The sequence below is a fragment of the Nostoc sp. CALU 546 genome, assembly GCF_048836525.1.
The window spans coordinates 1-40,486 of the sequence record NZ_JAWJTF010000090.1 but is presented as its reverse complement, the minus strand read 5'-3'; the positions used below and the strand labels follow the sequence as shown (position 1 = coordinate 40,486).

Annotated in this window: 23 protein-coding genes; 16 read left to right on the top strand and 7 right to left on the bottom strand. The window is 39.0% G+C overall.

Going from position 1 to position 40,486, the window contains the following annotated elements:
• Positions 1-174: 174 nt before the first annotated feature.
• From RRG12_RS31805 to RRG12_RS31790, 4 genes are all read right to left on the bottom strand, one after another.
• Positions 175-867, bottom strand: a complete 693-nt coding sequence (locus RRG12_RS31805; protein WP_420761962.1) for a DevA family ABC transporter ATP-binding protein — start codon at positions 865-867, stop codon at positions 175-177.
• A 23-nt stretch (positions 868-890) separates the two neighbouring features.
• Positions 891-2,063, bottom strand: a complete 1,173-nt coding sequence (gene devC, locus RRG12_RS31800; RefSeq protein ID WP_069074445.1) for an ABC transporter permease DevC — start codon at positions 2,061-2,063, stop codon at positions 891-893.
• Between the two features lie 145 nt (positions 2,064-2,208).
• Positions 2,209-3,414 (bottom strand): ABC exporter membrane fusion protein, encoded by a 1,206-nt coding sequence (locus RRG12_RS31795; protein WP_420761961.1) that lies wholly within the window; start codon positions 3,412-3,414, stop codon positions 2,209-2,211.
• 313 nt (positions 3,415-3,727) lie between these two features.
• On the bottom strand, positions 3,728-4,051 hold the full coding sequence (locus RRG12_RS31790) for a hypothetical protein (protein WP_069074443.1): 324 nt from the start codon (positions 4,049-4,051) through the stop codon (positions 3,728-3,730).
• Positions 4,052-5,160: 1,109 nt separating this feature from the next.
• Between RRG12_RS31790 and RRG12_RS31785 the strand changes: the two genes are divergently transcribed.
• The 15 genes from RRG12_RS31785 (at position 5,161) to RRG12_RS31715 (ending at position 34,269) form a co-directional block, all read left to right on the top strand.
• A complete protein-coding gene (locus RRG12_RS31785) occupies positions 5,161-5,502 on the top strand; it encodes a hypothetical protein (RefSeq protein WP_420761960.1) in 342 nt (113 codons plus the stop codon).
• A 729-nt stretch (positions 5,503-6,231) separates the two neighbouring features.
• Positions 6,232-13,566 (top strand): SDR family NAD(P)-dependent oxidoreductase, encoded by a 7,335-nt coding sequence (locus RRG12_RS31780; protein ID WP_420761959.1) that lies wholly within the window; start codon positions 6,232-6,234, stop codon positions 13,564-13,566.
• Positions 13,567-13,978: 412 nt separating this feature from the next.
• Entirely contained in the window at positions 13,979-17,302 is a 3,324-nt protein-coding gene (locus RRG12_RS31775; RefSeq protein ID WP_420761958.1) for a PfaB family protein, read from the top strand.
• Positions 17,303-17,358: 56 nt separating this feature from the next.
• A complete protein-coding gene (locus RRG12_RS31770) occupies positions 17,359-19,020 on the top strand; it encodes a PfaD family polyunsaturated fatty acid/polyketide biosynthesis protein (protein ID WP_420761957.1) in 1,662 nt (553 codons plus the stop codon).
• A gap of 14 nt (positions 19,021-19,034) precedes the next feature.
• On the top strand, positions 19,035-20,333 hold the full coding sequence (locus RRG12_RS31765) for a hypothetical protein (protein ID WP_420761956.1): 1,299 nt from the start codon (positions 19,035-19,037) through the stop codon (positions 20,331-20,333).
• A gap of 49 nt (positions 20,334-20,382) precedes the next feature.
• Positions 20,383-20,670, top strand: a complete 288-nt coding sequence (locus RRG12_RS31760; RefSeq protein ID WP_069074438.1) for a 2Fe-2S iron-sulfur cluster-binding protein — start codon at positions 20,383-20,385, stop codon at positions 20,668-20,670.
• A 533-nt stretch (positions 20,671-21,203) separates the two neighbouring features.
• Positions 21,204-21,509: a phosphopantetheine-binding protein gene (locus RRG12_RS31755; protein ID WP_069074437.1), complete on the top strand. Its 306-nt coding sequence runs from the start codon at positions 21,204-21,206 to the stop codon at positions 21,507-21,509.
• 167 nt (positions 21,510-21,676) lie between these two features.
• Positions 21,677-23,011, top strand: coding sequence for a phthiocerol/phthiodiolone dimycocerosyl transferase family protein (locus tag RRG12_RS31750; protein WP_420761955.1), 1,335 nt, complete (start codon positions 21,677-21,679; stop codon positions 23,009-23,011).
• A gap of 302 nt (positions 23,012-23,313) precedes the next feature.
• On the top strand, positions 23,314-25,191 hold the full coding sequence (locus RRG12_RS31745) for a hypothetical protein (protein WP_420761963.1): 1,878 nt from the start codon (positions 23,314-23,316) through the stop codon (positions 25,189-25,191).
• A 434-nt stretch (positions 25,192-25,625) separates the two neighbouring features.
• On the top strand, positions 25,626-26,621 hold the full coding sequence (locus tag RRG12_RS31740) for an NAD-dependent epimerase/dehydratase family protein (protein ID WP_420761954.1): 996 nt from the start codon (positions 25,626-25,628) through the stop codon (positions 26,619-26,621).
• A gap of 407 nt (positions 26,622-27,028) precedes the next feature.
• The gene (locus RRG12_RS31735) at positions 27,029-28,666 is read left to right on the top strand and encodes a cyclic peptide export ABC transporter (RefSeq protein WP_420761953.1); all 1,638 of its coding nucleotides are present in this window, start codon (positions 27,029-27,031) and stop codon (positions 28,664-28,666) included.
• A 4-nt stretch (positions 28,667-28,670) separates the two neighbouring features.
• Positions 28,671-30,041: a hypothetical protein gene (locus RRG12_RS31730; RefSeq protein ID WP_420761952.1), complete on the top strand. Its 1,371-nt coding sequence runs from the start codon at positions 28,671-28,673 to the stop codon at positions 30,039-30,041.
• Positions 30,042-30,225: 184 nt separating this feature from the next.
• The gene (locus tag RRG12_RS31725; RefSeq protein WP_420761951.1) at positions 30,226-31,128 is read left to right on the top strand and encodes an SDR family NAD(P)-dependent oxidoreductase; all 903 of its coding nucleotides are present in this window, start codon (positions 30,226-30,228) and stop codon (positions 31,126-31,128) included.
• A 448-nt stretch (positions 31,129-31,576) separates the two neighbouring features.
• Positions 31,577-32,488: a class I SAM-dependent methyltransferase gene (locus tag RRG12_RS31720; RefSeq protein ID WP_420761950.1), complete on the top strand. Its 912-nt coding sequence runs from the start codon at positions 31,577-31,579 to the stop codon at positions 32,486-32,488.
• 410 nt (positions 32,489-32,898) lie between these two features.
• The gene (locus tag RRG12_RS31715) at positions 32,899-34,269 is read left to right on the top strand and encodes a hypothetical protein (RefSeq protein ID WP_420761949.1); all 1,371 of its coding nucleotides are present in this window, start codon (positions 32,899-32,901) and stop codon (positions 34,267-34,269) included.
• A gap of 414 nt (positions 34,270-34,683) precedes the next feature.
• Here RRG12_RS31715 and RRG12_RS31710 read toward each other — a convergent pair whose 3' ends face one another.
• The 3 genes from RRG12_RS31710 to RRG12_RS31700 all read right to left on the bottom strand — a co-directional run bounded on the left by RRG12_RS31710 (position 34,684) and on the right by RRG12_RS31700 (position 38,529).
• The gene (locus RRG12_RS31710) at positions 34,684-35,928 is read right to left on the bottom strand and encodes a M20 family metallopeptidase (protein WP_420761948.1); all 1,245 of its coding nucleotides are present in this window, start codon (positions 35,926-35,928) and stop codon (positions 34,684-34,686) included.
• Between the two features lie 241 nt (positions 35,929-36,169).
• Positions 36,170-36,850 carry a dethiobiotin synthase gene (gene bioD, locus RRG12_RS31705; RefSeq protein ID WP_069074428.1) on the bottom strand — a complete coding sequence of 227 codons (681 nt, stop codon included), beginning with the start codon at positions 36,848-36,850 and terminating at the stop codon, positions 36,170-36,172.
• Positions 36,850-38,529, bottom strand: coding sequence for a protein kinase domain-containing protein (locus tag RRG12_RS31700; protein WP_420761947.1), 1,680 nt, complete (start codon positions 38,527-38,529; stop codon positions 36,850-36,852). Before RRG12_RS31700 ends, bioD begins: the two co-directional genes overlap by 1 nt.
• 742 nt (positions 38,530-39,271) lie before the next feature.
• Here RRG12_RS31700 and RRG12_RS31695 point away from each other — a divergent pair.
• Positions 39,272-40,288 (top strand): ribose-phosphate pyrophosphokinase, encoded by a 1,017-nt coding sequence (locus tag RRG12_RS31695; RefSeq protein WP_420761946.1) that lies wholly within the window; start codon positions 39,272-39,274, stop codon positions 40,286-40,288.
• Positions 40,289-40,486 lie beyond the last annotated feature (198 nt).

Here is a 40,486-nt window from a genome sequence, read left to right as displayed (position 1 = left end):
TATCTAGTCATCTTTCAGATGACTTTAGCTATGAGACAGGGATTTACAATCCCTGGCGGACGTGCGGTTTCGCGTTCAGTTGACACCAATGAGCAGTGCTTTACCCCTACGAAAAATCTATATGTATCAAGATTTTCATGAAATTGTATGAGACTTTCGTTTCCTTAAGGATAATCACGAAACTTCTTTGACCAGATAACCATCTTCCATATGAATTATGCGATCTGCAATATCTAAAATTCTATTGTCGTGAGTGACCATTAAGATAGCACAATTTTGTTCTTTAGCTAGTTGCTGCATCAAGGTGACAACATCTCGGCCTGTCTTACTGTCTAAAGCTGCTGTCGGTTCATCAGCTAAAACTAATTTGGGATGACTTACTAAAGCACGAGCAATAGCTACCCGTTGTTTTTGTCCTCCAGAAAGATCAGATGGATAATAATTTACTCTATTCTCCAATTTAACAGCACTGAGTATAGCTTCTGATTTTTTGCGAGCTTCCAATTCAGGAATGTTTTTGTGTAATTCAAGTGACATTTGAACATTCTGTCTCGCTGTTAAGAAATCTAGCAAGTTGTGAGCTTGAAAAATATAGCCAATATGCCGACGTACTTGAACTAATTGCTGATTAGTAGCTCCAGAAAGCTCCTGACCGATAAATTTCAAACTTCCTTCTTGGACAGAACGTAAGCCACCAATTAAAGTCAGTAAAGTTGTTTTTCCTGAACCTGATGGCCCAGTCATAATCACAATTTCTCCATATTTGATATTAAAATTAATATCAGATAATACCTGACTTCGTATTTTTTTATCGCCGAAGTAGTGATTAAGATTTTCTATGGTGACGATGAATTTTTGTTTAAGCATTTTATTTATACACTAGATTTAATCTAGAAAATATCTGCTGGATCTACATTTCGGAGTTTATTTGTAGATAAAAACCCCGAAGTTAAACACATTAATGTTGCTGAGATTAATACTAATATGGCTTTATCTGTAGTCATGATAACTGGTAATTTAGTAGCATTTTTTGATACATCATATAGGGCTATAGATATAGCTAAACCCGGAACATAACCTAGAGATGCTAAAATTAAAGCTTGTTGAAAAACTACACTTAATAAGTATTTATTTTTGAATCCCATTGCTTTTAAAGTTGCATATTCGGTTAAATGACTAGAAATATTACTATAAAGTATTTGATAAACAACGATTACACCAACAACAAACCCCATTAAAACCATCAAGTTAAACACGAACCCAATAGGTGTTCTAAGAGACCAATAGGCTTTTTCCAAAGCAATAAAGTCTTTGCGGGTAATAACTCTGACATCTTTGGGTAATTTGGCTGATAAATCTGCTAAAACTTTTTGGGGGTTAGCACCAGGTTTGAGTTTAATTAATCCTATATCTATTTTTTGTACCGGACGATCTTGAAATATTCGCAGAAAAGTTGAAGAACTAACGATTAAATTTCCATCAACGCCAAAAGAAGGCCCTAGTTTAAATAAACCACCAATTTTAACTCTGTAACCAACTAATCCGGTATAGCTAAATATTTCAACTTTTATATCTTTTCCTTGCTCAAAATCTTTAGCGATCGCACCAAATTCTGGACGAGAATCGCGGTCAAATAAAACAATGTTAGGAATCCTGATTATACTGAGCTTTTCTTCGATATTTGGAAACTTAAAAATTGATTTAACTGGATCGAACCCAAGCACATATAGTGGAAATTTTAGACCATTGTTGGGGTTCTTAAATTTAGCGAATTGTACATATAAAGGGCTAACTGATTCTACACTATCAAAACCTAATACCTGATATAAATTTGAACGAAAAAAGCTTTGATTTGATGTTAGCGATTTATATTGGGCACTGATTAAAAATAAGTCTCCTTCTAGATTTTTATGCAACTGGGTAGCACTATCATAGAGGGCGGCTTGGAAACCAATTTGCATAAACATTAGAACTGCTACAAAAGCAATTCCAGCCAAAGCTACAATAAAGCGAATTTTTTGTCGAGCTAATTGTAGCCAAGCTAAGGGTATATTGAGAATCATTTGGTAAACCTCAAGGATAGAAATTAGACTAAGCTGAGGAAAAGTGCTTTGTTTAAATCAAGATTTTTTAGCCTGTCCTAATTACGAATTAATCTTAGACAGTTTAGGAATATTTTGTGAGTTTAAAAAGCTCTATTGAGAAGTGCTAAATATCAATCATTACCTCCACCTGTAAATCAGTAAAGCCAGCGATTTGCTGGTTGTCTTCCGTATTGTCAATCCGAATTTTTACATCAACTATTTTGTTGTCGGTATCTGCTTGAAGATTGCTATTAAAGATATTTTGTTTGCCAATTTGCAAACCAATATCTGCGACTTTTCCTCGTAATTTCCCTGGCAATGCATCGCTAGTAATAATGGCCGACTGACCTAGACGCACTTTTTTAATATCAGTTTCATAGACTTCTGCTACCACATACATCTGTTGTGTACGACCTAAATCAGCTATTCCTGTATTGCCGATAACTTCTCCAGGCCAAGCATTAATTTTCATGATTTGCCCGGTTATAGGCGATCGCACAATACTTAAATCCCACTCTGCCTTAGCCTGGTTAACTGAGGCTACTGCACTTTCGACATCAGCTTGAGCTGCTGCTATATCGGTAGGACGAATCTCAGCAATACTTTTGAGTCTGGCTTTGGCCTCCGTTAACTGCTTTTGCAGAGTTTCTACAGTGCGGTTGAGAGAAGCCCTAGCTTCATTGAGTTGCTGTTGAACTGTATCTACTCGCAAACGTTTAGTATCTGCGTCGGAAGCTGAAATCGCCCCGTCTTTGTATAACTGTTGATATCGCTGATTTTCGCTTTCAGCATTGCGCCACTCAGCCTCTAAGCGAGCGATCGTTGCTTGTTGTGCAGAAGTTTCTCCGCGCAACTCAGCTTCTAAACGAGCAATGGTTGCTTTTTGTGCAGATATATCTCCAGCTTTTGCACCAGCTTTTACCTGGTTGAGACTAGCTTGGGCAACTATGACTTGTTGCTGGGCTTTTTCTAGGGCTGCAAGACGAGGAAAGTAACTGTCTAGAATTGCAACTACTTGCCCTTGTCGCACCCTATCTCCTTTGTTTACCATGAGTTTTGTGACCCTTACACCCCCTTGGGATTCTGGGGCCGACAGACGAATAACTTCTCCTTGAGGTTCTAAACGTCCTAAAGCAGCAATAGCAGTCATTTTAGGAGAACTATTTGGGGTAGCTAAAGGCTCAACTTTTGAGGACAACTGAAATCGTGAAAAGGTATAGAAAGTAACAGCACCAGTAGCTACAGCCATAGTAGTTGCTAACATGACCGGCCACCAACCTACAGGTTTGATGAATGGTTTGATGAATGACTGTTTTTGTTTTTGTACCATAATTTTAATGAGGGAATTAAGCCCCCCTCTTTTAAAGGGGGGTTGGGGGATCTTCCGAAGCCAGATATCACTAACATTAAGGGTATTGATTCATCAATCTATTAGTAGAATCAAACCACTGTGCAGAGTCACTAATCATTAGTTATTAGTCCAATAGAAATCACACCCACTCTTTAAGATGGTTTGAATTAGTCCGATGAAAGACAAAGTTTTTCCACCCACAAGGAACGGGGTATGCACCAATGACCAATGACTACTTAATCAACTTTCGGTAGAGCCATTTAGTACTTTATGCATCTAATCAGAGATAGCTCTATTTGTTTAGCACTACCTCTTTTTTAGTTTTAACGATCGCCAAGTATTCGCTGCGAGTTCCATCTATGCGATAGTGGTCGCAAATTTGGCAGAGCTTCAAAATATCCAAACGACTAAATACTTTTTGATGCTCAATGCCGTTATCATTTCTCCATCGCCAGAAAGTTGTCCGATCAATGCGGCGATTACTTTCTGGCCATCTTCGTCTGGATAAAAAATCTACTAGTTCCTCTTCAAAAAACGAGTAGCCTTTTGGTAACTTCAGGAGTTCTTCTCTTAACTTAATTAGCGGTATGAGTGGATCTAGCTCAGATAGTCTCATGCCAGCAAGCCCTTATATTTTCGTGACAGTAAAATTATGCAGAACGCTTCATACAACACGGGTCATCGCATTAAATTGCATTGTCATACTGTGCGTTTATGAATATATAGAGGAACCAGCAAATCAGGTGAATTTATATTTATCTTCTCCCTATTGATCTATCTCTAGACATTCTTAAACAAACAGTATTGAATTACATCATTTAATCACTTACGATAAACGGAATGATACTCAATTGCAACCCACATGCAACATCGTTGATGATAATTAGCTAGTAATGTTTTCGGCGTAAATCATAAATAATGTTTGCAATTCTTTATCGGTTTTCAACATTGTTATATCTTTGGTATTATTCAGCATATCGAAATAAGTCTTTGGTTCGTGATTTATTTTTTGTTAACTAGAGTTTTTCATTCCTTAGATATAGCTACTAGTGGCTATTGTGACATTGGGCAAATAGATTTTTTTTACAGTAATAGCTTTTGAAAAAATTAGCTTATTGATTAATGCATAATTTATTAAACAAATAAATCAACTTGTGGATAGATGTAAAAGCTATAGCAGCAATTCACAGATACCCAATCTTTGTAAAAAGATGGTTGTCTGTGTCTTTTAATACGCAAATAAACTACATACAGTTTAACTTGGTTGATAAATTAATGCTTTTTATTAGCACTTAACCTTCTTCTATCACTCTAGGCATAGTAAATATTTCAAGATAAAATACACATACCTAATACGTAAAAAAATAGCTGCTCACTTTAACTAGACTCCTCAAACTATAAGAGAAGTCTTACATGAATGGCGCAAAATTCAATTGGAGTGGCAACATATTAAAAAAGATGAACTATCAGGACAAATATTTGACGGCGAGTTAGACCTTGCTTATGCCGTAATCAATGGAATTAAAGCGAGGGGAGAAAGAGGAAAACACAGTGTAGAACGTATTAATTTTAACTCTTCCTATCAGTTTTAACTTTTCGTTACATAGTTATAAATTTCCATGCCAACTTACTTACTTAATTCAATGAGAATTATTGAAGCGAAGATATATGCAATTTCTATGCAATTTCTAAAATGTATTTTTACGATGTGACATACTAATTGAAATGAGTTTTAATAATTATGTGAGTGAAAGCGATCGCCCTCCAAAGACCCTAGATAAAATGAAACTACAGCGATTCATGCTCTCATTGCCAAGCTTTGATAACCAGCGACTAATTTTTCATTCAGCTCGCCAGACTCTTCGCAAAGCTGAAATGGCCCGCGTCGCGGTGCGTGAATGGCTCAATCAACATGATTGTGAGCTAGAAGAGTGGAAAAGTAAAAAAGCTTCTGAGTTGGGAATTAGTATTAGTAGACTTGAACAAAAGCTATTAGCTGCTGCTCAACATCAAACCATAACAAATAAAGGAGATAACAATTCTAATCCAGAAGAAGATTCTGTATAGTTTAATACGTAGATTCTGAATAACTTACCTGATGTTAGCTAGCAAATGTGTAACCAAAACTATAGTACTGTTAATTTGAAGTTGCCTACAAAGTTTTGTTTGACAATATTTCATGTGGTAACACTTATCTCGTCGTATGCAAGTTGCATATCAATTGAAATGGAGAAGCGACTAGTTTAAGATTCAGTACAAGTAACCGTTGATAAGATAACACGGAGTAGGATAAGTTTTCTGGATGAAACTATCCAAGCTAAAACTGATCAACAACCAGGGCTATTTCATTCTCATCTATTCCGCCTCAGAATGAATTCTGAGTCTAATAGCGAAATTCGTCTAAAGACGGCTGAGAAAAGATTATAGTCTGTTTGCACAAACTGTAGTTATTAGCCTGAAGCTTGAGTGATGGGCAGCTTATGTCTAGAACCTAGAATGCAATAGCCCTGGATCAATAATTTATGTTTTAACGTTGAATCTCTAATTTGAAGAGATTTTTAGATACGTGAAATAGTTCAAGAAAGAAGTCATAATTATACATTTAGACTTCAGAATATTGCCATTAAAATCTCTTCCAGCAGGGTTATAACTCTTGAATCTTTAACTCAAAGCATATCAATCATCATCTATAACCCTAACTCTGTCTAAAAGCCGCTCAAATCTACCTTTTTTGTAGAGGTAATATTTTTATAAAAATCTCTACATCTTAATAAATCCAATAGTAAAGATAAAGTCATGGCTGCTTCTAAGATTGAAGCTGTTTTGGCACAGTTGCAAGAAGAAGTGAGCAATTGTGAACAAGCTCTACTCAAGCTCATACAGGTGAAAAAAGTTATGGTTGACAATGCACCACTAACCAGCGAAATAAATACACATCGGCAAAAAACCGATATTGCCATTATCGGGATGGCTTCTATATTTCCCCAATCGAAAAATTTACAGGAATATTGGGAAACAATTATTCACAAAGTTGATTGTATTACTGATATTCCAGCTTCGCGTTGGAATGTAGAGGATTATTATGATCCTAATCCCAGAGCGTTTGATAAAACCTACTGTAAAAGAGGCGGATTTATCCCGGATGTGAATTTCAATCCGATGGAATTTGGGCTACCACCTAACAGCCTAGAAGTTACAGACATTTCGCAATTGCTAGGTTTAGTTGTTGCGAAAGCGGCGATGGAAGATGCCGGTTATGGCGAATCTCGGCAGTTTAGTCGCGATCGCACCGGTGTAATCTTAGGTGTAGCGCTGGGTAGGCAGTTGGCGGTTCCACTGACTGCGAGAATGCAGTACCCAGTTTGGGAAAAAGTTCTCAAAGGTAGCGGTTTATCCGATGAGGATACACAAAAAATCATTGAGAAAATCAAAAGTGCATACGTGCAGTGGGATGAGAATGCCTTCCCCGGTATGCTGGCAAATGTAGTTACAGGAAGAATTGCCAACCGCTTAGATTTGGGTGGAACTAATTGTGTAGTCGATGCCGCCTGTGCAAGTTCATTGGGTGCGCTCAAGATGGCAATTAGTGAGCTAATTGAGCATCGAGCCGATATGATGATCACTGGCGGAGTTGACACCGACAACTCAATTATGGCCTACATGTGTTTCAGCAAAACTCCTGCTGTTTCCCAAGGTGAGAATGTCAAACCATTCGATGCCGAATCAGATGGGATGATGCTGGGTGAAGGTGTGGGAATGTTAGTCCTGAAGCGCCTTGAGGATGCCCAGCGAGATAATGACCGAATCTATGCAGTCATCAAAGGTATTGGCACTTCTAGCGATGGCCGTTATAAAAGCATCTATGCACCGCGTCCTGAAGGTCAAGTCAGAGCCTTACATCGTGCTTACGAAGATGCCGGATTTTCGCCTACCAGTGTTGGTTTGATTGAAGCACACGGCACTGGCACTATGGCTGGAGATCCAGCCGAATTTTCATCGATAAAAGAAGTTTTTGGCGAAAACAATCCCAAAAAACAACATATTGCCCTCGGAACTGTTAAATCGCAGATTGGACATACAAAAGCGGCTGCGGGTGCGGCGAGTTTGATTAAAACGGCTTTGGCTCTCCACCACAAAGTCTTACCAGCCACCATTAATGTCACCAAACCGCATCCTAAATTAGATATTGATAGTTCCCCGTTTTATTTAAATACGGAAACTAGACCTTGGATTAGCAGCGATGAGCAACCAAGACGTGCAGGGGTAAGTTCTTTTGGCTTTGGCGGCACAAATTATCACGTCGTTTTGGAAGAATACACCAGTCAACATCAGCAACCTTATCGTTTACACAAACCTTCCCAGCCGATGTTGCTATTTGCCTCAACGCCTGAAGAATTGTTGTCGCGTTGTCAAGAAATTGGACAGCAATTGCAATCCGATACCGGAGAGCAGCTTTACACAGAATTGATTTCGGCATCTCAATCTTTAGAAATTCCGATCGCAAATGCCAGACTTGGATTTGTTGCTGATTCTCTCACTCAAGCTTGCGACTTATTACGAACAAGTATTGAGTTACTAAGAAACAAGTTGCAAGCAGAATCTTGGGAACATCCCCAAGGAATTTACTACCGCAAAACTGGCATAGCAACAGAGGGGAAGGTGGTTGCCCTATTTTCTGGGCAAGGTTCGCAATATTTAGAGATGGGTCGGGAACTCTTAATTAATTTCCCAGAATTGGGGCAGACCTATACTCAAATTGACAACCTTTTACGCCAAGACGGTTTGCAACCCCTTTCGGAGGTTGTTTTCCCTAACCCGGTGTTTGATTTAGATCAAAAGACTGCTCAGATGAAAGTCTTGCAGCAAACAGAATATGCACAGCCGGCGATTGGGGCTTTTAGTGCTGGTTTGTACAAGATATTGCAACAAGCTGGGTTTAAGCCAGATTTTGTGGCAGGGCATAGCTTTGGAGAACTTACCGCTCTTTGGGCTGCGGGGGTTTTGAGTGAGAAAGATTACTTTTTCTTAGTCAAGGCTAGGGGTCAAGCGATGGCTGCACCAGAAGATTCGCAGTTGGATGCGGGAGCCATGCTGGCGGTAAAAGGGGATGTTAATCAGGTTACAGAACTGATTCAGAATTTCCCGCTGATTACCATTGCTAACCTGAATTCTCCAAATCAGATGGTGTTAGCAGGGACGAAAGCTGAAATTGCCAATGTAGAAGAGGCTCTGAAAACTCAAGGATTTTCTACAATCTTGCTGGGAGTTTCCGCAGCTTTCCATACTCCACTAGTAGCTTATGCACAGCAACCCTTTGCCAGAGCTATTGAAAAAGTTACTTTCAACGAGCCACAAATCCCGGTTTTCACCAATGTGACTGGAAAGCGTTACCCAAATGACCCGCAAGTTATTCAAAAAGTCCTCAAAGAACATCTGAGGAATCAGGTGTTGTTTAAGCAGGAAATTGAGAATATTTATGCTGAAGGCGGTCATTGCTTTATTGAATTTGGGCCGAGGAGCGTTCTCACCAACTTGGTAAAAGATATTCTGAGCGATCGCCCTCATTTAGCTGTAGCTTTAAACACCAGTCATCTCAAAGATAGCGATCGCACTTTACGGCAAGCTGTTATTCAGTTGCGCGTTGCTGGATTACCTTTGCAAAACTTAGACCCCTATCAACTGGAGTACAAAATCCCAGAAGCTTCTCCAAATAAGGTCTTGAATGTCCGCTTAAATAGCACCAACTATGTATCAGAAAAAACAAAGCAGTCCTTTGAAAAAGCTATGCAAAATGGGCATCAAGTGAAATCCACCGTTGGAAATGGTAATAAACCAGTAACAGCTAACCCCTCTCATCCAGCAGAGAAAGTCGCAGTCAATGGTCAATCCACTGTTGGAAATGGCAATAAGCCAGTAACAGCTAACCCCTCTCATCCAGCAGAGAAAGTCGCAGTCAACGGTCAATCCACCGTTGGAAATGGGAATAAGCCAGCAACAGCTAACCCCTCTCATCCAGCAGAGAAAGTCGCAGTCAATGGTCAATCCACCGTTGGCAATGGCAATAAACCAGCAACAGCTAACCCCTCTCATCCAGCAGAGAAAGTCGCAGTCAATGGTGGAGTGAAATCTGTGCAGAATGGGCAATCAGACCAACTAGATATCAAGTCTTTGCAACCTATTCCAGAACTTCCTCTAAGTTACCTAAGAGCTATAGACAACTTAGAGTACACATTAATAGAGTTCAATCGCCATCAACATGATATCTTGCAGGTTCATGAACAATCTTTGAACCATCAGACAGAATATACCAAAACCTTTTTCCAACTCATGCAGCAACAACATGCGTTGTGGGGAAATGGTAAATTCAGCGAGCCACAAACACAAACACAGCAATTAGTAGTCTCTAGTTCAGAACGCAGCATCATGCGGTTTCACGACCATCAAGCTGATAGCATCCGCATCCATGAGCAATATCTGAACCATCAGCAAGAATACACTAACAACTTTTTCCAATTGCTCCAGCGACATTATGAACAGTCGCCCAGCAATACAAGTCTGATACCGCCAATTAACTATCAACCTAGTCCAGTAGTTCCACCAACCCAAAAGGATAACTCTGTTCTGGAAACTGCATCGGTTGATGTATCGAGTAATGGATTTGCCATTAAATCTGAGCCAGTTTCAACTAATGGTAATGGTACAAATGGTAATGGCGCACATTATCAAGCAGCAGTTTTGGATATTCCCCCATTAGAGGAGAATAATACTGCAACTGTAGCGTTTGTCCCTTCAGCACCAGCAGAACCAGTAGCACCAGCAGAACCAGTAACGCCCACAGAACCAGTAGCACCCCCACCCCCAGCAGTAATCATTGATCAAGCCATCCTGAGCGAAACTCTGATTAACGTTGTTAGTGATAAAACAGGCTATCCAACGGAGATGCTAGACCTGACAATGGATATCGAGGCAGATTTGGGGATTGATTCCATCAAACGTGTGGAAATTCTCGGAGCGTTGTTAGAACTATATCCTGATTTGCCCAGACCGAATCCCGAAGAAGTGGGACAGCTACGCACCCTCGGTCAAATAGCTGAGTATATGGGGAAAATTGCATCAGAAATCTCAGCAGCGATCCCTGCGGTGGGCCTTGTCAACGCACCTGTGGATGAAAATGGGCAAGATGGGAAGGATGGGGGAGATGACGGTGATGGGGGAGTAACAGTAACATCCCCTTCATCCCCTTCACCCTCTTCACCCTCTTCACCCCCCTCATCTCCAGAGCTTACTAACATTGTCTCTAACGTCGTGAGTGAAAAAACTGGCTACTCGATGACGATGTTAGATTTATCAATGGATCTTGAGACAGATTTGGGAATTGATCGCGTCAAACTTGTGGAAATTCTAGGAGCGTTGCTAGAACTATATCCTGATTTACCCAAGCTGAATTCAGAAGCATTGGCTCAATTACATACTCTCGGACAAATTGTTGCATATATAGAGAAGGGGGTGGGGACTGGGGACTGGGGACTAGGGACTGGGGAAGAGTTTTCCCAATCCCCATTACCCAATCCCCAATCCCCAATACCCAATACCCAATCCCCAGTACCCAGTACCCAATCCCGAATTCTTCGCTCTCCTGTCAAACTCAAATATCTTCCTGAACCTGATTTTTTAGATTTCACGTTCCCAGATCAGCATATTGCCTTGCTTACTGATGATGGTTCTCTCACCACGGCGAAACTAGCTGAGACTCTGTTAAAGCGTGGCTGGAAGACTGTTGTCTTAACTTTTCCCTCAACTGTGATTCCTAAGCAATCTGCTTTACCTGAAGGGGTTAGCCGTGTGGTGCTTGCAGATTTGAGCGAGGAGCATTTGCAAGAACAGTTAACAGCGATCGCTAATAATTATGGTGCGATCGCTACATTTATCCATCTAAATCCCTCAAATCACGAAGATACAAGCAAGAATGTCCGCTATCTGGAATCAGAAAGAGCTATTCTTCGTCATATCTTTCTCATCGCCAAATATCTCAAAGAACCACTGAATCAAGCAGCACTTCAAGGACGCAGTAGTTTTGTAACTGTGGCTCGTCTGGATGGCGAATTCGGACTAGGACACAAAACTAACTTCGGTGCAATTGGTGCTGGACTATTTGGACTCACTAAAAGTTTGAACCAGGAATGGGAATCTGTATTTTGCCGAGCGATCGACCTCAATCCTGATTTAGATGCCGAAATATCAGCACAGTATATCCTCGCTGAACTTCACGACCCCAATCTATTGGTTGTGGAAGTGGGATACAGTTCACAAGGAAGATCAACCTTAATATGTGAACAAGAAGAACAAAAAAACAGAGCGCAGCAAGTAGGAACAATCCCCTTTGCACCCAGCACCTTTTCCGCCAACCTTTTCCCCATCGCCAATGCCCAATCTCAAGTATTTCTCGTAAGTGGCGGTGCTAAAGGGATAACGGCTCAGTGTGCGATCAAACTAGCGCAACGTTATCAATGCAAATTTATCTTAATAGGTCGTTCCGCCGCCGATCCAGAACCTGTGTGGACTGAAGGCTACTTGAGTGAAGCTGATTTGAAAAAGCGGATTATGGAGGATTTCCTCGCTAGAGGCGAAAAACCCACACCTGCAATGGTGCAGAAAAAGTTTAACGTTATTTCATCTAGTCGGGAAATTGCTACAACCTTACAAGCCATTAAACAAGCGGGTGGGAAAGCTGAATATTTAAATGTTGATGTGACTGATGCGATCGCGCTTTCTGAACAAGTTGCTAATGCTGTGAAGCGTTTTGGCCCAGTGACAGGAATTATTCACGGGGCTGGTAATCTGGCTGATAAGCGGATTGAGAAAAAATCAGTCCAAGATTTTGAAACAGTTTACACTGCCAAAGTTAAAGGTCTAGAAAATCTGTTGCGGTGTGTACCACCCAATCAATTGAATTATTTAGTCCTGTTTTCTTCTGTAGTTGGTTTCTACGGAAATGTCGGACAGACAGATTATGCGATCGCTAATGAAATTCTCAACAAATCAGCCCACCTTGTCAAACGCAACCATCCCCATTCTCATGTAGTAGCGATTAATTGGGGCCCTTGGGACAGTGGTATGGTTTCTCCCGAATTAAAGCAAGCTTTTGCTGAACGAAATATTGAGACTATTCCGATTGAAGTTGGCACAGAGTTTTTAGTTGATGAATTAGCTAGTACAAATCAAGAAACTGTGCAAGTTGTGATTGGTAGTCCCCTGGTGTTTATGCCGGAAAAGCTACCAAGTGAGTTAAGAACTTTTCGTATCCAGCGGCAACTCACATTAGCTGCTAATCCCTTTTTACAAGACCATGTCATTGCTGGTTATCCAGTTCTACCAGCAACTTGTGGACTATTATGGATTGCTAATGCTTGTGAACAAATCTATCCTGGTTACAAAGCTTTCAGTTGTACAAATTATAAAGTTTTAAAGGGACTAATTTTCGATGAAAATTTACCAACTGAATACACTTTAGAATTGCAAGAAATTGCTAAACATGATATCAATGAAATAGATTTCGATGCCAAAATTTGGAGTAAAACTCCAGAAGGTAAAATCCGTTATCATTTCAGTAGCCAGATGAAACTGAAGCGGCAAGTTCCTAGTACCCCTACACTCGAATTTCTGAACTTAAGCCAGGATCATAGAATCACCGCTACGACTTCATCACTTTATCAAAATGGGGCAGCTACCTTATTTCACGGACTTACTTTTCAAGGCGTAAAATCTGTCTTAAATGCCACTCTGGATAAGATAACCATAGAATGCTACTTGCCAGAACCAGCAAAAAGACAACAAGGACAATTCCCAGTCCAAACATTTAATCCTTATATTGCAGATGTGCAGATTCATGCATTTTGGATTTGGGCACAGCATTTTTATCAGGTAGCTTGTCTACCTTCGGAAATCAAAACTTTTGAACAGTTTGAAGCTGTCCCCTTTGATGAAACATTTTATGTTTCTTGTGAAATAAAATCTAAAACAGAATCGGGTTTAGTGGTTGATGTCATCGCCCATAATCAGCAAGGACAAATATATACCCGAATGCTTGGAGCAAAGGGAACTATTCTACCCAAGCAATTAGATGAAATTTAAGTAGGAATTAGCCTAACTTTTCACTTAATTTGGAAAAGCTTCCTAACCCCAGGTAAGAAATTCAAAGTCTCTCTCCTTTGAGGAGCTACGGTGTAGAATTACCCCCCCTACGCGGTGTACACACAAGTCAAATTACCCCCCTTAATCCCCCCTTGCCAAGGGGGGAAATAGAAAATCTAGTTCCCTCCCCTTTGCAAGTAAAATCCAACCAATCATTACTGATTTTCCAGAATGGGGAAATAGAAAATCTAGTTCCCTCCCCTTTGCAAGGGGAGGGTTAGGGTGGGGTAAAACCTCGATTAATCAGCATTTCAGACACCGTGGACTTAAAGGAGAGAGGTTTTCCAGATACCGTAAAAAGTCAGGGAATCAGCAACTCAAAAATGTATATATCAGCTTGAGGAGACAGGTGATGGAAGAATTTGCAAAAAATAAAACTCCTAAAATAGCAATTGTGGGAATGGATTGCTATTTGGGTGGTGACTGCAAAGGATTAGATGCCTTTGAACGCAGTATTTATGAAGGAACTCAGCATTTTATTTCCATACCTCCTCAGCGATTGCAAGCAATAGAAGCCCAAGAAAAGTTGCTGAAAAACTATGGTTTTGCCGACGGTGCATTACCATTAGGCGCATACATCAAAGATTTTGAGATTGATGCTTTAGATTTGGAAATACCGCCAGAAGAAGTAGACAATTTTAATTCTCAAGAACTATTGATGCTTCAGGTAGCTGATAATGCCCTCAAAGATGCGGCACTTTCTCAAGGGACAAGAATAGCAATAATCATTGCTACTGCTACAGAACTAACTCTGGATCAACTTCCGAAAACAGAGCAGTTAAAAGCCATCGAACAAGATAATCAATATCCAAGTTACATCGAAAATGGACTGGCTGATTATATTTCCAAACTATGGAATTTTGCTGGCCCTGCATTCACATTAATTGCTAAACACAATACTGTTTTTAAAGCTTTAGAACTTGCACAAAAGCTACTCACAATCAGAGAAGTAGATGCTGTTTTAGTCGGTGCAATCGAGCTTGCTGGGGATGGTGCTAGTGTTTTACGACGAAATCAAATAACAAAAGTTAACACAGGCGTGAATACTCTCAGTTATGACCAGAATGCCAATGGCTGGATAGTAGGCGAGGGTGCGGCGGCTGTAGTATTGAAGCTCCACGAAACAGCAAAACAAGAGAACAATCGCATATATGCAACGATTGACGCTCTCAGTGTCCTGAAAAATTCAACAAATCGCGTCTCCAGTTCCCAATCCCCAAATTCTGAAGCGGTGACACAAGTTTGTCAACAGGCTTTTCATCTTGCAGACATCAAACCGAAAGATATCAACTATTTGGAAGTTGTTGGTAGTGGTATTCCCCAGCAAGATGAGTCAGAAATTCAAGGTTTGCTCACAGCTTATCGCACATTTGAACCAAATTTAACTTGTGCGATCGGTAGTGTCAAAGCCAATATTGGTCATACACATACTGCATCGGCAATAGTTAGTCTAGTTAAAACAGCACTCTGCTTATATCACCGCTATATTCCCGCAGTTCCCCAATGGTCTAGCCCCAAAACGCCAGAGATTTGGCAAGGTAGTCCTTTTTATGTCGCTTTTGAATCAAAACCCTGGTTTTTAGAAAAAGGAGCTACCAGAAGAATAGCTGCGATTAATGGGATGGAGATAGATGGGAGTTACGCACATTTAATTTTGTCAGAGGAACCAAATCAGAGAGAGCACAGCAGCCGATATTTAGAGCAAATGCCTTATTATGTATTTGCGATCGCAGCTGATGATCAATCAACTCTATTAGGCGAAATCCGCACTCTTGAGCAAACGATTCAAAATTCTTCTTCCCTATCTGACGCTGCTAGGCAGACTTTTACAGCTTTTCAACAGCGTCAACAGGCAACTTATGCTCTAGCAATTCTCGGACACAGTCAAGAGGAATTGCAACGAGAAATTCAGCACTCCCTCAAGGGTATTGCCCATGCCTTTGAGACAGGGAAAGACTGGCAAAGTCCTCTCGGTAGCTATTTTACGGCTAAACCGCTGGGTCAAAAAGGTAAAGTTGCTTTCGTTTACCCAGGTGCCTTTAGTGCTTATATCGGATTAGGTCGAAATCTGTTTCGTTTGTTTCCTCAACTTTACGATGATCCCTTCATCAGAAGCATCTACAATCGTGTTGCCAACGTCGAAAAACTTATTTATCCCCGAAGCTTAGAAAAATTGTCAACCAGGCAATTAGAAGCCCTTGAACAGCGATTGCTCAAAGATTCAGTAGCAGTACTCGAATCAGAAATGGCCTGTGCTGGGCTGATGACAGCAATTCTGAAAAATTATTTCCAACTCAAGCCCCAATCTGCTTTTGGTTATAGCTTGGGCGAAATTAGCATGATGTTGGCTCAAGGTGTCTGGACTGAGTTTCAAGAAGGTAGCGAGGGCTTTAACTCATCATCTCTGCTGAAGACGAGGCTATCTGGCCCCAAAAATGCTGTGCGCGAGTATTGGGGATTACCTCAAGGACAAGATGAGCCAAGCGAAGATTTTTGGCGCAACTATATTCTGATGTGTCCAGTCTCGCGTGTTCAGGAAGCTATCAAAGATGAAAAGCACGTCTATTTACCTTTAATTAATACTACAGAAGAAGTTGCGATCGCTGGTGATATTCAAGCCTGTCAGCGAGTAATTGCCAACTTAAATTGTAATGCTTTTTCTGCTCCCTTCACCCATGTGATTCATTGCGAGACAATGCGCTCTGAATACGATGAACTTGTGAGATTAAATACATTACCTACTCAAAACGTACCAGATACTATTTTCTATTCCGCAGCCGAGTATAAACCCATTGCCCTTGACAGCCATTCTATTGCTCACAACATTGCTCAAAACCTCTGTCAACAGCTTAATTTTCCTCAGCTAATTAACCGCGTCTATGAAGATGGTTTCAAAATATTCATCGAAGTAGGTGCCGGTAGTAACTGTTCCAGATGGATTGATAAAACCCTCGGTGTAAAAGAACACATCACTGTGTCTCTTAATAAAAGAGGTGTAGATGATCATACTTCTATTATCAAAGCCTTAGCAAAACTCCTCAGTCATCGGGTTAATTTAGATTTATCACCACTATATTTTCAAGAACCAAAAGTTTCCCACAAAAACAATTCTAAGGTGAGATTTGTAAACTTAGACAGTAGCGAGATTAATTACACGTCTTTGAACAATAAGAAACAAGAAAAGCTTCAAGATATATCTTTTAGCCATCCCATTAACACTGTTAATCAACAGCAGCATAAACTACCAGATTTTAAGGAATTAGCACAAATGAATTCTTCTTTGTTTCAAACTACAATCACAAATCCTGTCAATACTTATAGAAATACAGAACATATACAACAGCGAGAAGGTATTAAAAATGGTAGCGAATCGACTCAGCTATTGCTACAAGAGCGTAATTTAGAAACTGTCGAGAAATCAGAAAATAACGAAACTTGGATAACAGAACAGGAAAATTATCAATCCATTCTGACTTCTAGTTTGACAATTTCTCATGTTATTGATGAACCCCATTGTCTCAATTTACGTAGCCCTTACTATCAAAAGCTAAGTGAAAATGCTTCTCGTATGACCAAAACTCATGCTGTTTTTTTACAAGCGCGACAGGAGTCACTAAAGCAAATCAGCGCCATAATTCAGTTGCAAATGGCTTGTTATCAAAGGTTATTTGAATAAAATCTAAATTTTCATACTTTTATGCAGCTACATTATCTGACTGGAGAAATAAAAGCATGATAGGCGCAAACAATATACTAAACAAAAATGGTAATTACCTGAAAGTATCAGACTTTTCTTACCATCAAAATCAAGGTTGGCAAGGTGCTTTAGATTCTGTCTCTTTTAACGAAAAAGGCATAAAATCTAAATTACTAAATTTAGATAAACCTTGTTATATTATTAGAGTCGAAGGAAAAATTGGCGCAACTAACGAAGGTTATTTATATCCTTACAACCAAGAAAAGTCTGAGGATGCAGAAACATTAATAGCTGTTCCACCGTTATCAATTCGACAATTAGGTGATCCAACTTTTCTCAGCTTTCATGGCGTAAAATACGCTTATGCCACGGGCGCAATGGCTCAAGGAATTGCTTCTGAAGAACTAGTAATTGCCCTTGGTAAAGAGAAAATCCTAAGTTCATTTGGTGCTGGTGGCTTATCTCCTGCTCGCGTCGAAGCAGCCATTAACCATATTCAAAAAGCTTTACCCCAAGGGCCTTACGCATTTAACTTACTCCACAGTCCCAGTGAACCTGCTATTGAACGCGGCGTTGTTGATTTGTATCTTAAATATCAGGTAAGAACAATCGAAGCTTCCGCCTTCCTCGATTTGACTGACAACATTGTTTACTACCGCGCTGCTGGACTTGGTTTGAATGCAGCCAATCAAATCGAAATCAAAAATAAAATTATTGCCAAAATTTCTCGGAGAGAAGTTGCAACTAAATTTCTGCAACCTGCTCCCACAAAAATCTTAAAACAATTAGTTGAGCAAGGTCTTATTAGTGAATTACAAGCAAGTCTAGCTGAAAAAATTCCTGTAGCTGATGATATTACTGTAGAAGCTGATTCTGGTGGTCATACAGATAATCGTCCTTTGGTTTGTCTTTTACCATCTATTTTGGAATTGAGAGATGAAATTCAAAGAAAATTTTCTTATGAAAAACCAGTCAGAGTCGGAGTAGCAGGAGGAATTGCTACGCCACAATCAGCATTAGCTGCCTTTATGATGGGGGCTGCTTATGTTGTGACCGGCTCAATTAATCAATCTTGTATTGAAGCTGGAACTTCTCAACATACTAAACAATTGCTGGCTCAAGCCGAGATGGCTGATGTAATGATGGCTCCGGCGGCAGATATGTTTGAAATGGGGGTAAAACTCCAAGTTCTCAAAAGAGGAACTCTCTTTCCTTTGCGGGCACAAAAACTGTTTGAGTTATACAAAAACTATGACTCAATTGAAGATATTCCACTAGCAGAAAGAGAGAAATTAGAAAAACAAGTTTTACAAAAGAGTTTGGAAGCAGTTTGGGAAGAAACAGTTAGTTATTTATCTCAACGTAATCCCGATAAATTAACCAAAGCTGTTAATAATCCCAAACGGAAGATGGCTCTAATTTTCCGCTGGTATCTGGGATTATCATCTCGTTGGTCTAACTTTGGGGAAAAAGGGAGAGAAATGGATTATCAAATTTGGTGTGGCCCAGCTATGGGCAGCTTCAATGACTGGGTTAGAGGTTCTTATTTATCTGAATCAAATAATCGCCAAGTCGTTGATATTGCTAATCAGATTATGACCGGAGCGGCATTTTTATACCGGATGCAAAGTTTGAAAATGCAGGGTTTACAAATGCCAGCTTATTACAGTGAATATCGTCCATCTACTGCTAATTAAAGGAGGAAAATCAGATGAGCACTGTTAAAATTGATAACCGAATTCCCAAGATCCAAAATAAGCTTTTCGAGCAGGCACATACTAATCCCTTAGAATTAAAAACTGTCGCTATAGCGATGAGCAAGCAGGGAATTAAAGGAGAAAAACTCTACTCTCATCCGGGAATGCTCCCATTACCTGTACCCATTTGTGAGTATTTACTTTCCTTTAATGCTCGTCAAATGACAATTTTATCTGCGACATTCTTTGCTAACTTATACAAGTATGTTGCCAATAGCGAATATCAGTCTCTCATTTCCAACATGAGTATTGCCGAAAAAGTTTTTTCTTCCTACTCGGATGAATTTATGATTCTTCATCAGGAAACTAATGAAGAAATGGATCATATTTGGTCTTTTAGAACCGTATATAGTATGGTTTGCCGAGAAATAGGAATTCAAAGCTCCTTTGATGAGCCTGGTTTTTTCTATGGTTCTGTTGGTGCAATACCTCAATCAGATTTTGACAGTTTCGATACCCGTTTTACTTTTAATGAAGATTTAAATGAAACTCTGTTGAATCTTCAAAAGGGGAAAAACTCTCTTAAAGAGATTATCGAACAGACACAGCAACAAGGTCAAAATTTTACATATCGAACTTTACGCTTTATGATTGGGGATGCCATGAGGATGCTACCCGCCGAAAAAGTCCAAGAAAGTGGCTTGGGTAGTTTGGCTCTGCTGTATCGGTACATGGCTAATGTGGAATTAAAAAAAAGCGAAGCTTATTTATTTGATTCTCCCGAAAAGTTTGATTATGAACCATTAGCTTTTGAATTGAATCAGGGCCACTTAACAGATGAAGCACGTCATTACACAACATCTTTTGATTTAGGAGTAGAACTGTATAGGGTAGCTCCTCCAGAGGCTCAAGATTTCATTCGATATTTCATACAGCTAATTGTGGAAGACTACATTAGTGCTAGTTTCACAACTTATTTAGAGAAGTTAGACCTGACTGTGCAAGGAGTCATGTTAACTGATGTTAGAATTGGGCTAAACTCACTAAGTATGTCTTTGCACCATCCTGAGTTAGCTGATAAGCAAGTAGATATAAATCAATTAGTTCATTCTTGGAGACAGGTGAGTTCAAAGTGGCGCAATATCATTGGTTACATGGAACAAAAGAGTTGGCAATACAAATCTCAGCAGCTAGAGCGTCTGATTAAAGAACTGGGATTGGAGTTAAACACAACTAAGCTAGGTAACCGCTATCAGCGTTACAAGGATGCTTTGGCAATTAAGGAAATTCAAAAAGTTGTTGAAGTTGCCTAAGGTTTGCTAAATCTGCTAACCCTATTTCCTGAACCTAGTGAGTTGAGAAATGATAGTATCTATTCATTTTGAAGACGATCAAAAAACAGTTCAAGTTGAAGCAAACCAACGCTTAACTCAGGTTTGTGATGATCATCCTAGTTCAATTTTATTTGGTTGTCGTTGCGTTGCTTGCGGAACCTGCCTCATAGAAGTTGTAAGTGGGATGGAAAATCTAACTCCTGTGATGGATGAAGAACGGATTTTGCTTGATGTGTTGGCTCCAGATAATCCCAATATTCGCCTAGCTTGTCAATGCATTGTGCAGGGTGATATTCGCATTCGGGTCGCTGATTAGTTGACAAATTGTATATAGCCCGATGTGCGTTTAAGAGATTAGGACTTACGCAAAACTATAGGCTGTAGGGGTAATCAATGTAAATGCAAAGCTGCCCCTAACTGAAAATCATTTTTTGACTATTGTTTGCGTAAGTCTTAGAGTATGTTTGAAAAGTCCTCTTCTCGGTATCAAAAGTTTTAGATCCCCCTAAATCCACGCCAGTTGCTCATGGGGGAAACCCCCAAGACCGCACTGGCTCCCCTTAACAAGGGGGACTTTAATTCCGGTTCCCCCCTTTTTAAGGGGGGTTAGGGGGGATCAACAAGTGCCTAAAATCACAGACAATTACTTTTCAAACATCCTCTAACAGATATGAAGCAGTAGTGAAAGTTAAAACATTTTCTAGTATCTCCTAGCTTCAACTTTTCCAAAATTTTAGTGAGTATAGCAATTCTATTGATGCTATGAACAAGAATTATCGGTTTTTAACTTGTTCATATCCTATTTAGAAATGCTACATATCAAATTCCTTTTACTTCAGAGGTGTGTAAATGAGTCAGTCTACTCCTGAGACAACTAAAAAGCAGTCTTATACCGCAGAAGAAATTCAAGCTTGGTTAGTATCTCATATTGCAGAGCAGTTAGGAGTTGAACCCAAAGATATAGATGTCAGTCAGCCTTTAGATAGTTACGGTTTAGAGTCAGCGCAGGCAATGTTTCTTGTTAGCAAAGCAGAGAAATTGTTTGGTTTTGAGCTATCTCCAATTCTATTGTGGCATTACCCCACTATTGAAACTCTATCCCAGCGTTTAGCTGAAGAATCTAAAGCTTCGCAGTCAGAGATTTTTGAGATTTGAACATCAAAGCTGTTCTTGAAAAATTTACATAACAAAACTTTGATAGTTTAAAACTATGAATATATCCAGGTTTTAGCAAAGCTTACTCTACAGGTTGTTAAATAATGACAACCTCCATAGAAACTAAGCTTGCAAACATTAGTCGTTAGAACAAATCAAAAGTAAATATGATTTACAACAGGAAACTGGGACGCATCGAGCAAGCTATGGAAATCTTAAATAGCCGTGCTAAAACCTGGAACATAGTAACTATTAGTCGCATCAAGGGCTATATCTGCGAAGAAACTCTAGCACAAGCTTTAGACGTGATTCAGTGTCGTCACCCTCGTCTAAATTCTCAAATTGTTCGTTCTAAGAATAGTCTCAGTTTTCAAAATCAAGGAACTGCAAAGATTGCTTTACGGGTTGTAAGGCAGTCAAATAATCAGCAGTGGCAAGAAGTAGTTTATGAAGAGATGAACGAAAAAATTGATAGTAGCAAAGGTCTGCTACGAGTGGTTCTTGTTCATCTGGTGGGTGCGGAGCGTATAACTTACCTAATTACAACAATACACCATGCGATCGCAGATGGTTTATCATCCATCCAACTTCACTCCGAAATATTGACTTGTTGCCAAAAAATTGTGTCTGGTGAACCAATCAATCCAGGTGCTAGCTTAACTCCGCTTCCACCCATAGAAGAATTAATGCCCGAATGGACTAAAGGGTTCAGAGGTAGGATAAACAGCATTATATTGTTGTTACAGCTTGGATTACAAAAAATCTGGAATCGACCCAAAACATTAGGTTTTGAAAAGTACGTATCTATTGCAAAGCGTCGTTGCAATATTATCCACAGACAACTTGACCAAGATTTAACCCAAAAGTTTGTCGATCATTGTCGGCAAGAAAATACAACAGTGCATAGTGCATTGTGTGCTGTAATGATGTTTACAATCGGGAGAAAAATAATCAAAGGTAATAGAAAAAATATACGACTAAATTGCCTATCATATTTTGATTTGAGGAGGCATCTGGAACCAGCAATCAGTGATAATCATTTGGCGGTGTTAGCCTCCTCTAGCATGGGATTTTATACCATTAAAAAAAATACGTCCTTATGGGAATTAGCCCGCGAGGTAAAACAAAAGCTTGAAGTTAGTAAAAAATCTGGTGATCTCTTTAAAATGATTTTGATTGCCAAGAATCTTATAGATTTTTGTTTTATCTACCCCAGGCAAGTAGCTGCCACGGTGTCTGTGTCTAATGTTGGCAGAGTCAATATTCCGCAACATTACGGTGAATTTGAACTAGAAGAAATCAGTTTTGCTGGTTCCCATGCTTTGTATGCAGGTGTTTTTATTATCCACGCCTCAACTTTTCAAGGAAAAATGCTGTTGAATTTTGTCTTTTCTGAACCTTCAATTAGTCAGAATACTATGGAGACTCTTGTCAATAACGTTATGTCTTATATTCTTGAGATTTGCAATTTAAGTTTAGACTCTAGTTTAACGTGCAACTAGTACCGCATGACGTAAATAAGCCACCCATTTTAAATTTCTGAAACCCTTGTAAACAATGAATGACGAATTACGTTAGCGTAGCGTCATTACGAATTACGAATTACGAATTACGCCTTGCGGCAATAGGCTATTCATTGCTCGATTGAAAGGCTAAGAAATCAAAGCGTAACGCGAGAGTGATTAGTTCTTCAGATACGACTCTCACTCTTTAACGTGGCATTGGTTTTTCCGTTCCGGCGTATGTACCAATGACCAATGACTACTTAATGAATATTTTGAACCAATTAGGAGATTCTAAAACAATGAACGCATCAAAACTTGTCGCAAATCTTACTGAACAAGGTGTTCATTTATGGGTTGATAACGACAAATTAAAGATTCGCTCACCAAAGGGAGTCATCACATTAGAAATGCAAGCAGAAATAGTCGCTTGTAAAGCAGAGATTGTGGCATTTTTACACGAGATGGATGTAGCTGCTGACTTAGAGTGTGTTCCTTTAAGTCAAGGACTCAACTTACAAACCATTGGTCGTCTAATTGGGGGATTTACAGAACAATCAACAGTGGAGTATAAGCCACCAATTATCGATCCTAAAGTTATGGCTCAAAAGCTGATAGTTACATTTAAACCTTTACCTAATAGTTACAACAATCAAGAAATTTTGAAATTCCGCCAAGAATTGGAGGTTAAGCTGATAAATTATGGGGTTAAAGTATTAACTTGGGAAGAAGCGATCGCAGAATTTAACTATGACCTAACAATTCCAATAATTAACAAAAAGAAAAACTTCAAATTTAAAGGAGTTAAATCAGAAGTTAATGCAATTATTGATGTAGAAATACCTCATTCAATTCTAAGAAAAGTTGGTGTTTTTGCAGCAGAGGCTCTCTATCTATTTTATTCTAAATTCGTTTTAAATGGTCGTAAAATACCTGTCATAAAAATGGCTCGATTAAGCAGTTGGGCTGAGGATCACGCAGCTAAGTATGTTGATAATCCTAGTAAGACACAAGTAATTACAATTACTGACATAGACCATGATTTTATCAACCCTCTTATTCCGTATAAACAAAAAATAAATATTGGCTTAAATACTTTAATTAGAACATTCTCAGAGATTGTTGTTGGAGTATCATCTGATAAAATTTCTATATTAAACATGAATCTTTCAGACTCTATTTTCTCTAAAAATGAGATAGATAGGTTCGTCTTGAAATCACTAATCCCTAAAGTTTTTGTACCGATCGCACCACTTTTGTTGAGCCGATTTGAGCTAGGACAATATAATCCTAAAGAATCTATCTACGCTCAAAAATTAGTAAAATTGGGTCAAGAATTAGCATCAACAGGTTTATTCCCACCTGGTTTTAAGTTAGACGAAGTTATCAAAAGAAAATCTCATAGAGATATTGTCAGCGTCATTATAAATGGTAGAACAGGTGTATCCTATGGCTTTGTTGCCTATGCTGAACCTCCACAATATTTTGGAGATATAGAATTAACTAAAAATGAGTGGGAAGGTTTATTACCTGTTAAGGGATTTAGTAGTAATGAACTTCGTCAAAATGAAAAAGGTAGACGCTATGTCAAAATTAAGCTGCTAGAAGAATATGTATTTAGGCAAGTACCTGATATTTGGCTTGTAAGTTCTCGTTCAGGGTCAAATAAAACAAACTTGAATATCGCTGATGATATTATCAGAATTGGTTTGAAAGAAAAGCTATATCTCCAACTACCTAAAGTGATTCAGTCGGAGTTAGCAGATATGAAACCTTCTTATGATATTTATGTCATGCTGGCGATTAGTCTTTCGGCGGCTTTGTATACACCAGAATTAATTAAAGATGGTGCGGCAATTGTTCATTTCCACGGCTACCCAGCATTTGATTGGTTTAAACCAAATGAATACTGTGTTGGAGTACATAATCCTTCAGTACCTTGTGGAACCTATGAATCTGGTGTATTCAACTTTCTGGGTATTTCTAGCTTGGCTGGAAAACAAGCAAGAGATATATCTTTAGTTAGTTTGATAGAACCAGATCATGGCACAAATTTTATAGCTCATGATTTGGATTATCTAGTCGAAAGATTGAAAGCCGGGTGTGCAGATGGGGAAATTGAACTAGGTGGAAAACATTTTGCCTCTCTCAAATCAAAAGTAGAAGAATACAAAATATAAATTTGTGAAATAGGCTCTTAATATCACTATTTAGTCGTTAGAGGTTGCTATATAAGCATACTTCAAAAGGGTGATTTTCTTTGCTACGGAATACCTGCGCGTAGCAAGCTTTAAGAGTAGGGATACGATACAATACAGCAAAGCTGAAGCAGCTAATCACGATTAAACTTAGGTCATTCGTATAAAAATGCTAGAAATAACGCTCTAGTATTTTTACACGAATGACTTTTTAGTTTGGATCAAAAATTTCTCAAGTATTTATCAAGTTGCATGTGAGTTGCATATGAGTTGCGATTGAGTATCTCGCCGTCATAATATGCTTATAAATCACAACTGGAGGAGATTATTAGGCAGTGTTAAAAAGATTCTTACTATATATGAGAATCAATGACGCACCTGAAATCAAACCAGTAACACAGTGGTAGATTAAATCTGTGAATATCGAAAACAAAACTCTTCTCATCACAGAAATTAATGGGTTTGTCGGCTTGCGTTTTGCTGAGTTAGCCATAGCAAAGGGAATGAAAGTCCGTGGGCTGCAAAGTTCCCCAGATAAAGCTAAAGCAAAAAAAGCGCAAAAGCTGGACATTGAGCTGATTGCTGGTAATGTTACTAACCCAGCTATTGCCAAAATTGCTTGTCAGGGAGTAGATGTAGTTGCACATACGGCTGAACTAGCGAAAGAGGGTGGATCACTTGACTATTTTCGCGAGGTAAATGTTGGCGGCACTGTCAATATAGCTAAAGCTGCTAAGAATGCTGGTGTTAAGACCTTTGTGCATCTTTCAAGTGGGATGGTCTACGGCTTCAACTATTGCGATCGCATTACAGAATTTGGGCCATTGTCTGGAGATAATAATCCCTACTGTCAAACGAAAATAGAAGCCGAAGAAGCAATATTACCACTAAATTCCCCACCAGATTTTGGCCTCATCATCATTAGAGCAGGTGATGTTTATGGCCCAGGAAGTATTCCTTGGATAGTCCGACCCATTTTGATGATGCGTCAAAAAGAATTTGTCTATGTCAATGATGGGAGAGGAGTTATCAATCATGTATACATAGACAACTTGATTGATGCTATCTTTTTGGCGATCGAAAAAGAAACCTACGGTGAAATATTTAATATCACTGATGGACAAGAAACTTCTTGGAAAGAATATTTTACCTATTTGGTAGAAATGGCAGGTACGCCTACACCCATATCTCTGCCAAAAGATGAACTCCAACTTCTGATAAAACTACGTTCCCAAGGGCAGAAACTATTTGGCAAAAAAGCCGATATTCTGCCGGAATCTATAGATTTTATCACTCGTCCCTATGCTTATTCAATTGCTAAAGCAGAAAGTCTTTTGGATTATAAACCCAAAATTGATTTGCAAGAGGGGATGCAGCGCATACAAGAATGGCTACAAAAAGCAGACATCTAAATGATAATTTAGTCGCTGTAGTCGATTTATAAAGTTTCAATACCAAGTGTAAGACCATCAACCACACATATCAAGCGTTAGACCATTAACCATACATACCAAGTGTTAGACCATCAACCACACATACCAAGTGTTAGACCATCTTAATAAGCAACACAGTTCAGATAAGCCCAAAACACTTGTAGAGACGGCGATTCATCGCGTCTTCAAAGACAAATTATCTACACTAGTAACCTTAACTGAACCGTATTGTCTTAATAACGACTCACTAAGTACAAATTGATGGCAGCCCAATGTGTAGAATATCTCCCTTATCAAGGAGTTTATTAAGTAAATAACATATCTGCTTAATTACTCTTCAAAAAAGTCTCTGCGTCAGACCGAATGCTGTGGATTGTTAATTACTTATGAGCCTGATCCACCTTCTATTACGTACTTCTTCTCTCCACCTTAGTCTTGCAATATTAGCTGGTATTTTTAGTGGCGCTACTGCTGCTGGCTTAATTGCCATAATTAATATGACATTAAGCCAAAATCATCCATCAAAAACTATATTGATTTGGAGTTTTGTTAGTCTTTGTCTAATACGACTAATTGCTAGTTTTACTTCTCAATTTCTGTTAATCCAACTTTCACAAAAAGCAATTCTCAATTTGCGGATACTTTTAACCCGCCGCATTCTTGCCTCACCCTTACGTCATTTAGAACAAATCGGTGCTCATGGTCTTTTAGCCGTCCTCACTGAAGATATTCAAACAATCTCTAATACAATTATTACTGTTCCTTTTGTATGTATTAACATTGCTATTGTGATTGCTTGTCTGATTTATCTGGGCTGGTTATCTAAAGTTGTCTTCCTTATAGGTATTAGCTTTATGTTTCTGGGAATATTTAGCTATTCACTACCAATGAAGAAAGCTATGTCTTTTCTAAAATTGGCTCGTGAACAGGAAGATAGATTGTTTAAGCATTTCCGTACTGTAACTCAAGGCACAAAAGAACTTAAGCTAAATCATAGTCGACGGCAAGCCTTTCTCTCTGAAGATTTTCATACCACTGCCTTATCATCTCGTCATCATAATGTTGTGGGTATGAGTATCTTTGCTGCTGCTGCAAGTTGGGGACAAATTCTATTTTTTGTGGCTATCGGGTTACTTTTATTCATCATACCTACTATCAATAAAATTCATCCGACAACTTTATCTGCATATGCTCTAACTATTATTTATTTAATATCACCTCTAGAGTACATTATGAGTATGATGCCTAGTATAACTAGAGCTTTAGTTGCTTTAAAAAAAGTAGATTCTTTAGGACTTTCATTAGCCAATTACTCAAACGATAGTAGTTACAATATTTCACTGGCATCAGATAAATCTTGGAACTGCTTAGAACTAGTAAATGTAACCCATACTTATTATCAAGAGCGAGAAGAAAGCAACTTTATCCTTGGGCCTATTAACTTGAAATTTCATCCAGGAGAACTTGTTTTTATTGTAGGAGGTAATGGTAGTGGTAAGTCTACCCTCGCTAAATTAATTACTGGGCTTTACATTCCTGAAACAGGAAATGTTTATCTAGATGAAAATCTCATCGATAATCATAATTTAGAGTGGTATCGCCAGCAATTTTCTGTAGTATTTTCCGATTTTTATCTTTTTGATCGCTTCCTAGGTTTGGATAGTAACGATCTAGATATTCAGACTCAAAAGTACCTTGTTCAACTACAACTAGACCATAAAGTTAAGGTCAAGAATGGAGTACTTTCTACCACCGACCTTTCTCAAGGACAGCGCAAGCGACTTGCTCTAGTTACTGCTTATTTAGAAGACCGTCCTATCTATATGTTTGATGAGTGGGCATCAGATCAAGATCCTATATTTAAGGAAATTTTCTACACTCAACTTCTGGCAGAGCTAAAGAATAGAGGTAAAACTGTACTGGTTATCAGTCATGACGACCAATATTTTTACCTAGCAGATCGGATTGTCAAGCTGGAATACGGCCAAGTAAAAACTGAACATCTAAACATTGGAAAGGAGTAAAGCAATGTTTTTGAATAACTTAGTAGAAGCTTCATATCGCCCCAGCAATTTTTTAAGAAAAGAAAAACTTGCATCACAAAGCAAACAAGACAAAATTTTGGCAGCAGATGTAAAATCTGTTCTGTATTACAGAACTTGGATTCAGGCTAAAACTAATAATACTTTCGACAAAACCAGAATATTAGGAGTAGTAGCAACTGCCAAAGGAGCCGAAAATTATTTACCCTATACTATCCCTAAAATCATTCAACAAATTTCTGAAACCGGGATGATGGCTGATATAGTAATCGGTCTGAATAATGGTTTTGAATGTCCGACTGTTATCGACCGTTTTACTTTGCTGCCAGATGTCCAAGTCATTCATCTATATACTGAGGATAAGTTAGCTAACAATATCCCAGCGATAATATTTGACAATCTAGTATGCAAAGGTCAATCTTATTATTTAAGTAACATCGAACCTCCGCAATCCAGACACAGGATATTTGTAGTCCATCAAAAAGAGGGGCAATACGCCGCAGGTAAAATTCGAGTTTTGGGAGATATTTATGGTTCATTACTATTCAATAGTATAGAGAATGGATGGATACCACCTGCCATTTTAGTGACTTTTGATGCTGAATCTCAGTTTTTAGTGACGCATAATTCTTCAGTTACAGATATAGAGTCTAATGGCTTAAAATTAATCGTAAATCAACTACAAAATCACCCTGAAATCGATATTTTAGGTACAAGAAATAAGTTTGCAATTTACCAAAAATCAATAGTAAACGGAATTGAAGTTTTACTACCTAACTTTAGTGAACAAGTGCCCCCTATTCAATGGTTTATAGATATTGTTCATGGTAGATTCAGCGGCTTTCAGTGTAAATGGGGAGGAGGCACATTTGGTAGGACTGATGTAATAGTTAGCTTGTTAGTAGTGATCTCTAGAAATTATCCAGGTATCAGAGGTGAAGATACTCAACTCACTATATTAGCCAAATATGCAGGTTTTATAGGCGACATATTTTTAGATGTCATTTCTACAAATAGAACTCCCAGTATGACGGATATGACAATAGAACAGCCACAAAAAAAAGCTTGGGTAGAACAAATATATAGATGGTTAGTTTCTACTTATCCATTAAATTTACTTTATGGAGAACATAACATTAAAAGCTTGGTAAATTATTATGGCTTTCCTTGGTTTATTTTGACCAATCCGATTAAATTTTTGAAACTAGTAATGGCAAATGAAAAAATCAACTTATCTACAGTAACTAATAAAATAAAGTTAATAATAATTGCGTATTTGACTTTTCAAAAAATCCAAAATAAAAGCAGGAAAAATCCTGATATTTTACAAGGCAGCGAAGCAAAAGCTTTTTGGTGAAAGTAATCAGATCAATAATAAATACAGTGTAAAGTTGCAGCTTATTTTTATTTTATTAATTCATATAATTACAGCATAAAATAGCTGCCATAATAGACAGGATAAATTATCTAAAAAAGCTGTTATTTAGCTTCATAGTCTGAAATAGTTTGACAGCAACAGGATAAGGTTTAAGGTGTTTATCATGACAAATTTAGCAGGTAAAACAGTACTTTTGACAGGTGCATCACGCGGTTTAGGAGTATACATTGCCCATGCTCTAGCTAGAGAGCAGGCAACTGTGGTTTGCGTTTCTCGTTTTAAGTCCGGACTAGATTCAACATGCGCTCAAATCAAAGCTTTGGGTGGGAAAGGGATAAGTATTCCCTTTGATATTAAAAACGTGACAGAATTATCAACTCTCAAACAGCAGATTAATAAAGTTGTTGGTTCGGTTGATATTGTAATTAATAATGCTGGGATAGAAATTTACCGAGATTTCGTTGATTATTCTCTAGAGGATCTCCAGTCAATATTAACAATTAATCTACTGGCTGCTACCGAGTTAACCCGTTTATTTCTGCCAAGCATGTTGGAGCGTCGTAGTGGTCACATTGTTAATATTGCTTCTCTAGCTGGTAAAAAGGGAGTCCCTTACAACAGTATTTATTCTGCGAGTAAAGCTGGTTTGATTATGTGGACTGATGCTATGCGACAAGAATTAGCTGCCACTGATACACATATCTCGGTGATCTGTCCAGGATATATCTCTGAAACTGGCATGACTGTTAATAGTCGCGTGCCTGCTCCTTGGTTACCAGGTATATCTACACCAACAGATGTAGCAAATGCAGTAATTAGAGCTATTAAACAAAACAAGGCAGAAATAATTGTTAATAAAAATCTGTTAACAGAAAATATGGCGAAACTAATGTTTGCTACTGGGCAATTTTTTCCAGAATTTGTAGATGCAGTTTATCATTGGTTGGATGTAGTTAAGCTGAACCGAAGGCGTGCAAATGCGACAACTTTTGCCACAGATCAGAGCAATGCGCCAACGTCACAAAAAGAGTTAAGTCCTCTTAATAATTTGCTTATAAGTAGATGAGGAAATTTACGGCAGTACTTAAATCCGTTTATAACTTTTAGGCTACCTCGATGTGTAATAGCGATCGCTCTTGTAATAAATATACTCATACCAGATATATCAGAAGAGCTATTACTATTCACTCTGCTAATACCAATTCTGTATGAAGACGCACATCATAATACCCCCCTGTAGTCCCCCAAGGCATTGGGGGGGGGCGGCAATAGCTGGAGGTGAATTATATGCAGCTTCATAAAGAAACGGTATAAAACTAATACTAATACATCATGAAAATAGTGATGCATATGAGTTGCAATCGAGTATCTTAATAAAATAATATATTTTTGTCAAAAACACAGATGTATATAAGGATTAATCAAGGGTAATATTGAGCATCAATAATTAATAAATAGCTTAGTTTTACCTCTGGTTACTAGTCTCAATTATCAAACAATAGGGAATTCAAAATATGAGCTTTTCTACTTGCGAGCCTCGAAGTCTTCCTTCTTCTCTTGTTAAACCACTTGATGATAACAACCGTATTATTAATTTAATTGCTGAAATTACTAACCAACCTGTTGAAATTGTTCGTCAAAACCTAGAAGAAGAAGAACTTTGTCTTGGGAGTAAACAAATCCGTGAATTTCATGACCAGGGTTTGTTACCCCATGTGTGGAGTGAAGAAATGAGCGAATTTTACAAGAATACAGATGCATTTTTGTATAATTTGGTGGTCTGGAACCGTAATCACATTAAGTTACAAATGCGTGATTGGATCGGGAAGTATTTGAACCGCGAAGATAGTTCTTGTTTGGATATTCTCTGTTTAGGGGATGGCTTAGGCATTGACACTCTTTATTTGGCTCAGGCAGGACATCATGTTACTTATTATGATGTACCAGGTTATACCGAAACATTTGCTCGTCGGCTCTTTAGAGACTCCGGTTTGGTAGTAAACGTTGTTAATGATATTGAGGCAATTTCTCAAGAATTTTATGATGTGGTTTTGTGCTTAGATGTGCTGGAACACGTATCCGAACCACCCTCATTTGTAGCTGAAATCGCTGGCTATTTGCGATTTGGAGGAAGAGCTATTATCAATGCCCCATTCCATTTAGTTAATGAGAATCATTTGACACATCTAAAGTCAAATCAAAAGTATAGTGGCAGGTTGGATCTGTTTACTAAGCAAGGATTACATTTGGTTGACGGACAACTTGGTTGGAATCCAATCGTACTTCGTAAAATTGACCAGAAAGCACAATTGCCCAGTTTGTGGAATCTACATTTGTGGGGTATTCGCTTAGTGGGACTGTATATTGCCATGACTACGCGTATATGGGCTAATCCATTTTTATGGACTACTCACAATAAAGAATAGACCTATATTGAAAATAGGGAGTGTAGGAGGATAAAAAAGCTTATCTGAAACTTATTGAGCTTTCAGCGAATTACTCAACTTCATCTTTATAGCTCAATACTGCTCAGTTAAGCTTAAAAAATAATAACTTATAGCTTGGATTGAGGAACAAAACAAAAAATTTATAGGGTTTATTAGGTTGATAAATAGCAAAATTTAACCTAATAATATCCTTAATCTAGTAAGCAGTATTACCTTGTACAGCAGTCCTAAATCTAAATTATTCGTGATAATTGGAGATGCTCTTAACCCTCTTTTATTCCTCCCTTAGTAAGGTGAAATGGCGTTAGTTTTAGGTTGAATTTTATTACAAATAATTTAGGATTTCTATCCCTTACACCTAGTAGTAAATCTTTCAGGAGAAGCAAATAATGCTTTTAACAAATTTAAAGGTATTAGTCACATCTACTTTGTCAAGTAGCATTTTAGAAGAAAGAGTGCCAGTACGAGAAAAACAAGATATAAATTTGAAAAAAGATGTAGAAAATGTCTTATGTTACAAAGCGTGGATTAGGAACAAAACTAATAATACTTTTGATAATACAAGAATATTAGGAATAGTAGCCTGTGCAAAAGGAGCGGAAAAATTTTTGCCATATACTATTCCCAAGATTATTCAACAAGTCTCAGAAATTGGAATGATGGCTGATATAGTCATTGGTTTAAACAATGGCTTTGAATGTCCTGCTGTTATTGACCGTTTTACTTTGCTGCCAAATGTCCAAGTCATTCATCTATACACTGCTGAGAAATTGGCAAACAATATTCCATCGAAAATTTTTGACAATTTAATGTGTGAAGGAAAACCATATTCTTTAAGTAATTTTGTCTACCCGGATTACCAGCACAGAATATTTATTGTTCACCAAAAGGAAGGAGTATATGCAGCAGGAAAAATTAGAGTTTTAGGCGATATTTATAGTTCATTACTATTGAATAGTATAGATAATGGATGGATACCTCCTGTAATATTATTTACCTTCGATGCTGAATCTCAATTTTTGATTGAGCAAAATTATCCGTTTTTAGACCTAGATTCTAACGGCTTAAAATTAATAATTAGCCAACTTAATGAGCATAGTAAAATAGATATTATCAGCACAAGAAATAGATTTGCTGTATATGAAAAAACTATAATAGATGGAACTGAAATTCTTTTGCCTGACTTTAGCCAAGAAATTCCTCCTATTCAATTATTTTTAGACCTTATGCATGGTAGACACAATGGTTTTCTGTGGATGCAAGGAGGAGGTACATTTGGAAGAACAGATGCACTGATCAGTTTGTTAGTTGTTATTGCTCAAACTTACCCTGGGATCAGGGTTGAAGATACTCATCTTAGTATCCTAGCTAAGTATGCAGGCTTTATCTACGAAATCTTATTAGATGTTGTTTCTATAAATAAAACTCCCAGTCCTACCGACATAACTATGGATAAACCACCGAAAAAAGCTTGGATTGAGCAAGTATCTAGATGGAATGCTGGTGCTTACGCATTGGAATTATGTTATGGAAAACATAATATTAGTGCAATAACATCTGGTAAAGTTTCTTTGTCTATTCTTAGAGAACCAGTTAAATTCTTGAAAAGATTGAAGGGAAAAGATAAACTTAATCTCTATACAATATTTCACAAAACAAAAGTTTTAGCAAGCGCCTTTTTTATCTCTCAAAAAATTGCTAGGAATAGTTTAGATAAGCCTGACATCCTACAAGGAAATGAAGCCAAAGCTTGCTGGTAAAATTAGATATTATCTTAAATAAATCATCTGATGAAAAACAAAGCACTTGCACTTCATTATCGACTCGTTAAAAAGAGTTATTATGGCTTACCAAGCAATTTTAAATTTTCTTAATCAGGTCTATTGTATAGATATGAATTTTACTTTCAGCAGGTGCAGTTTCGTCTTCGTTGCTAGCATCAATGCTTGCTGCCCCAACCAGGCACTCAATTAGTATCAATATCAATCAAACCTTTTTCTACTCGCTTATTGGTTTTCACCTCAATTTGACATATGTAGGAATCCGCTTTGATTTCTGAAATTATTGGCGTAGATAGGCAATAGGTAACAATAAACAAGCCTCTTCAAGTTGTACTGATTTTTTTCAAAAATTAAATAGGAGTCCTATATGCACAGATACGGTTAACCTATCTTTTAAGTTGAAATAAAGTACTTTTCCACACATCTAACAAATATTTCTACACCCATTGCCAAGGCGGTTTCGTCAAAATCAAACCGGGGATGATGATGCGGATATGCTAAGTCTTTCGCGGGGTTAGCAGAACCCATAAAGAAATAGCAACCAGGAACCTCTTGCAAGAAAAATGACATATCTTCAGCAGCCATTGTTTGGCATTCGGGCACAATACCCATAGGAGTTTCTACCACTTCTTCTGCTACACTTCGTACCAGTTCTGCCATTTTAATATCATTAATTACTGGTGGATAAAGTGACCAGTAGTCTAAATCATAACTCGCTCCATAACTCTGACAAATTCCAGCAATAATCTGCTCGACACGCTGGTTAAAAAAGCCTTTCAAACTGGGATTAAAATACCTAACAGTTGCACTCATTCTCGCTGTATCAGCAATCACATTCCGCTTGGTTCCAGCATGAAGTTCGCCTACTGTCACCACTGCTGAATCAATGGGATTAACATTCCGAGCGACAATGGTTTGCAAGGCATTGACGATTTGAGCAGCAACAACTACTGAGTCAACAGTTTGATGGGGTAGTGCGCCGTGTCCACCTTTGCCCAAAATTGTGCAGTTAAAGCACTCCACAGCTGCCATCAATGCCCCAGCCCGCACCCCCACTGTTCCTAAAGGCAAATTATTCCATAAGTGCAAACCAATAATCGCGTCAACATCAGGATTTTTCAGGACTCCAGCTTCAATCATCGGCTTTGCACCTCCTGGTGATTCTTCAGCTGGCTGAAAGATAATTTTCACCGTACCGGAGAAATCTTGGCGATGCTGCTGGAGATAGTAAGCTGTACCTAATGCGATCGCAGTATGCCCATCATGTCCACAAGCGTGCATCACTCCATTATGCTGCGATTTGTAGGGCACTTCGTTGAGTTCTTGGATTGGCAATGCATCCATATCTGCCCGAATCGCTAAAACTTTGTCAGTGCTGAGTGGGGAGTGCTGAGTGCTGAGTTTATTGCCTTTGATGGTGGCAACAATCCCAGTGTGGGCAATGCCAGTTTGATGCTCAATTCCCCATTCTTGCAGCTTTTGTGATACAAACTCAGCCGTCAGTTTTTCTTGAAAACCCAACTCTGGTTGTTGATGCAATCGCCGCCGCCACTCTACTAATTGCGGTTGCAATGAACGGATCGCCAGTCGGATGCGAGATATATCAACAGAAGAGGGATTGGGAAAGGTGGAAACCATTATGAAGACAAACTAGTTTAAGTACAGCTAACTTAGGCGGCTAACTGAGTTTATTTTCCCAGTTTATCGTAGGGAATGGGGCATGGGGCATTGGGTATGGGGCATGGGGAATAGACGCACATTTTTCAGGAGGGGTTTGAATCCTATAAGTGAAAAAACCTCCTGCCTCCTGCCTCCTGCCTCCTGCCTCCTTCAATTTCGGAGATGTTTAATGCCCAATGCCCAATGCCCAATACCCAACTTAAAGTGTCAGTGTTTCCCAATCTAAATCTGATGCTATTTGAGCAAGTTTATCTAAATCAGTCAGGTTATCTAGATAAGGTAAGCAGCCTAAAACTGGTGTGTTAGTCAGTGATTGAATCAATTGAGATGGTGTCCAGTCGGCTATTTCTGCATCTGTTCGGGGTTGTACGCAGTTCAGCACAATGCCTTTGAGGTTGACGCGCGATTGTCTCGCTAATGCTACATTCGCCACTGCTTGAGCGATCGCTCCTAATCTCACTGGCACTACCAATACTGTTGGTAATCGCCATTCTCCTGCTAAATCAGCTACCGTTAATTCCTCGGTTATTGGCGAACCTAATCCTCCCAAAGCTTCTACCAGCACAAAATCACGATGCGATCGCAACTTAGACAAAGCTTGCCACACAAGAGCTAAATCTACTTGACGATTTTCCTTTGCTGCGGCGATGGGAGGAGCCAGAGGTGCTTGAAAGTACAAAGGTGTAATTTCTTCAGCAGATTGTTCTAGCGCAAACAGCTTTTGATACCACTCGCGATCGCCAACTCCCGATTGAATCGGTTTCATAATTCCCCAGCTATGCTGCGGGTAATATTTTTGCCAATATGCTGCTAGCGCTGTTGTTAAAACAGTTTTACCAGCTTCCGTATCAGTTCCAGTAATCAGTAGCGTGCTTAACATTAATTTCTTTGGCCAGAAAATGGTTGTGTTTCATCAACCGGCGGAAAAGTTGGCGTTTCACCAGTTGGAGGAATTGGTATGAGTGTCTCTGTGGGAATTGGTAAAGGTGTCTCTGTGGGAAATGGCAAGGGTGTCTCTGTGGGAATTGGCAGGGGTGTTTCTGTGGGAATTGGTTTGACTGGTTTCTCTAATGAAACATTGAGATTGTAATTACTTTCGGCAACTCCTGGAAGCAGAGTTAACTCAATAGTATATCTACCAGTTAGCAGCAATGTGCCTTCGTATGCTGCTACTTGTCGGGCATTAAGATCAATTGGTTGTTCATTGGGACTTAAGACTGTTAGCAAAATGCTGCTTCCTGGCTCAAGAAACGTAGTTAACTTGTCACCTTCCTGCCCAGAAAAAGTATACCGGATTATCTGATTTACTTGGAGAGTATCTTCAACTGTGACTGTGTTATTCAACGATCCCAGATTGAGGGGCTTAGTAGATACAACAGGTTGATCGTTAGTAGGCGTAGGTGTGGGTGTGGCTGTGAATGTAGTACCACCAGAAATTACTGGTGAAGGGAAATTTTGTGGAAGCGTCTCATCTGTTGCTGTTTTCGACTGACTGCGAATGGAACTGACTAATGCCCAAGAACCAAATCCCGCGACGATTACTACAATAATGGCAATTGCCGCGATCGCTAACGGATTATCCAAGAGTGAACTAGAGGGACTTGGTGGAATCACAGGATCGGGTTTCTTCTTCGGCGAAACTGGTGATGCTACCGCGTCAGGACGGCGACCAACAGCCATTGTCTGCAAGTTAGACACATTCAGGGAAGGAAGACTGACTTGCTCTAAAGGTTGTAGTGCTTGAGATACACTAGCAGCACTTTGATAGCGATCGCTCGGTATATGATTCAACATTCGATTCACAACCTGGGCAAATCGCGGACTGACTTTTACCCACCGCTGCCAATTCCAAGTTAGTTGGTTTTCATCAAATAGATCCCTTGGTTCTTTGCCAGTCAGCAAAACTACCGCACTCACCGCTAATGCATACAAGTCGCTGCTAGGGTAAGCTCCCCCTGTTTGCATTTGTTCACTAGGAGAGTAGCCTAATTTTCCCACAGTGGTTTCTGGCATTACACTCTCTGGCGATCGCAAACGCGTTGCCAGTTCCTTTACCACCCCAAAGTCAATTAACACAGGTTTAGCGTCACTATCTCGCAAAATAATATTTTCTGGCGAGATATCTCGGTGAATAATCCCTCGACTGTGAATATGCTCTAAAACAGGCAGCAACGACTGTATCAGCTGCAATACTTCTGCCTCTGTGAAAGTTTGACCAAGCGCTTGACGTTCAGCTAGTAGAGTTCGGTACGTCTGACCTGCAACGTAGTCCTCTACCAAAAATAAGCGTTGGTCTTGCTCAAATCTTTCCCGGAATTTAGGGACTTGTGGGTGTTCGATTTGATATAAAATGGCAGCTTCTCGGTGAAAAAGCTCTTGTGCCTTTTCTAAAGCCAAAGCCTCCGTTGCTGTTGAAATCAATTCCTTGATCGCGCAAAGTTCGTTAAAGCGCCTCTGGTCTTCTGCCAGATAGGTTCTACCACATCCTCCTTGTCCGAGAATTTGAATTATGCGGTAACGGTTTTGCAAGACAGTGCCAACTGTAATGGGTGGTTGCATGATCGATTGATTGAGTGTAGTAGCAACTGAGGAGGAAGTCACCCACAAAGATTAAGTCCAAGAGGCAACACAGTTACATGCAGCGATATTCTACCTTACCTAATGGGTATACCCCCAGTTAGGAGTATACGCAAATTAATTAAGGAGGCAAGAGGCAGGGGGCAGGGGGCACGAGGCAGGACAATAGGGTTCGGATAAGCATTTTTCACTTTCCTTGTGGTCTGGGGAAAGGGGTTGGAGGTATTGGCTAAAAGAATGTATTCAAAGCTTTTCCTCTTTTTCCGTTATTTTGGAATTTTATTGTGTGAATTAAAACTTAAAATTAAATCTGCCAGTTTATTTATTTATTGCTAGTATCATAGAATATAATAAGATACACCCTAAACACTTAGTCCCAAATGTTCTCTTGTCTAAGAGCAAACTTAAATATCATTTAACTTGTCAATGCTTTACTGTCAGTTATAAATGAGGTATTTAGAAGAAGCAAACTATTACACCAATATTTTGATAAATTGAGGTTATTTGCCTCAACTCAAAAAAATTTGAACTATAGACCTAGTAGACAGACTTGATGTCCGTTAAGCTATCAATAGTTTGCTTGCCAAGAAAATTAGACAGTTAGCGAATGATAATTTTATGGGAAAATGTTTAAATTTTGTATGGAAGCTTTAACAAAACTCACAGATGTTTTTTTAGGCTATTTATCGGTTAAATCTATTAAATCTCCAATGATAATATTGCTATGAATCCACATAGAGGATCTGCTGTTCTCAGTTCTGCAACTTTCAAAATGCAACCATCTGCAACAGGGCTGACCGAGAATCATCGCCTGAGACTTTTTTCTGGCTCCGCCAATATACAACTGTCTCAAGAAGTCGCTCGTTATGTGGGCATGGACTTGGGGCCAATGATTCGCAAAAGATTTGCGGACGGAGAACTTTACGTTCAAATCCAAGAATCGATTCGAGGTTGTGATGTCTATTTAATCCAGCCATGTTGTCAACCTGTAAACGATCATTTGATGGAATTATTGATTATGGTTGACGCTTGTCGTCGGGCTTCTGCGCGACAGGTGACGGCAGTAATTCCTTACTATGGCTATGCTCGTGCCGATCGCAAAACAGCAGGACGAGAGTCAATAACTGCCAAGCTGGTTGCTAACTTGATCACCGAAGCAGGTGCCAACCGCGTTCTAGCAATGGATTTACACTCGGCTCAGATTCAAGGCTATTTCGATATACCTTTTGATCATGTTTACGGTTCGCCAGTATTGCTAGATTATCTAGCCAGCAAACAACTGCCCGACCTAGTAGTTGTTTCCCCTGATGTTGGTGGTGTCGCACGAGCCAGAGCATTTGCCAAAAAACTGAATGATGCCCCACTGGCAATTATTGACAAACGTCGTCAGGCACATAATGTCGCAGAAGTGTTAAATGTTATCGGCGATGTTAAAGGCAAAACGGCAGTGTTGGTGGATGACATGATCGACACTGGAGGAACGATCGCAGAAGGAGCGCGATTACTCCGTGAAGAAGGAGCGCGTCAAGTATACGCCTGTGCAACTCATGCAGTCTTCTCTCCACCAGCTGTGGAGCGGTTGTCCAGTGGATTGCTTGAGGAAGTCATTGTCACCAATACGATTCCCATACCAGAAAACAATCGTTTTCCCCAACTAGTGGTGCTGTCAGTAGCTAATCTCTTAGGAGAAACTATCTGGCGGATTCATGAAGATACTTCAGTCAGTAGTATGTTCCGTTAGTAAATAAAAGGCTGTCATTCGTGTTATTGGCAGCCATCTGGTGAAAATGATGTAGGGATAATTCATGAATTGTCCCTACCAAGGATTTCGAGCAACGCAAAATTAATTTTCACCTTTTTTATCAACCTAAATTTAAACAAGTTGTTAACTATATCAACGAACTTTGGGGGTTTGAGTCTCTAATCAGGCATTCCTATG

Bases quoted from the DNA above. Each gene is read 5' to 3' on its own strand.
- RRG12_RS31790 (WP_069074443.1), bottom strand. From the start codon at position 4,051: ATGAGACTATCTGAGCTAGATCCACTCATACCGCTAATTAAGTTAAGA.
- RRG12_RS31715 (WP_420761949.1), top strand. From the start codon at position 32,899: ATGCTTTTAACAAATTTAAAGGTATTAGTCACATCTACTTTGTCAAGT.
- RRG12_RS31780 (WP_420761959.1), top strand. From the start codon at position 6,232: ATGGCTGCTTCTAAGATTGAAGCTGTTTTGGCACAGTTGCAAGAAGAA.
- RRG12_RS31735 (WP_420761953.1), top strand. From the start codon at position 27,029: ATGAGCCTGATCCACCTTCTATTACGTACTTCTTCTCTCCACCTTAGT.
- RRG12_RS31720 (WP_420761950.1), top strand. From the start codon at position 31,577: ATGAGCTTTTCTACTTGCGAGCCTCGAAGTCTTCCTTCTTCTCTTGTT.
- RRG12_RS31750 (WP_420761955.1), top strand. From the start codon at position 21,677: ATGATTTACAACAGGAAACTGGGACGCATCGAGCAAGCTATGGAAATC.
- RRG12_RS31745 (WP_420761963.1), top strand. From the start codon at position 23,314: ATGAACGCATCAAAACTTGTCGCAAATCTTACTGAACAAGGTGTTCAT.
- RRG12_RS31695 (WP_420761946.1), top strand. From the start codon at position 39,272: ATGAATCCACATAGAGGATCTGCTGTTCTCAGTTCTGCAACTTTCAAA.
- RRG12_RS31770 (WP_420761957.1), top strand. From the start codon at position 17,359: ATGATAGGCGCAAACAATATACTAAACAAAAATGGTAATTACCTGAAA.
- RRG12_RS31710 (WP_420761948.1), bottom strand. From the start codon at position 35,928: ATGGTTTCCACCTTTCCCAATCCCTCTTCTGTTGATATATCTCGCATC.
- RRG12_RS31700 (WP_420761947.1), bottom strand. From the start codon at position 38,529: ATGCAACCACCCATTACAGTTGGCACTGTCTTGCAAAACCGTTACCGC.
- RRG12_RS31760 (WP_069074438.1), top strand. From the start codon at position 20,383: ATGATAGTATCTATTCATTTTGAAGACGATCAAAAAACAGTTCAAGTT.
- RRG12_RS31795 (WP_420761961.1), bottom strand. From the start codon at position 3,414: ATGGTACAAAAACAAAAACAGTCATTCATCAAACCATTCATCAAACCT.
- devC (WP_069074445.1), bottom strand. From the start codon at position 2,063: ATGATTCTCAATATACCCTTAGCTTGGCTACAATTAGCTCGACAAAAA.
- RRG12_RS31805 (WP_420761962.1), bottom strand. From the start codon at position 867: ATGCTTAAACAAAAATTCATCGTCACCATAGAAAATCTTAATCACTAC.
- RRG12_RS31775 (WP_420761958.1), top strand. From the start codon at position 13,979: ATGGAAGAATTTGCAAAAAATAAAACTCCTAAAATAGCAATTGTGGGA.
- RRG12_RS31785 (WP_420761960.1), top strand. From the start codon at position 5,161: ATGAGTTTTAATAATTATGTGAGTGAAAGCGATCGCCCTCCAAAGACC.
- RRG12_RS31725 (WP_420761951.1), top strand. From the start codon at position 30,226: ATGACAAATTTAGCAGGTAAAACAGTACTTTTGACAGGTGCATCACGC.
- bioD (WP_069074428.1), bottom strand. From the start codon at position 36,850: ATGTTAAGCACGCTACTGATTACTGGAACTGATACGGAAGCTGGTAAA.
- RRG12_RS31730 (WP_420761952.1), top strand. From the start codon at position 28,671: ATGTTTTTGAATAACTTAGTAGAAGCTTCATATCGCCCCAGCAATTTT.
- RRG12_RS31755 (WP_069074437.1), top strand. From the start codon at position 21,204: ATGAGTCAGTCTACTCCTGAGACAACTAAAAAGCAGTCTTATACCGCA.
- RRG12_RS31765 (WP_420761956.1), top strand. From the start codon at position 19,035: ATGAGCACTGTTAAAATTGATAACCGAATTCCCAAGATCCAAAATAAG.